Source organism: Nocardia lijiangensis NBRC 108240 (assembly GCF_001613045.1).
Taxonomy (GTDB): Bacteria; Actinomycetota; Actinomycetes; order Mycobacteriales; family Mycobacteriaceae; genus Nocardia; species Nocardia lijiangensis.
On sequence record NZ_BDBP01000077.1, the window covers coordinates 1 to 50,343 of the forward strand.

The 50,343-nt window shown below is 68.4% G+C and carries 44 protein-coding genes and 2 tRNA genes; 12 read left to right on the forward strand and 34 right to left on the reverse strand.

What is annotated here, in order from left to right:
• Positions 1 to 201 precede the first annotated feature (201 nt).
• From murA to argS, 23 genes are all read right to left on the reverse strand, one after another.
• Positions 202 to 1,482 carry a UDP-N-acetylglucosamine 1-carboxyvinyltransferase gene (gene murA / locus NL1_RS26290; protein WP_067844687.1) on the reverse strand — a complete coding sequence of 427 codons (1,281 nt, stop codon included), beginning with the start codon at positions 1,480 to 1,482 and terminating at the stop codon, positions 202 to 204.
• 90 nt (positions 1,483 to 1,572) lie between these two features.
• Positions 1,573 to 2,148 (reverse strand): cob(I)yrinic acid a,c-diamide adenosyltransferase, encoded by a 576-nt coding sequence (locus tag NL1_RS26295; protein ID WP_067844689.1) that lies wholly within the window; start codon positions 2,146 to 2,148, stop codon positions 1,573 to 1,575.
• Positions 2,149 to 2,210: 62 nt separating this feature from the next.
• Complete coding sequence (locus NL1_RS26300) at positions 2,211 to 2,633, reverse strand: DUF2550 domain-containing protein (protein ID WP_067844691.1); 423 nt, start codon at positions 2,631 to 2,633, stop codon at positions 2,211 to 2,213.
• A gap of 186 nt (positions 2,634 to 2,819) precedes the next feature.
• The gene (locus NL1_RS26305) at positions 2,820 to 3,197 is read right to left on the reverse strand and encodes a F0F1 ATP synthase subunit epsilon (RefSeq protein WP_067844693.1); all 378 of its coding nucleotides are present in this window, start codon (positions 3,195 to 3,197) and stop codon (positions 2,820 to 2,822) included.
• A 6-nt stretch (positions 3,198 to 3,203) separates the two neighbouring features.
• Positions 3,204 to 4,652 carry a F0F1 ATP synthase subunit beta gene (atpD, locus tag NL1_RS26310; protein ID WP_067787581.1) on the reverse strand — a complete coding sequence of 483 codons (1,449 nt, stop codon included), beginning with the start codon at positions 4,650 to 4,652 and terminating at the stop codon, positions 3,204 to 3,206.
• 25 nt (positions 4,653 to 4,677) lie between these two features.
• Positions 4,678 to 5,649: a F0F1 ATP synthase subunit gamma gene (locus NL1_RS26315; RefSeq protein WP_067844695.1), complete on the reverse strand. Its 972-nt coding sequence runs from the start codon at positions 5,647 to 5,649 to the stop codon at positions 4,678 to 4,680.
• Positions 5,650 to 5,700: 51 nt separating this feature from the next.
• Positions 5,701 to 7,338: a F0F1 ATP synthase subunit alpha gene (gene atpA, locus NL1_RS26320; protein ID WP_067844697.1), complete on the reverse strand. Its 1,638-nt coding sequence runs from the start codon at positions 7,336 to 7,338 to the stop codon at positions 5,701 to 5,703.
• 72 nt (positions 7,339 to 7,410) lie between these two features.
• Positions 7,411 to 8,220, reverse strand: a complete 810-nt coding sequence (locus NL1_RS26325) for a F0F1 ATP synthase subunit delta (RefSeq protein WP_067844699.1) — start codon at positions 8,218 to 8,220, stop codon at positions 7,411 to 7,413.
• A 19-nt stretch (positions 8,221 to 8,239) separates the two neighbouring features.
• Positions 8,240 to 8,800, reverse strand: coding sequence for a F0F1 ATP synthase subunit B (locus NL1_RS26330; RefSeq protein ID WP_067844701.1), 561 nt, complete (start codon positions 8,798 to 8,800; stop codon positions 8,240 to 8,242).
• Positions 8,801 to 8,805: 5 nt separating this feature from the next.
• Positions 8,806 to 9,051 carry an ATP synthase F0 subunit C gene (locus NL1_RS26335; RefSeq protein ID WP_067844703.1) on the reverse strand — a complete coding sequence of 82 codons (246 nt, stop codon included), beginning with the start codon at positions 9,049 to 9,051 and terminating at the stop codon, positions 8,806 to 8,808.
• Between the two features lie 75 nt (positions 9,052 to 9,126).
• Entirely contained in the window at positions 9,127 to 9,957 is an 831-nt protein-coding gene (atpB, locus tag NL1_RS26340; RefSeq protein ID WP_156095061.1) for a F0F1 ATP synthase subunit A, read from the reverse strand.
• A 265-nt stretch (positions 9,958 to 10,222) separates the two neighbouring features.
• Entirely contained in the window at positions 10,223 to 10,681 is a 459-nt protein-coding gene (locus NL1_RS26345; RefSeq protein ID WP_067844707.1) for a Cg1360 family ATP-synthase-associated protein, read from the reverse strand.
• 10 nt (positions 10,682 to 10,691) lie between these two features.
• Entirely contained in the window at positions 10,692 to 11,867 is a 1,176-nt protein-coding gene (locus tag NL1_RS26350; protein WP_067844709.1) for an MraY family glycosyltransferase, read from the reverse strand.
• A gap of 16 nt (positions 11,868 to 11,883) precedes the next feature.
• Positions 11,884 to 12,549, reverse strand: a complete 666-nt coding sequence (locus NL1_RS26355) for an L-threonylcarbamoyladenylate synthase (RefSeq protein WP_067844762.1) — start codon at positions 12,547 to 12,549, stop codon at positions 11,884 to 11,886.
• Between the two features lie 34 nt (positions 12,550 to 12,583).
• Positions 12,584 to 13,456, reverse strand: a complete 873-nt coding sequence (gene prmC / locus NL1_RS26360; RefSeq protein ID WP_067844764.1) for a peptide chain release factor N(5)-glutamine methyltransferase — start codon at positions 13,454 to 13,456, stop codon at positions 12,584 to 12,586.
• Positions 13,457 to 13,572: 116 nt separating this feature from the next.
• On the reverse strand, positions 13,573 to 14,643 hold the full coding sequence (gene prfA / locus NL1_RS26365; RefSeq protein WP_067844710.1) for a peptide chain release factor 1: 1,071 nt from the start codon (positions 14,641 to 14,643) through the stop codon (positions 13,573 to 13,575).
• A 133-nt stretch (positions 14,644 to 14,776) separates the two neighbouring features.
• Positions 14,777 to 15,007 (reverse strand): 50S ribosomal protein L31, encoded by a 231-nt coding sequence (gene rpmE, locus NL1_RS26370; RefSeq protein WP_039796334.1) that lies wholly within the window; start codon positions 15,005 to 15,007, stop codon positions 14,777 to 14,779.
• Between the two features lie 634 nt (positions 15,008 to 15,641).
• On the reverse strand, positions 15,642 to 17,678 hold the full coding sequence (rho, locus tag NL1_RS26375) for a transcription termination factor Rho (RefSeq protein ID WP_067844712.1): 2,037 nt from the start codon (positions 17,676 to 17,678) through the stop codon (positions 15,642 to 15,644).
• A gap of 308 nt (positions 17,679 to 17,986) precedes the next feature.
• Positions 17,987 to 18,943 carry a homoserine kinase gene (thrB, locus tag NL1_RS26380; protein ID WP_067844714.1) on the reverse strand — a complete coding sequence of 319 codons (957 nt, stop codon included), beginning with the start codon at positions 18,941 to 18,943 and terminating at the stop codon, positions 17,987 to 17,989.
• Between the two features lie 25 nt (positions 18,944 to 18,968).
• Entirely contained in the window at positions 18,969 to 20,063 is a 1,095-nt protein-coding gene (gene thrC / locus NL1_RS26385; protein WP_067844716.1) for a threonine synthase, read from the reverse strand.
• A complete protein-coding gene (locus NL1_RS26390; protein WP_067844718.1) occupies positions 20,060 to 21,415 on the reverse strand; it encodes a homoserine dehydrogenase in 1,356 nt (451 codons plus the stop codon). The genes thrC and NL1_RS26390 overlap by 4 nt, the downstream gene beginning before the upstream one ends.
• Entirely contained in the window at positions 21,412 to 22,833 is a 1,422-nt protein-coding gene (gene lysA, locus NL1_RS26395; protein ID WP_067844720.1) for a diaminopimelate decarboxylase, read from the reverse strand. The genes NL1_RS26390 and lysA overlap by 4 nt, the downstream gene beginning before the upstream one ends.
• A 73-nt stretch (positions 22,834 to 22,906) precedes the next feature.
• Entirely contained in the window at positions 22,907 to 24,565 is a 1,659-nt protein-coding gene (gene argS, locus NL1_RS26400) for an arginine--tRNA ligase (protein WP_067844722.1), read from the reverse strand.
• A gap of 110 nt (positions 24,566 to 24,675) precedes the next feature.
• Here argS and NL1_RS26405 point away from each other — a divergent pair, with 110 nt between their 5' ends.
• From NL1_RS26405 to NL1_RS26425, 5 genes are all read left to right on the forward strand, one after another.
• On the forward strand, positions 24,676 to 25,626 hold the full coding sequence (locus tag NL1_RS26405) for a thioredoxin-like domain-containing protein (RefSeq protein ID WP_067844724.1): 951 nt from the start codon (positions 24,676 to 24,678) through the stop codon (positions 25,624 to 25,626).
• Positions 25,627 to 26,352 carry a DUF305 domain-containing protein gene (locus NL1_RS26410; protein ID WP_084510962.1) on the forward strand — a complete coding sequence of 242 codons (726 nt, stop codon included), beginning with the start codon at positions 25,627 to 25,629 and terminating at the stop codon, positions 26,350 to 26,352.
• 121 nt (positions 26,353 to 26,473) lie between these two features.
• Positions 26,474 to 26,546 (forward strand) — tRNA-Arg (locus tag NL1_RS26415).
• Positions 26,547 to 26,948: 402 nt separating this feature from the next.
• Entirely contained in the window at positions 26,949 to 27,215 is a 267-nt protein-coding gene (locus tag NL1_RS26420) for a hypothetical protein (RefSeq protein ID WP_067844726.1), read from the forward strand.
• Positions 27,216 to 27,827: 612 nt separating this feature from the next.
• Positions 27,828 to 29,219, forward strand: coding sequence for a metallophosphoesterase family protein (locus NL1_RS26425; protein ID WP_067844728.1), 1,392 nt, complete (start codon positions 27,828 to 27,830; stop codon positions 29,217 to 29,219).
• A 119-nt stretch (positions 29,220 to 29,338) separates the two neighbouring features.
• On the opposite strand, the gene NL1_RS26430 is transcribed toward NL1_RS26425, so the two are convergent.
• Positions 29,339 to 29,413 (reverse strand) — tRNA-Cys (locus tag NL1_RS26430).
• Between the two features lie 111 nt (positions 29,414 to 29,524).
• Between NL1_RS26430 and NL1_RS26435 the strand changes: the two genes are divergently transcribed.
• The 3 genes from NL1_RS26435 (at position 29,525) to NL1_RS26445 (ending at position 32,158) form a co-directional block, all read left to right on the forward strand.
• Positions 29,525 to 30,073, forward strand: coding sequence for a MarR family winged helix-turn-helix transcriptional regulator (locus NL1_RS26435; protein ID WP_067844729.1), 549 nt, complete (start codon positions 29,525 to 29,527; stop codon positions 30,071 to 30,073).
• Positions 30,074 to 30,201: 128 nt separating this feature from the next.
• Entirely contained in the window at positions 30,202 to 31,260 is a 1,059-nt protein-coding gene (locus NL1_RS26440) for an Hsp70 family protein (RefSeq protein ID WP_067844731.1), read from the forward strand.
• A 70-nt stretch (positions 31,261 to 31,330) separates the two neighbouring features.
• A complete protein-coding gene (locus NL1_RS26445; RefSeq protein ID WP_156095060.1) occupies positions 31,331 to 32,158 on the forward strand; it encodes a DUF6159 family protein in 828 nt (275 codons plus the stop codon).
• Between the two features lie 57 nt (positions 32,159 to 32,215).
• On the opposite strand, the gene NL1_RS26450 is transcribed toward NL1_RS26445, so the two are convergent.
• The 6 genes from NL1_RS26450 to NL1_RS26475 all read right to left on the reverse strand — a co-directional run bounded on the left by NL1_RS26450 (position 32,216) and on the right by NL1_RS26475 (position 38,673).
• Complete coding sequence (locus NL1_RS26450) at positions 32,216 to 32,992, reverse strand: enoyl-CoA hydratase (RefSeq protein ID WP_067844735.1); 777 nt, start codon at positions 32,990 to 32,992, stop codon at positions 32,216 to 32,218.
• A complete protein-coding gene (gene mmsB / locus NL1_RS26455) occupies positions 32,989 to 33,885 on the reverse strand; it encodes a 3-hydroxyisobutyrate dehydrogenase (RefSeq protein WP_067844737.1) in 897 nt (298 codons plus the stop codon). Before mmsB ends, NL1_RS26450 begins: the two co-directional genes overlap by 4 nt.
• Positions 33,882 to 34,952 carry an enoyl-CoA hydratase/isomerase family protein gene (locus NL1_RS26460; RefSeq protein ID WP_067844739.1) on the reverse strand — a complete coding sequence of 357 codons (1,071 nt, stop codon included), beginning with the start codon at positions 34,950 to 34,952 and terminating at the stop codon, positions 33,882 to 33,884. The genes mmsB and NL1_RS26460 overlap by 4 nt, the downstream gene beginning before the upstream one ends.
• Positions 34,949 to 36,088: an acyl-CoA dehydrogenase family protein gene (locus NL1_RS26465; RefSeq protein ID WP_067844741.1), complete on the reverse strand. Its 1,140-nt coding sequence runs from the start codon at positions 36,086 to 36,088 to the stop codon at positions 34,949 to 34,951. Before NL1_RS26465 ends, NL1_RS26460 begins: the two co-directional genes overlap by 4 nt.
• Before the next feature lie 5 nt (positions 36,089 to 36,093).
• Entirely contained in the window at positions 36,094 to 37,593 is a 1,500-nt protein-coding gene (locus NL1_RS26470; RefSeq protein ID WP_067844743.1) for a CoA-acylating methylmalonate-semialdehyde dehydrogenase, read from the reverse strand.
• 126 nt (positions 37,594 to 37,719) lie between these two features.
• Positions 37,720 to 38,673: a DUF2157 domain-containing protein gene (locus tag NL1_RS26475; RefSeq protein WP_084510963.1), complete on the reverse strand. Its 954-nt coding sequence runs from the start codon at positions 38,671 to 38,673 to the stop codon at positions 37,720 to 37,722.
• A 130-nt stretch (positions 38,674 to 38,803) separates the two neighbouring features.
• Here NL1_RS26475 and icmF point away from each other — a divergent pair, with 130 nt between their 5' ends.
• The 3 genes from icmF (at position 38,804) to NL1_RS26490 (ending at position 44,820) form a co-directional block, all read left to right on the forward strand.
• On the forward strand, positions 38,804 to 42,022 hold the full coding sequence (gene icmF, locus NL1_RS26480; RefSeq protein ID WP_067844748.1) for a fused isobutyryl-CoA mutase/GTPase IcmF: 3,219 nt from the start codon (positions 38,804 to 38,806) through the stop codon (positions 42,020 to 42,022).
• Positions 42,023 to 42,116: 94 nt separating this feature from the next.
• Complete coding sequence (locus tag NL1_RS26485; protein WP_067844750.1) at positions 42,117 to 43,196, forward strand: amidohydrolase family protein; 1,080 nt, start codon at positions 42,117 to 42,119, stop codon at positions 43,194 to 43,196.
• A gap of 133 nt (positions 43,197 to 43,329) precedes the next feature.
• Entirely contained in the window at positions 43,330 to 44,820 is a 1,491-nt protein-coding gene (locus NL1_RS26490; protein WP_067844752.1) for a flavin-containing monooxygenase, read from the forward strand.
• 12 nt (positions 44,821 to 44,832) lie between these two features.
• Here the strand turns inward: NL1_RS26490 and NL1_RS26495 are convergent, their stop codons facing one another.
• Complete coding sequence (locus NL1_RS26495; protein WP_281180860.1) at positions 44,833 to 45,624, reverse strand: helical backbone metal receptor; 792 nt, start codon at positions 45,622 to 45,624, stop codon at positions 44,833 to 44,835.
• Positions 45,621 to 46,148 carry a TetR/AcrR family transcriptional regulator gene (locus tag NL1_RS26500; protein WP_067844754.1) on the reverse strand — a complete coding sequence of 176 codons (528 nt, stop codon included), beginning with the start codon at positions 46,146 to 46,148 and terminating at the stop codon, positions 45,621 to 45,623. Before NL1_RS26500 ends, NL1_RS26495 begins: the two co-directional genes overlap by 4 nt.
• Positions 46,149 to 46,211: 63 nt before the next feature.
• Here NL1_RS26500 and NL1_RS26505 point away from each other — a divergent pair, with 63 nt between their 5' ends.
• A complete protein-coding gene (locus NL1_RS26505) occupies positions 46,212 to 46,694 on the forward strand; it encodes an LIC_13387 family protein (RefSeq protein ID WP_067844756.1) in 483 nt (160 codons plus the stop codon).
• A gap of 263 nt (positions 46,695 to 46,957) precedes the next feature.
• Here NL1_RS26505 and NL1_RS26510 read toward each other — a convergent pair whose 3' ends face one another.
• A complete protein-coding gene (locus NL1_RS26510; protein ID WP_067844758.1) occupies positions 46,958 to 47,737 on the reverse strand; it encodes an SWIM zinc finger family protein in 780 nt (259 codons plus the stop codon).
• Positions 47,734 to 50,343: DEAD/DEAH box helicase (locus NL1_RS26515; RefSeq protein WP_067844760.1), on the reverse strand; the 2,610-nt coding region annotated here is incomplete at its 5' end. The genes NL1_RS26515 and NL1_RS26510, both read right to left, overlap by 4 nt.

Sequence of the window (50,343 nt, forward strand, 5' to 3'; positions counted from 1 at the left end):
GGGTTCCCAAACGAGCTAGTGTGACTGTCAGGCGCTCCTCGTACTACCTCGTTTCCCTGGCTCAGCGTCTCCGCTCGGCCCCGGGTCGGTGTCCGTGTCGCTCTGACTTGAATAAAGTTACGTGGCTGCATTCACGATGTCAAATCGCCTGGTCAATACGGGTTTTCAGCGACTCAAGATCGTTCCGGCCCGCGAAAGAGATCAATCGGAGGCCCCGATCCGCTCCACCAGACCACCCAGCGCCTGCAACTGCTCGACGAAATTCGGGTAACCGCGGTCGATATGGAAGACGTCGTGCACTTCGGTCGTGCCGTCGGCGACCAGACCCGCGAGCACGAGACCCGCGCCGGCCCTGATGTCCGAGGACCACACCGGCGCACTGGACAGCCGCGGAATACCGCGCACCACCGCGTGATGACCGTCGGTTCGGGCGTCGGCGCCCAGCCGGATCATCTCTTCCACGAAACGGAACCGGGCCTCGAAGATGTTCTCGGTGATCATCGAGGTGCCGTCCGCGATCGCGGCCAGGCCGATGGCCATCGGCTGCAGATCGGTCGGGAAGCCGGGGAACGGCAGGGTCGAGAAGTTCACCGCGCGCGGACGCTCCGGCTGCACGACCCGGAAGCCGTCCAGGTCGAAGGAGATTCGCGCGCCCGCCGAGCGCAGCTTGTCCAGCACGAGCGACAGGTGCTTCGGGTTCACGCCGGTGACGCGCACGTCGCCCATGGTCATGGACGCGGCGATCCCCCACGTCGCGGCGACGATGCGATCGCCGATCACCCGGTGATCGGTCGGGCGCAGCCGCTTCACGCCCTGGATGGTGAGCACCGAGGTGCCCGCGCCGCTGATCCGGGCGCCCATCTGCACCAGCATGTTGCACAGGTCGACGATGTCGGGCTCGCGCGCCGCGTTATCGATGACCGTCTCGCCCTCGGCGAGCACCGCGGCCATGAGGATGTTCTCGGTGGCGCCCACCGACGGGAAGTCGAGCCGGATCCGCGCGCCCTGCAGCTCGTCGGCGCGGGCAACGACGCAGCCGTGCTCGATCTCGCTGGTCGCGCCGAGCAGACGCAGGCCTGCCTGGTGCATGTCGAGTGGACGGGAACCGATCGCGTCGCCGCCGGGCAGCGCGACCACCGCGCGCTTGCACCTGGCCATCAGCGGACCGAGCACGCACACCGAGGCGCGGAACTGCGTCACCGCGGGGAAGTCCGCGTGGTACTTCGGTTCGGCCGGGGTGGTGATGGTGACCACGGAACAGTCGCCGGGCGCGTCGTCGGAGATGACGACCTCACAACCCAGCCCGCGCAGCACCTCGGCCATCAGCGGCACATCGAGAATGTCGGGGCAGTTCGTGATCGTCGACGTACCCTCGGCAAGCAGGGCTGCGGCCATCAGCTTGAGGACGCTGTTTTTAGCGCCTCCTACCGCGACCTCGCCGACGAGCCGATTGCCCCCGGTGACCAGAAACCGTTCGCTCACAGTGGGTAGCTTATCCACCGTCGGCGGCGCACATGCGCGTGTACGCGATCCCGGTGTGCTCGGACACGGTTCGAAGGGCCGACATCCCGGCTATTTCCTGCCGCCACCGGGCTGCCACAGAATGTCGCCGTCGGGGTTGGTGTACCGGCTCAGGATGAAAAGCAGGTCCGACAGCCGATTGAGGTACTTTGCAGGCAGGGCGCTGGTGTCCTCGGGGTGCGCCTCGATCGCGGCCCACGCGGAGCGCTCGGCGCGGCGAGCCACGGTGCGCGCGGTGTGCAGCAGCGCCGCCAGCGGGGTGCCGCCCGGCAGAATGAACGAATTCAGCGGCGCCAGTTCCGCATTGAACTCGTCACACCAGCCTTCCAGCCGGTCGATGTAGACCTGGGTGATGCGCAGCGGCGGGTACTTGGGTTCGGCGACCACGGGGGTGGACAGGTCGGCGCCCGCGTCGAACAGGTCGTTCTGGACCTGGCGCAGGACCGTCAGTAGGTGCTCGTCCGGTGCCCCGAGGGCGATCGCGACCCCGATGGCTGCATTGGCTTCGTCGCAGTCCGCATAGGCGACCAGGCGCGCATCGTTCTTGGACACCCGGGAGAAATCGCTCAGTCCGGTGGTTCCGTCGTCACCGGTTCTGGTGTAGATCCGCGTCAGATGAACACTCACGACCTGGCCTCGCTAACGCTTGGGTTCACTAGCCGACGCTCACTCACAAGGTTCCCCGCTCGCTACAGACCCGGCATACGGCGGGTTCGGTCCGACGGGCGGGATTCCACCCAGGACAGGAAGGCCGCGCGGGCGCCACGGTCCAGCGCGAGCTCGTAGTTGCCCTCGGTGTCGGCCACCGCGGTGACGATGATTTCGTCGGTCATGATGTCGTACTCGTCGCCGCGCGGTCCGCGGCGGTCACCGACTTCGATGCCACGGCGCCGAATGGTGGCGTCCGGGCCCAGCTTGAGACTGGTGAGTTTGAAGAAAACGAGGCGGTCCTCGTCATAGCGAATGAGACCGTGCCGCCAGCCCTGACCGCCGTTCGCGGGCAGCACACGCAGAATCGCGGCGGTCCCACCGCGACGCAGCATGATCAGTCGGTAGACGGAGATCAACCCCACTGCGACCAGCAGCACCACCAGAATGATCAAGACAACCATCCCGGTTTGCAATGCTGTCCGTCCTTTCGCTCGGCATCCGCGTCACGAACCGCGGCGGATACCCATCCGTTGCGACATTCAAACACGAGTCTACAAACGGGTGAGCAACTGGGGCTGAATACCATTGTCGGCGGCGAAGATACCTTCGCCGCCGACAATGGGGATGTTCACGACCCGTCAGGGTCTTCAGGCGCTCGCGACCTGCTCGACCGCGCGCACCCGGGCCTGCGCCGCCCGCTGCTGTTCCTCGGTGGCAGACGTGTCGGCCAGCACCTTGCGTGCCGCCTCGACGTCCACCTCACCGGCGAACTCCGCGGACTCGGCCAGGACCCGCACCGTGGTGGCGGTGACCGAGAAGAAACCGCCGTGCACGGCGGCCACGATCCGCTCGCCATCGGTGGACACGATGTTCACGGTGCCACCCTCGACCAGCTGGCCGAGGAGCGGCTCGTGGCCCGGCATGATGCCGATCTGGCCCTCGGTGGTCTGCGCGCTGACGAACGACGCCTGGCCGGACCAGAGCAGCCGTTCGACGGCGACGAGATCGACTGACATTTCAGCCATCGGTGACTACTTTCCGGCGATCTTCTTCGCGGCCGCCTCGACGTCGTCGAGACCACCGCAGGAGTTGAACGCCTGCTCCGGGAAGTGGTCGAACTCACCCTTGCAGACCCGGTCGAAGTCATCGATGGTCTGCTCCAGCGGCACGACCGAACCGACCTGACCGGTGAACTTCTCGGCCACGATGAAGTTCTGGCCGAGGAACTTCTCCAGACGGCGGGCGCGACCGACGAGGACCTTGTCCTCTTCGGAGAGCTCGTCCATACCGAGGATGGCGATGATGTCCTGCAGTTCCTTGTACTTCTGCAGGATCCGCTTCACCTCGTTGGCCACGGCGAAGTGCCGGTCGCCGACGATCGAGGCCTCCAGGATGCGGGAGGTCGAGGTCAGCGGGTCGACGGCCGGGTAGATGCCCTTCTGCGAGATCGGGCGGGAGAGCTCGGTCGTCGCGTCGAGGTGGGCGAAGGTGGTCGCCGGGGCCGGGTCGGTGTAGTCGTCGGCGGGCACGTAGATGGCCTGCAGCGAGGTGATCGACCGACCACGGGTCGAGGTGATGCGCTCCTGCAGCTCACCCATCTCGTCGGCCAGCGTGGGCTGGTAACCGACGGCGGAGGGCATACGGCCGAGCAGGGTCGACACCTCGGAACCGGCCTGGGTGAACCGGAAGATGTTGTCGATGAACAGCAGCACGTCCTGGTGCTGCACGTCGCGGAAGTACTCGGCCATGGTCAGGGCCGAGAGGGCGACGCGCATACGGGTGCCCGGCGGCTCGTCCATCTGGCCGAAGACAAGGGCGGTGTCCTGGAGGACGCCCATCTCTTCCATCTCCAGGCGGAGGTCGGTGCCCTCACGGGTGCGCTCACCGACGCCCGCGAACACGGAGGTGCCGGAGAACTCACGCGCGATACGGGTGATCATCTCCTGGATCAGAACGGTCTTGCCGACGCCGGCGCCACCGAACAGACCGATCTTGCCGCCCTTCACGTACGGGGTCAGCAGGTCGATGACCTTGATACCGGTCTCGAGGATCTCGGTCTTGCCCTCGAGCTGGTCGAAGCTCGGCGGCTTGCGGTGGATGCCCCACTGCTCGCCGTCGCGGCCGGTGCCCGGCGCGTCGAGGCAGTCGCCGAGGGCGTTGAAGACGTGGCCCTTGACGACGTCACCGACGGGCACCGAGATCGGCTTACCGGTGTCGGTGACGGTCGCGCCGCGGACCAGGCCGTCGGTCGGCTGCATCGAGATGGTGCGCACGATGTTGTCGCCGAGGTGCTGGGCGACCTCGAGGGTCAGGGTCTTGGCCACCGACGCCAGCTTGATGTCGGCGTTCAGAGCGTTGAACAGCTCGGGGATCGCGCCACGCGGGAACTCGACGTCCACGACGGGGCCGATGACCCGGACGACGCGGCCTGCGGCGGCGCCGGTCCGGCTCGTGTTGTCTTGAGTGACAGCTGCGGTCATTTGGATTGGTTCTCTTCCTGCGCTTCTAGTCGCGGTCCGAGCTCGACGCCAGCGCGTTCACGCCGCCGACGATTTCGCTGATTTCCTGCGTGATCTGGGCCTGACGCACCGAGTTCGCCTCGCGCTGAAGAACACTCGCGAGTTCGTTGGCGTTGTCGGTGGCCGCCTTCATTGCGGTGCGCCGAGCCGCGGACTCGGATGCCGCTGCCTCGAGCAACGACGCGTAGATACGCGTGTTCACGTACTTCGGCAGCAGCGCCGCCAGCAGTACATCGGCGTCGGGCTCGAATTCGTACTGCGCCTGCGGTTCGGCGGTGGGCGAATCGGAGAACGAGTCCGCCCCCATGTCGAAGTTCTCGTCGACGAAGCTCACCTGGATCGGCGCCAGGCGGCGCACCTCCGGGGTCTGCGTCAACATCGACACGAACCGCGTGTACACGATGTGCAGCTCGTCGACGCCCTCGATGTCGCCGGTGCCGTGCGGATGCGGCACCTGACCGTCGGAGCCCGCCATGAAGGCGTCCACCAGGTGGATACAGGCCGCCGAGGCGTCGTTGTACTTCGGCTGCTGCGAGAAACCGGTCCACGCCGAGATCAGCGGGCGGTTGCGGAAGGTGTAGTACGTGAGGCCCTTGTTGCCCATCACGTACAGCACCGGCTCCTTGCCCTCGCCGCGCAGGGTGGTCATCAGCTCTTCGGCGCGCTTGAGCACGTTGGAGTTGTAACCACCACACATGCCGCTGTCACTGGTGATCACCAGCACGGCGGCGCGACGCGGGTTGGAGCGCTCGGTCAGCAGCGGGTGCGCAAGGTTCTTCGACGCGCTCGCGAGCTCGGCGAGGACCTTGGTGATCTCCTCCGCGTACGGCTTGGCTGCCGCAACCCTGGCCTGGGCCTTGGAGATTCGCGAGGTCGCGATCAACTCTTGGGCCTTGGTGATCTTCTTGATCGAATTCACACCACGAATGCGGGAGCGCAATTCACGCAAGCTTGCCACGGTTCACACTCCCTTCATTCGCCAGATTCCAATAGCGCATTGGTCGCCCGATTACTTCTCGACGTGCTTGCGGGTGACCGACAGCGACTCGACCTCTTCGTGGTCCAGCTCGCCGGCTTCCGCCTCGTTCACCACACGGCTGCCGTCGGAGGCGAGGAAGCCCTGCTTGAACTTGTCGGTGGCCGCCTTGATGGCGTCGCCGTTCTCGGCGTCGAGGACCTTGCCGCCCTCGATCGACTTGAACGCGTCGGCCGCGCTGCGGTGCAGGTCCTCGATCAGCTCCACGTTGAAGCGGCGGATGTCGCCGACCGGAACCGAGTCGTAGTAACCGGCGTCGACGAGGAAGATCGAGACGATCTGGTCCTCGACCGCGACCGGGGAGTACTGGTCCTGCTTGAGCAGCTCCACCCAGCGGGCGCCGCGCTCGAGCTGCGCCAGCGAGGCGGCGTCGAGGTCGGAGGCGAAGGCGGAGAACGCCTCCAGCTCGCGGTACTGCGCCATTTCCAGACGCAGCGAACCGGCGACCTTCTTCATGCCCTTGGTCTGGGCGGCGCCACCGACACGGGAGACCGAGGTACCGACGTTGATCGCCGGGCGCACACCCTTGTTGAACAGGTCGGACTCGAGGAAGACCTGGCCGTCGGTGATGGAGATGACGTTGGTCGGAATGAACGCCGAGACGTCGTTGGCCTTGGTCTCGATGATCGGCAGACCGGTCATCGAGCCCGCGCCCATCTCGTCGGACAGCTTGGCGCAACGCTCGAGCAGACGCGAGTGCAGGTAGAAGACGTCACCCGGGTACGCCTCGCGGCCCGGCGGGCGGCGCAGCAGCAGCGAGATGGCGCGGTAGGCCTCGGCCTGCTTGGTCAGGTCGTCGAACACGATCAGGACGTGCTTGCCCTGGTACATCCAGTGCTGGCCGATGGCCGAGCCGGTGTAGGGGGCCAGCCACTTGAAGCCGGCGGAGTCGGAGGCCGGGGCCGCGACGATGGTGGTGTACTCCATCGCGCCGTGCTCCTCCAGCGCGGACTTCACGCCCGCGATGGTGGAACCCTTCTGGCCGATGGCGACGTAGATGCAGCGCATCTGCTTGGTGGGGTCGCCGGACTCCCAGTTGGCCTTCTGGTTCAGGATCGCGTCGATGCAGACGGCGGTCTTGCCGGTCTTGCGGTCGCCGATGATCAGCTGACGCTGGCCACGACCGATCGCGGTCAGGGCGTCGATGGCGGTGATGCCGGTGGCCATCGGCTCCTCGACCGGCTGGCGCTCCAGCACGGTCGCGGCCTGCAGCTCCAGCACGCGGCGCTCTTCGGACTCGATCTCGCCGAGGCCGTCGATCGGCTGGCCGAGCGGGTTCACCACGCGGCCGAGGAACTTGTCGCCGACCGGCACCGAGAGCACGTCACCGGTGCGGCGGACCTGCTGACCCTCTTCGATCTCGGCGTACTCGCCGAGGATGACCGCACCGATCTCGCGGTCCTCGAGGTTCAGCGCAACGCCGAGCACGCCGCCCGGGAACTCGAGCAGCTCGTTGGCCATAGCCGAGGGCAGGCCGCTGACGTGCGCGATGCCGTCGCTGGTGTCGGTGACCACACCGACTTCTTCGATGGACGTCTGGGGGGTGTAGCTCTGGGTGTAGCTCTCGATCGCGCTACGGATCTCGTCGGAGGAGATCGTCAGCTCCGCCATGTTCTTCCTGCTCTCGCTGTAAGGGTCTCGAATGTCGGTGTTGGCGCCGGTGCCTGGGCCGGCAGAGCCGGACTACGCCAGCTCGCGGCGCAGCCGCTCCAGTCGGCCGGTAGCGCTGCCGTCGATCACGTCGTCGCCGACGCGGACGACCAGCCCGCTCAGCAGCTCCTGATCGACCTCGACGTGCACCGTGATCGGCTTGCCGTAGATGCGCTGCAGGGACGCGGCGAGCCGCTCCCGCTGCTGCGGCGTCAGGGCGATCGCGGCACGCACGTGCGCGACGATCTGGCTACGCCGGGCGGCGGCCAGGTCGGACAACTCGTCGAAGGCCGGGCCGAGGCCGATACGCTGCCGGGCCACCGCCTGCTCCGCGAGGGTCACGGTGATGGTCTCGGCCTTGCCGGACAGCAGCCCGGCGATCAGCTCGCGCTTGGCCGAACCCGGCTTCCCGCGATCGGACAGCGCCTGCTCCAGCTCGGGGTTGTCGGCGATGATCCGGCCGAGCCGGAACAGCTCGTCCTCGACCGCCTCGAGCTTGCCGCTGTCGGCGGCCGACTCGAGCAGGGCCTCCTGGCCGAGCAGCACAAGGGTGTCGACCAGATCGGAGGTGCGCGACCAGTCCTGCGCCACCGCGGTGGTCAGCACCGCCAGGGTGGCGGGGCTGACCTTGCCGCCGAAGACCCGCTCGCTCAGCTCGGCGCGCACCGAACCGGGCACCGACACGTCCGCGAGCGCAACACGCAGCGAACGCTGGTCGTCGAGCACGGCGACAGCGGCGAACAGTTCCGAGCCCGTCGTGGCGGCAACACTGTCGCTTCCGGTCAGAGCGGCCCGAAGCGCCTCCCGGGACCGGGAGCTGGCCTCGCGGCTCGCTGCGTACATGCTTCTCACTTTCGCGTCGTTACCTTCCGACCCCGATGCCGGCGTCGGTCTCGTCGAGTTCACTCAGGAACTTCTCGATCGAGGCCGCCTGCTTGGCTTCGTCCGAAACCGACTGACCGATGATCTTCTCGGCCAGGTCGACGGCCGTGCGGCCGACTTCGGAGCGCAGCTCGGTGAGGATCTGCTGGCGCTGGGCTTCCAGCTGGGAGTGGCCTGCGGCCACGATGCGGTCGCTTTCGGCCTGGGCCTCCGAGCGCATCTGCGCAAGGATCTGCTGGCCCTGGGTGCGCGCGTCCTCACGGATGCGCGCGGCCTCGAGACGCGCGTCGGCCAGCTGCTGCTGGTACTGCTGCAGGGTGAGCTGAGCTTCTTCCTGCGCGGCCTCGGCCTTGGCGATGCCGCCCTCGATCTTGTCGGCACGCTCGTCGAGCACCTTGGTCAGGCGCGGGATGACGTACTTGTAGAACAGCACCGCGATGATCGCGACGCAGACCACTGACCAGACGATGTCGTACGTTTCGGGGACGAGAGGATTCACATCCTCTCCGCCCTCCGCTGCGAGTACTGCGAACTCGTACATCGGAATCAGAAGATGAAGCCGGCGACGAGGCCGATCAGGGCCAGCGCCTCGGTGAACGCGATGCCGAGGAACATGTTGGTACGGATCGTGCCCTGCAGCTCGGGCTGACGGGCGATACCCTCGATCGCCTTACCGACGACGATGCCGACGCCGATGCCCGGGCCGATGGCGGCCAGGCCGTAGCCGACGGCGCCGAGGCCCTTCAGCGTCGACTCGGTGGCAGCTTCCTGGGCCAGGTACGAGAGGCTCATGAGTCTTCTTTCCCTTTCTGTTGCTCACCCGCCGGTTGGCGCGGTGTAGCAGGTCTCCGGTGATTGGTAGTTCGGTCAGTGAGAATCTGCGTGCTCGGCGAGGCCGATGTACACGGCGGTCAGCAGCGCGAACACGTAGGCCTGCAGGAAGATGACCAGCATCTCGAACAAGGTGAACCCGAGTCCCGCGAGCAGCGAGAACGGCGAGAACACCTTCATCCACGCGGTGGCGTCGAACAGGAAGAACCAGGTCGCGCTGAAGAACAGCACCAGCATGATGTGGCCGGCCAGCATGTTCGCCATGAGTCGGACGGTCAGCGTGAACGGGCGCAGGATGAAGGTCGAGACGAACTCGATCGGAATCAGCAGGACGTGCAGCGCGGGCGGCACGTTCGGCACCACGATGCTGCTGCGCATGTAGGTGAGGAATCCGTACTTCCTGATGCCCACGTAGTTGAACGCGACGTAGGCGATCGCAGCCAGCACCAGCGGCATGCCGATCCGGGCGTTCGAGGAGATGTTCAAGCCCGGAATGATGCCGGAGAAGTTCAGAAAGAGGACCGTGAAGAAGATCGTCGCGATCAGCGGGAAGAACTTGCGTCCGGTCTCCTTGCCGAGAACCTCTTCCGCAATCTGCTCCTTGACGAAGACCAGCCCGATTTCGGCGACATTCTGTAGGCCGCGCGGAATGATTCGGGGACTCCGGAAGGCCAGCAGCATGACGGCGACGAGCACGGCGGTCATGATCAGCCGGACCAGCATCAAACGATCGAGTTCGAACGGCGTTCCCTCGAACAGCAAAGCTGGAGGGAAGAAGTCGGTTAGCGACGGCGCGTGGAACTCACCCGCCGCCAAAGTGGTGACGCTCAGCGTTCTCTCCCGTGTTCGGGCCGCGGGTACGGTCATTCCCGCGGTTCGATCGGACATTGACGATCAATTGGGTCGACTCAGGTCGGCTCGAAATTCGTCAGCAGCTGCGCGGCAATCCCGCTCGGGCGGCGTCTGTACGTGTGTCGGCGACATCGTCGACATGCAGAACCGGAACCCTCGGAGCCCGGCACGGCAGTAAGCATAGCGTTACTCGGAGGGATCTGGGTGATCCCCCCTCGCTTGGTCACTTGCTTACCAACACTTTACCAAGTTATCTACGACGCTGTGTAGGGGGGTGAAGTCATTCCTGTTCGGGAGCCGGATCCGGGTCGCCCGCGGTGGTCGAGACATACGGAACCTTCTGTCGCAGAACGCCGTACGTCTCGGCGCCGAGCACGATGATCAGGGAGCCGATGACGGTCAGGAACAGCGCGACCCGGTTGTAGAAATCGAACTGGTTCAGCACCCCGACTGCGATGAGCACCAGCAGCACCTTGCCTACCCAGCTGGCCAGCATGACCAGGCCCGCTGTGCTCGGAGGCAGCTTCGCGCCGAACAGCACGACCGCCGCCGTGGTGAGGATGAACACCCCGCCGATGGCCGCGCCGAGCAACGCGCCCCACAACCCTGGCAGGCCGGCGACGGCGGTCGCGATCGCGGCGCTCACGACCACCAGAACCGCCAGTCCGATGAGGCCGTAGCGCAGCGCCGACTTCAGCGGCGCGTCGGGACCGGGGATCGGTTTCGGAGTGAAGCTCACGAGTGCGACTTTACTCAGACGCCTGGCGCTCGGCCGCCGGCTCCCCACGCCGCAGCCCCGGAACGGCGGTCACGACGAGCGCGAAGACGAGCCCCGCGGCCATCAGCAGCACCACGATTCGACGGTCCATCAACGAGGTCCCGACGGCGCCGAATGCGAGCACGCCGACCCACAAATAGATCAGCAGCACGACGCGTCGATGGGAATGGCCGATCTGCAGCAAACGGTGGTGCAGGTGCATTTTGTCGGGAGTGGAGAAACTCACTCCGGCGCGCACTCGGCGCACGATCGCCAGCAGCAGATCCAGCACCGGAATGAACATCACCGCACCGACCAACAGCAGCGGTGAAAGCAGACCGACGATGTCGCGCGGACCATAGCCTTGCAGGGGAATTCGACCCGATGCGCCGGTGGATACCGAGGCCAGCATCAAGCCGATCAGCATCGAGCCCGAGTCGCCCATGAATATCCGGGCGGGCTGGAAATTGTGCGGCAGAAATCCCGCGCACGCCCCGGCGAGCGCCGCCGCCAGCAGCGCGGGCGGATAGGTGTTCACGTCGCCGCCCTGCTCGTAGAGCAACCCCACGGAGAACACGAAAACGGCCGCCGCGCAGATGAAGCCGAGCCCTGCTGCGAGACCGTCCAGGCCGTCGACGAAGTTCATGGCGTTGATCAGCGTCACCGCCACCGCCACGGTCACCAGACCGCCCTGTAGGGCGTCGAGCACCACGGTGGAATTGTTGAAGGGGTTGTAGATGACGTACCAGCTCAGCCCCATCACGGCCATGACGCCTGCCGCCGTCACCTGGCCCGCGAATTTGGTCAGCGCGTCCAAGCCCCACCGGTCGTCGACGATGCCGACCACCACGATGATGGTGGCCGCCACCAGCACCGCGGGTATGTCGGGCGCGTAGTCGAAACCGCGGCGCAGCGCGGGCAACTGGTGCGCGAAGAGCACCGCCGCCACCACGCCGATGTACATGCCGACGCCGCCCATCCGCGGGATCGGCTTGATGTGCACGTCTCGCTCGCGCGGCACCGCCACCGCGCCGAACGCGATCGCGATCAACCGGATGCCGCCGGTGGCGAGGAAGGTCACCGTGGCCGAGATCAACAGGACCAGCAGCAGCTCGCGCAGCGGAACGACCGAGCCCGAGCCGGAAATCGGAGCAATCGCCCGAATCATGCGACCTTTCTCCCGCTCACCGCGCGGGACTGTTGGTCAGCTCGTCCGGCGACATGCCGAGCACCTCGGCGATCTCGGCCACCGGGATCGCGCCCTCGCGCAGCACGCGCGGCTGGTCCGCGGTGAGATCCACGATGGTGGAGGCGACCGCGTGCGCGGCGGGACCGCCGTCGAGATACACGCCGACCAGGCTGCCGAGCTGCTCGCGCGCCTCGGCGGCGGTCGTGGCGGGCGGCTGACCCGAGACGTTGGCGCTGGACACCGCCAGCGGGCCCACCTCGCGCAGCAGATCCAGCGCCACCGGGTGCAACGGCATCCGCAGCATTACCGTGCCGCGCGTGTCACCGAGATCCCACGCCAGCGAAGGCGCTTGCTGCACAACGAGACTCAGACCACCCGGCCAGAACGCACGGATCAGCTCGCGCGCCTGCGGGCGCACCGAGAAGACCAGTCCGTCGATCGTGTGCCACGACCCGACCAGCACCGGCACCGGCATGTCCCTGCCGCGGCGCTTGGCCGCAAGCAGCTCGCTCACCGCGGTGGAATCGAAAGCATCGGCCGCCAAGCCGTACAACGTGTCGGTGGGCATCACCACCAGCCGCCCGGACTTCAAGGCGCTGGTCGCTGCGGACAGTCCGGCGGCGCGCGAGTCGGGATCCGCGCAGTCGTAGACGGTACTCACGGCCCCCATCCTGGCACATGGGGCAGGTGGGGCATCAGGTGCGGGTGGCGACTACGAAGCGGGGTTTGCCTGCTAGGTCGGGGTGTTCGACGACATCGATGAAATCGCCGGTGGTGGTGAGGAGGGCGGCGAGGGCGGAGCCGTTGGTGTCGTCGTGCTCGATGGCCGTCGCGCCGCCAGGACGCAGCAGGCGGGAGATGTTGGGCACCATCCGGCGGATGACGTCCAATCCGTCCTGGCCGCCGAACAGCGCCAGGTGCGGATCGTGGTCGGCGACCTCGGGGTCGAGCACCGCGCCCTCGGGGATGTAGGGCGGGTTGGACAGCAGCAGGTCGACGCGGCCGTTCAGATCGGTGAGCAGGTCGGGGTCGGTGACGTCGTCGGCATACAGGGTGATCGGGGTGTCGCCGTCGGCGATGCGATCGTCGGCGTTGCGGCGGGCCCATTGCAGGGCGGGCGGGTCTATCTCGATCGCGTGCACTTGGACGTCGGGCCGCGCGTGGGCCACCGCCAGCGCGAGCGCTCCCGAACCCGTGCAGAAATCGATGACGATCGGCTGGTGATCGTGCGGCAGCGTCTCCAAATAGGCCAGCGCCCAAGCGAAGAGCAACTCGGTCTCCGGTCGCGGCACGAAGACGCCGGGGCCGACCGCGAGATCGATCTCCCCCATCGCGGCGACGCCGGTCAGATGCTGCAGCGGAACACGCTTGGCCCGGCGGTCCACCAGCGCGCGGTAGTCCGCGACCAGTCCCGGGTCCACCAGTGGCACCAACGCCAGACGAGTCCGCTCGACCCCGAGCAGGTGCGCGGCGAGCTGCTCGGCGTCCGCCCGCGGACTCGGCACGCCCGCCGCCCGCAGCACTTCCGTGGCTTCGTTGATCACCGAACGCATAGACACTCGACCCACCACCCCACTCTCGCCGATTTCCGATGCGGCCATTGTTCACTTCCTGGAATCGGGGCCTCGCAGATCTGCCGTCCGCCACGCAGAGGTTCTACGCGGGCGCGAGCTGTGTGCGAGACCTACTCGGCCGCCATGCGAGCCTCGCGGTCGGCCTTGCCGAGGGCGTCGAGGAGGGCGTCGAGGTCGCCGTCCAGGACCGCGTCGAGGTTGTGGGATTTGAAGCCGATGCGGTGATCGGTGATCCGGTTCTCCGGGAAGTTGTAGGTGCGGATACGTTCGGAACGGTCCACGGTGCGGATCTGGCTGGCGCGACCGGCCGCGGCCTCCTGATCGGCCTGCTCCTCGGCCAGCGCCTGGAGGCGCGCCGCGAGCACCTGCATGGCGCGGGCCTTGTTCTGCAGCTGCGAGCGTTCGTTCTGGCAGGTCACGACGATGCCGGAGGGCAGGTGCGTGATGCGGACGGCCGAGTCGGTGGTGTTGACGCCCTGACCGCCCTTGCCGGACGAGCGGTAGACATCGATGCGCAGATCGGATTCGTCGATCTGCACCTCCTCGACCTCGTCGGGCTCCGGGTAGATGAGCACGCCCGCGGCCGAGGTGTGGATGCGGCCCTGCGATTCGGTCACCGGGACGCGCTGCACCCGGTGCACGCCGCCTTCGAACTTGAATCGCGACCACACTCCGTCGCGCGCGGCGTCGCGGCTCTTGATGGCCAGTGTCGCGTCCTTGTATCCGCCCAGGTCGGAGAAGGTGGCGCCGAGCACCTCGACCTTCCAGCCGTGCCGCTCGGCGTAGCGGATGTACATGCGGGCCAGATCGGCGGCGAACAGCGCCGACTCCTCGCCGCCCTCGCCGGACTTCACTTCGAGCACGACGTCGTCGCCGTCGTGCGGGTCGCGCGGGGCGAGCAGGTCGGCCAGCGCCTGCTCCAGCTCCTCCACCTGACGCCGCAGATCGGGAATCTCGGCCGCGAAGGCCGGGTCGTCGTCGGCCAGTTCCTGCGCGGCGGCCAGATCGTCGTGCGCGGTCTTGAGCTTGTTGTAGGTGGCCATGACCGGGGCGAGCTCGGCGAACCGCTTGCCGACGCGGCGCGCGGCGCCCGGATCGTTGTGCAGCGCCGGATCGGCCAGCTGCGTTTCGAGTCCCGCGTGCTCGGCCAGAATGTCGTCGATCGCGGACGGCTGCGTCATGATGCTTCCTTCTCTCGGTTCCCGGCGGCGCCGGGTCGGCATTTCGCGTCATCCGGCGCTCGTGTCGAGGCACCGGGCCAACAAATGCACCGACGCCCGGCCTGCAGTGCAGAACCGGGCGTCGGCGAGGAAGCTACTTGGCGTCGGCCTTCTTGCCTGCACGCTTGCCGTAGCGGGCCTCGAAGCGGGCCACGCGACCACCGGTGTCCAGGATCTTCTGCTTGCCGGTGTAGAACGGGTGGCACTGCGAGCAGACCTCGACGGTGATGTGTCCCGACTCCTTGGTGCTGCGAGTCTGGAAGGTGTTGCCGCAACCACAGACCACCGTGGTGTCGACATACGTCGGGTGGATTCCTGCCTTCATGGATGTCCTCTCGATATTGGTCGCCGGGTCGCCACGAGAGCGTGAACCGGAACCGACTAGGCGGGATTGTCTGCGGAACGCAGACGCACGGCGATCCAGTATGCCAGAACCGCCACTACGCACCCAAAACACACCAGGCAACCATTTTGTTCCCTGATTCGTGTATCTAGGACAACCCGCAATCCACAGCACCCCCAGGAAGTCAGGGCACGCGGATTCTCGGCCCTTACGGAAGCCTCGAGTCGAGTAGTCCGCTACTCGGGAAGGCGAACAGCACTGTTCATAGAGTTCGTAGGTGTCGAGTTCCCCCTGCACGTCGGCGTGCCGAGACAGAAAGGAGAACGGTATGAACAGCCGAGTCGCCCTCGCGGTCTTCGTACTGTTGATTCTCACTGTCACGGTGGGCTGGTTTGCGGCGCCCGAGCCCACGCAGCCCGCGGCCTACGCACCCGCCGACACGGTCGCCTACTCCGAGCGCTCCCCCGAGTCGGCCGGGGCGTCCGCGCCCGCGACGACGATGCTGTTCGCCTGCATGATCGTCGGCGCGGCCGCCATCGGCCTGACCTTCTTCCGCCCGTACACGCCGAAGGGGCCTCGCGATCGCGAAGCCCCTTCGGTGGCACGACTCGTGCTGTTACTCGTCCAGCGCGCCCGGCGCGGTCTTGCTGACCTGCATCAGGAACTCGAGGTTGTTCTTGGACTTCTTCAGACGGTCGATCAGCAGATCGATCGCCTGGTGCGAGTCCAGGCCCGACAGCACGCGGCGCAGCTTGTGCAGCACCGCCGCCTCGTCTGGGCTCAGCAGTAGCTCGTCCTTGCGGGTACCGGACGGGTTGACGTCCACCGCGGGGAACACACGCCGTTCCGCGATCTTGCGGTCCAGCTTGAGCTCCGCGTTACCGGTGCCCTTGAACTCCTCGAAGATCACCGTGTCACCGGTCGAACCGGTCTCCACCATCGCGGTGGCCATGATCGTCAGCGAGCCACCGTTCTCGATGTTGCGCGCCGCGCCGAGGAACCGCTTGGGCGGGTACAGCGCGGTCGAGTCGACACCACCGGAGAGGATGCGGCCCGAGGCAGGCGAGGAGTTGTTGTATGCGCGGCCCAGTCGAGTGATCGAGTCCAGCAGCACCACAACGTCTTTGCCCGCCTCGACGAGACGCTTGGCGCGCTCGATGGCCAGCTCGGCGACCGAGGTGTGATCGCTCGGCGGACGGTCGAAGGTCGAGGCGATGACCTCGCCCTTCACCGAACGCTGCATGTCGGTGACTTCTTCGGGACGCTCGTCGACCAGCACCACCATCAGGTAGCACTCGGGGTTGTTGGTCGCGATCGCGTTCGCGATGTCCTGCATGATCGTGGTCTTACCGGCTTTCGGCGGGGACACGATCAGTGCGCGCTGCCCCTTGCCGATCGGCATGATCAGGTCGATCACACGGGTCGTCAGCTTGTTCTGCTGAGTCTCCAGCCGTAGCCGCTGGTTCGGGTACAGCGGGGTCAGCTTGCTGAACTCGGGCCGCCGCTTGGCCACCTCGACGTCGCCGCCGTTGACGGTGTCCAGCCGCACTAGCGGATCGAACTTCTGCCGCTGGTTGGCCTGCTCGCCGTCGCGCGGCGCGCGCACGGCGCCGGTGATCGCGTCACCGCGTCGTAGGCCGTTCTTGCGGACCAGGTTCATCGAGACGTAGACGTCGTTCGGTCCGGCCAGGTAGCCCGAGGTGCGGACGAACGCATAGTTGTCCAGCACGTCGAGGATGCCCGCGACCGGCTGCAGGACGTCGTCCTCGCGGATCTCGAGCTCGCGGCTCTCACCGCCGCCGGCGCCGCCTTCGCGGTCGCGCCCGCGGCGACGCTCGCGGAACCGGCGACCGCGGCGACCGCGTCCGCCTTCCTCGTCGTCGCCACCGCGGCCACCTTCGCCACGGCCACCGTCACCGCGGCCACCTTCACCGCGGCCACCTTCGCTGCGACCACCAGCGCCCTGACCGCGCTGCTCGCCGTTCTGGCTGCGCTCGCCGCCCTGGCCACGCTCACCCTGGTTGCGGTCGCGGCGCCGTTCGCCCTGCTCGGCTTCCGGCTTCTGCTCGTCACCACGCGCCTCGGCGGTCTCACCACCGCCCGAACGCGCCTGGTCACGGCCGCGACGCTGCCGACCACGGCCGCGCTGGCCACCGTCGCGGCCGGACTCTTCGCTGGTCTCGGCGGCGGGGGCGGAATCGGTCGGCGCAGACTCGGCCTGGGCGGACTTCGACGGAGCGGGATCGGCGGCGACCTCGGGCGCGGGCGCGGCGGCCTTCTCGGCGGTCGCGGCTTCCTTCGCCTTGGCCTCCTTGGCCGGGGCCTTCTCCTTGGCGGGCGCGGGCGTCACGTCGAGGGCCGCCTGCTCGGCCTTCTCGCCGCGCGCGGGCTTGTCCGACTTGGGGGACTTACCGGCCTGATTCTCCTTGATGGCGGCGATCAGATCACCCTTGCGCATCCCGGAGGTGCCTCGGATACCGAGTTCCCCCGCCAGCGCGCGCAACTGCGGCAACAACATTCCAGTCAGCCCCGATCGTGCGACGTCGGTTTGTTCGCTCATCTTCGAAATCTGTCCGGATTCACTTTCGCGGCCGCCCGAGGAGCTTGGGTTGGATTCCACCCCGGGTGTCGCGAGCAGGTCCGTATCTGTCACGGAAATCCTTTCCTTCCCTCGACCGCCGTCTGCTGTTTCGAGGGTTCGTCCCGCAGTCCGGGCACTCTGCCGGACTCGGTATTGCCGTATCGCCTGCCCCGCCGGACCGGAGGCTTCGCCACCGGTTGTGGAAGGTGGGAGAGATCATTCCAGTTGCGCAGCTACGCAGTACCCCCATGGCCTGGAGGCTCGAGCCTGGAGCCTGCTGGAGCGATTGCCCTGATGAAGCACCGGCGTCTGATGCGCACGATGTACGGACTTGCTCAGGATAGCTGGCAACGGTGAACCTCGGCAAGGCAGACGCGCCGTCAGTCGACCTGAACGCCCTCGGCGAGTCCTGGCTCGACCACCCGGAGGCCGTCGGCGGCCGCGAGTTCACGGAGTTCCGCTGGGAATTCGCTGGTACCGAGAGCCAACACGGTCGGTCCGGCGCCCGAGACGGTTGCCGGGATGCCTGCCGCGCGCAACCGCTCGATCCACTGGGTGGTGAGCGGTAGCGCGGGGGCACGCTGGCCCTGATGCAGCCGGTCGGCCGTAGCAGGCATGAGCAGGTCGGGACGCTGCGTGAGCGCGACGACGGCGAGCGCGGCCCTGCTGACGTTGAAGGCGGCGTCGCCGTGCGGCACCGTCTCCGGCAGCAGCCCGCGGGTGTGCGCGGTGGACGAGCGGACCTCGGGAATCAGCACCACCGGGCGCAGCGACGGGTGCGGGTCGAGCCGGACGGCGCGGTACACCCGGCCGTGCTCGGGGATCGCCGTGTCCGCGTCCGTGGCGTCGGCAGCCGTCTCGGTCCAGGACACCACGACCCCGCCGAGCACGCTGGCGGCCGCGTTGTCCGGGTGCCCTTCGAATTCCGAGGCCAGCTGCACCAATCGCTCGGTGTCGACGGCCAGTTCGGGATCCAGCTTCGCGGCGAGCGCGCAGCCGGCGGCGAGGCCGCCGACCACCGCGGAGGCCGAGGAGCCGAGGCCACGCGAATGCGGAATCACGTTGCGGCACACCACATCGAGGCCATCGGCCCACACGCCCGCGGACTCCAGGCCGCGTTCGATCGCACGTACCACGAGATGCGAAGGGCCCCACGGCACGTCGTCGGCGCCCTCGCCCTCGACCCGGATGGTCAACCCGGAATCGGTGGTGCGCACCTCGATCTCGTCGTAGATGCCCAAAGCCATACCGAGCGAGTCGAATCCGGGGCCGAGGTTGGCGGTGGACGCGGGCACTCGCGCCGTGACGGCGAGTCCGGCGGGCAGCGTCCGCGACATCAACTGGCTTTCGCGTGAACTCAACTCAGGCCAGCTCGAGTCGGGCGGCGACCGCCACCGGGTCGACCGCGATCGGCTGCACCTGCGGCATGCCGAGCAGCGCGGTGTCGGGATCCTTGAGGCCGTTGCCGGTGACGGTGCACACCACCGTCAGGCCAGCGTCCAGCCAGCCTTCCTTGCGGGCCGCGAGCACGCCTGCCACGCTGGCCGCCGAGGCGGGCTCGACGAAGACGCCTTCCTTCGCCGCGACCAGCCGGTACGCCTCGAGGATCTCCTCGTCGGTGGCCGCGCGGAACGCGCCGCCGGACTGCTCCTTGGCCTCCACCGCACCGTTCCAGGAGGCGGGTGCGCCGATCCGGATGGCGGTGGCGATGGTCTCCGGATCCTTCACCGGGGCGCCGTTGACCAGCGGGGCCGCGCCCGCGGCCTGCACGCCGAGCATGCGCGGCAGGCCATTGGTGATGCCGTCGGCGTAGTACTCGCGGTAGCCGCGCCAGTACGCGGTGATGTTGCCCGCGTTGCCCACCGGGAGCGCGTGCACGTCGGGCGCCTTGCCGAGCACGTCGCAGATCTCGAACGAGGCCGTCTTCTGGCCCTCGATGCGGGCCGGGTTCACCGAGTTCACCAGGCCGACGGCCGGGAAGTCCGCGGTGACCTTGCGCGCCAGTTCGAGGCAGTCGTCGAAGTTGCCCTCGACCTGGATGATCTGCGCGCCAAGCATGACGGCCTGGGCCAGCTTGCCCATCGCGATCTTGCCCTGCGGGATCAGCACCGCGCAGCTCATGCCCGCCCGGGTGGCGTACGCCGCGGCCGATGCCGAGGTGTTGCCGGTGGACGCGCAGAGCACCGCCTTCTGACCGCGGTACTTGGCGTCGGTCATGGCCATGGTCATGCCACGGTCCTTGAACGAGCCGGTCGGATTGGCGCCCTCGACCTTGAGGTACACCTCACAGCCGGTCAGCTCGGACAGGTACGGCGCGGGCACCAGCGGGGTGCCGCCCTCGAACAGCGTGACCGGCTCCCAGTCGGCCGCACCCGCCAGCCGATCACGGTAGGCCGCGATCAGACCCGGCCAGCGGGAGTGCACTCCTGCCTGCGGGGCGACGCCAGTGGTGTTCATTCTTCGGTGCCTTCCAATCTCAAAACGCTTGTCACTGATGTGACGGACGCCATCTCCGCCAAAGCCGACACGGTGTCCGCGAGCGCCGACTCCACCGCGTGGTGGGTCACGACGACCAGGCGCGCACCTTCGCCGTGCCCTTCCTGACGGACGGTCGAGATGCTCACCCCGTGCTTGGCGAATTCGCCCGCCACCTTGGCCAGGACGCCGGGGACGTCTTCGACCTGCAGGTTCACGTGGTAACGGGTGGGCGTATCGCCGATCGGCGCGATCGGTAGCTCAGCATAAACCGATTCGCCCGGTGCGCGGCCACCGAAGAACTTGTTCCGTGCGGCCATCACCAGGTCGCCGAGCACCGCGGAGGCGGTCGGGGCGCCGCCCGCGCCCTGGCCGTAGAACATCAGCCTGCCCGCGTTCTCGGCCTCGACGACCACGGCGTTGAACGCCCCGCTGACCGCGGCCAGCGGGTGCTTGCGCGGGATCAGCGCCGGGTAGACCCGCACCGAGACGCGCTCCTTGCCACCCTCGGCCAGGCTCGGCTCGCCGGGGCCCGCGTCGACGCGCTCGCAGATTGCCAGCAGCTTGACCGTGCAGTTCACCGCGGACGCGGTCTCCAGGTCCTCCGCGGTGATCTTGGAGATGCCCTGGCGGAACACGTCGGCCGCGGTCACGCGGGTGTGGAACGCGAGGGAGGCGAGGATCGCGGCCTTGGCCGCCGCGTCGTAGCCCTCCACGTCGGCGGTCGGGTCGGCCTCCGCGTAGCCGAGGCGGGTGGCCTCGGCGAGGGTCGCGGAGTAGTCGGCGCCGGTCTCGTCCATGGCCGAGAGGATGAAGTTCGTGGTGCCGTTCACGATGCCGACCACTCGGTTCACCCGGTCGCCGGACAGCGACTGGATGAGCGGGCGGACCACCGGGATGGCGCCCGCGACGGCGGCCTCGAAGTACAGGTCGGCGCGGTTGCGCTCGGCGGCCGCGGCGAGTTCGCCGGTGTAGTCGGCGAGCAGCGCCTTGTTCGCGGTCACCACGGATTTGCCCGCGTTCAGCGCGGCCAGGATCAGGCGGCGTGCGGGATCGATGCCGCCGATGACCTCGACGACCAGGTCGACGTCGTCGCGGGCGACGAGTGCGTCCGCGTCGGTGGTCAGCAGTTCGGCGGGCAGGCCGCGATCCTTGTCCAGGCTGCGCACCGCGACGCCGCGCAGCACGACCGGCGCACCGACTCGCGAACGCAGGTCGTCGGCGTGATCCCGCAGAATCCGCACGACCTCGGTGCCGACATTGCCCATGCCGAGGACCGCGACACCGATCGGGCGATCGGTCCCCCAGGTGCTGTTCTTGGCTACTTCGGTCATGCCTCAACCTCCAAACTCAGCAGATCCGCCACCGTTTCCCGGCGCAGCACCAGTCGCGGCTGACCGTCGCGAACGGCGACGACCGCCGGACGGGTCAACTGGTTGTATCGACTGGACATCGAATAGCAATACGCGCCGGTCGCGGCCACCGCGACCAGGTCGCCCGGGCCGACGTCGGCGGGCATCCAGGTGTCGCGAATGACGATGTCCCCACTCTCGCAATGCTTTCCGACGACGCGCGCGACCACCGGCTGCGCGTCCGAGGAGCGCGAGACCAGGCGGCAGTCGTAGTCGGCCTGGTAGAGCGCGGGACGGATGTTGTCGCTCATACCGCCGTCGACGCTCACGTAACGGCGGCGCAGGCCGGCGTCCAGCGAGACGTCCTTGGTGGTGCCGACCTCGTAGAGGGTGACGGTGCCGGGTCCGGCGATGGCGCGGCCCGGCTCCACCGCGATGGTGGGCTCGGGCAGGCCCGCGCGGGCCGCCTCTTCGGCGACCAGGCGGCGCAGGTTCGCCGCGAACTCCGCAAGCGGCGGCGGGTCGTCGTTCGGCAGGTACGAAATACCAAGTCCGCCACCGAGATCCAGCGTCGAGATCTGCGCGGTGCGCTCCACGCCGAACTTGTCGATGGCCTCGCGCAGCAGGCCGAGCATGCGACGCGCGGCGATCTCGAACCCGTCGATCTCGAAGATCTGCGAGCCGATGTGCGAGTGCAGGCCGACCAGCCGGAGGTTGTCGGCCTCGAAGACGCGCGCCAGCGCCTCCATGGCGTCACCGCCCGCGATCGAGAAGCCGAACTTCTGGTCCTCGTGCGCGGTCGAAATGTATTCGTGCGTATGGGCTTCCACGCCGACGGTGACGCGGACCAGCACGTCCTGCACCACACCGGCGCGCCCGGCCACCGCTTCGAGGCGATCGATCTCGATCAGCGAATCGACCACCACGTGGCCGACACCGGCCTGCACCGCGGTCTCCAGCTCCACGACGGATTTGTTGTTGCCGTGCAACGCGATTCGCTCGGCGGGGAAACCCGCGTGCAGCGCGATGGCGAGCTCGCCGCCGGAGCACACGTCCAGCGAGAGGCCCTCGTCACGGATCCAGCGCGCGATCTCGCCGCAGAGGAACGCCTTGGATGCGTAGTGCACCCGGGCGTTGGGGCCGAAGGCTTGCACCATGTCGCGGCAGCGGGAGCGGAAGTCTTCCTCGTCCACCACGAACAGCGGGGTGCCGAACTGCGCGGCGAGGTCGTGCACCGGCACACCGGCCAGTCGCACTACACCGTCGGCGTCGCGAGAGGCGTTGCGCGGCCAGACATTCGCGGGCAGGTCGATCATCTGCTTCGGATCGGCAGGCCGCTCGGGGAGGTTGGGGGCATGCGGAATCTCGGCGTGCCGTGGCCCGGCGGGGTGCGCGCTCATAGTTGTTCCTTCCTTGCTGCACGCGCCGAGCACGTGGACAGATACGACCTCTTCGACTCGACTCGCCCGTGCACTACATACGCTCCGGTGCGCTGACGCCGAGCAGGCCGAGGCCGTTGGCGAGTACCTGACGGGTGGCCTTCACCAGCTCCAAGCGGGCGGACTTGAGCGGCGTGACCGGCTCGTCGCCCTTCGGCAGCACCCGCATGTCGTCGTCGGACTGGAACGGGTGGTACGCACCGGCGAGCTCCTCCAGGTAGCGCACGACGCGGTGCGGCTCCCGCATCTCGGCGGCCGTCGCGACCACGCGCGGGTACTCGCCGAGGGTGCGGATCAGCTCGCCCTCGCGGTCGGAGGTCATCAGACCGAAATCCGGTGCCACCGAAGGGAAGTCGAACGCGGCCGAGTTGTCGATGATGCGGCTGGAGCGGGCGTGCGCGTACTGCACGTAGTAGATCGGGTTCTCGTTGTTCTGCTTGGTCCACAGGTCCAGATCGATGTCGATGCTGGAGTTCACCGAGGACCGCACCAGCGAGTAGCGCGCGGCGTCGACGCCGATCGCCTCGACCAGGTCGTCGAGCGTCACCACGGTGCCCGCCCGCTTGCTCATGCGGACGGCCGCGCCGTCCTTCACCAGATTCACCATCTGGCCGATCAGCACCTCGACGGTGTCCGGATCGTCGCCGAACGCCGCGGCGGCGGCCTTCAAGCGGCCGATGTAGCCGTGGTGGTCGGCGCCGAGCATGTAGATGCACAGATCGAAACCGCGGCCGCGCTTGTCGTGGAAGTAGGCGATGTCACCGGCGATGTAGGCGGACTTGCCGTCGCTCTTGAGGACCACCCGGTCCTTGTCGTCGCCGTACTCGGAGCTGGCGATCCACCAGGCGCCGTCCTTCTCGTACAGCTTGCCGGAGGCCTTGAGCTCCTCGACCGCCTTGTCCACGGCGCCCGAGGCGAACAGCGAGCTCTCGTTGAAGTAGACGTCGAAGTCGGTGCCGAACTCGTGCAGGGTCTGCTTGATGTGGGCGAACATCAGCTCGACGCCCTCGCGGCGGAACAGCTCGTGCCGCTCGCTCTCGGGCAGGTCGACGACACCCGGGTTCGCGGCGACGACTCGCTCGGCGATCTCGGCGATGTACGCGCCCGCGTACCCGTCCTCGGGGGTCGGCGCGCCGGTGGCGGCGGCGACCAGGGAGTTGGCGAACCGGTCGATCTGCGCGCCGTGGTCGTTGAAGTAGTACTCGCGGGTGACGTCGGCGCCCTGCGCGGCGAGGATGCGGCCGAGCGCGTCGCCGACCGACGCCCAGCGGGTGCCGCCGAGGTGGATCGGGCCGGTCGGGTTCGCCGAGACGAACTCCAGGTTGATCCGGGTACCCGCGAGCGCGTCGGCGGTGCCGAAGGACGTGCCCGCCGCGAGCACCTTCTGCACGATCGCGCCCTGCGCGGCGGCGGCGAGCCGGATGTTCAGGAAGCCGGGACCGGCGACCTCCGCCGAGGACACGCCCTCGGTGGCGCTCAGCGCGTCGGCCAGCCAGGTGGCCAGCTCGCGCGGATTCGTTCCGGCCTTCTTGGCCACCTGCATGGCCACATTCGTGGCATAGTCACCGTGTTCCGGGTTGCGAGGACGCTCCACATTGACCTCGTCGGGCAGGACCGCAGGGTCCAGTCCACGTTCGACAAGCACCTTCGCCGCGGTGGCGCGAAGGAGATCTGCAAGGTCAGCTGGAGTCACGAGTCTCTATCCTATGGTCTGGGCAGGTGTACGCCGTCGGGCGGGCACTGCCCCGGATCCGTCCGTAACGAACAGCACAGCCGTTCATCACATCGAGAGAGCAACGAGCAATGCCGAGTAGCAACAGCGCCTCGAAGTCGGCCAAGGCCGTCCGAGCCGCGGGGAAGGTGTCGCCTTCCCGCAAGGGCGGCGGCGGCAAGGGCCAGCTTCCGAAGAAACGCCAGATCCCGTGGTTGGCCATCGGCGCGGCCGCAGTAATCATCGCATTGATCGGCGCCCTCGCCTACAACCTGGTCCCCAAATACCGCGAACAGGCCGAACTGGACAAGTACACGCCCAGCGCGCAGCAGAAGGATCCGTCGGATCAGATCGCGGGCGTGGTGAAGAAGGACTACGCGCAGGGCGCGGGCAAGCACGTCGACCCGACCCAGCGGGTGGCCTACGACCAGAAGCCGCCCTTCGGCGGGCCGCACGATCAGGCGTGGGCCGACTGCACCGGCGTCGCGTACGCCAAGCCGATCCGCACCGAGAACGCGGTGCACTCGCTCGAGCACGGCGCCGTGTGGATCGCCTACAACCCCGACAAGGTCGACAGCGCGGGCATCGACACGCTGAAGAAGAAGGTCGAAGGCAAGCAGTACACGCTGATGTCGCCGTACCCGGGGCTGGACAGCGCGATCGCGCTGCAGTCGTGGGGGCATCAGCTGAAGCTGGACAGCCCCGAGGACAAGCGGATCAACCAGTTCATCACCGCGCTGCGGCAGAACCAGTACACCTATCCCGAGGTCGGCGCGGCCTGCTCCAACCCGTACTTCGACAGGGAGAACCCGGAGCCGTTCGACCCCGCGCCGGTCGGGCCGGACGCGGTGCCGATGGACGGTGCGGGCATCCCGATCGATCAGTCCGAGCTCGGCGGTGGACTGCCTCCCGGGATTCCGGGTCTGCCCGGCGTCCCCGGCATGCCCGGTGTTCCTGGCCTTCCCGGCGCTCCCGGTCTTCCCGGCGCTCCTGGTGCACCCGGACTTCCCGGTGCACCGACCGAGCCGACAGCGGGACCCTAGATGCAGACCGAAGCCGATATCGACCACGACACCGAATCCGCCACGGAGACGGGATTCAAGGCGCAGGTGCGCAAGCAAGGGGTCGCGCTGCTGATCCTCGGCGCGCTCGGCGCCATCCTGCTCGGATTCGCCATCGGGACGCTGGTACGCCTGCCGCTGGACGGCGGCTCCGGTGAACCCGACCCCACCGCGGTCGATGTCGGCTTCGCCCAGGACATGTCCGCGCACCACGCGCAAGCCGTCGAGATGGCGGGCATCGCCCTGCTGCGCTCCACCGACAACGATGTGCGCAGGCTGGCCTACGACATCATGACCACCCAGCAGAACCAGGTCGGCCGGATGCAGGGCTGGCTGCAGCTGTGGGACAAGCCCGCGCAGGGCGCCGAGGGCTTCATGGGGTGGATGAGCGAGCCCGGCGGCGGGCACGGACACGGCGGCGGACACCAGATGTCCGAGCCGATGGCGAGCATGCCCGGCATGGCCACCCAGGAAGAGCTCGCCGCGCTGCGCCAAGCACCCGTCCCCGAAGCCGACGTCATCTTCCTGCGCCTCATGCTGCGGCATCACCAAGGCGGCATGCCGATGATGGAGTACGCGGCCCAGCACGCCGCCACCACCGCGGTACGCACCCTCGCCGCGAGCATGGCCGAAACCCAGCAGGCCGAATCCCGCCTGCTCACCACCATGCTCACCGCCCGCGGCGGCACCCCTCTCCCCCTCAACTGACCCGGCGTCGGGCCGGGCCATGCGAAAGCCCCCGGCCCGACGCCCTTTTTGGCGTCCAGCGTGCGATGCGATACGCTTGCCCCGCCCGATCGGACCACCCGGCCCGACCGAGATCTATCCCGCCCTCGTAGCTCAGGGGATAGAGCGTCTGCCTCCGGAGCAGAAGGCCGCAGGTTCGAATCCTGCCGAGGGCACTCCACTCGCAGCAGGCCCATGCCCACAAGGGCTTGGGCCTTTGCTCGTTTCGTAGTGTTTTGTGGGGGTGCAACCCCCACGCCCCGCCCGGAGGGCTTCGCCCCCGGACCCCCTGGGGCGGGGCTGGTTTTTGTGGGGGCGTTCCGTTTGGTTTTTTGGTCGGCCATGGGACTGGTTTTGTGGGGTGTTCCGTTTGGTTTTGGTCGCCGATGGGGTGGGGCTTGTTTGTAGGGTGTTCCGTTGGTTTCTGGTGGCGCCGCGTAGAGGGTGGCGTGGTCTTGCCCAGTCCGATCCGGCCGAATGCCCGTCTGGCACAAAGTCGCCTGTCGGCTGATGCTCTGCGAGCATGTCGTCATGATCGACTTGCCGCTATCGAGCCGGTCTGCGCGTCGGATGCACCGATGATCCGTATCAATGTGACGAACAAGGACAACCAGACGCGAGACTGGTTCGTCGAACCGTACGGCGATCACATGACCCTCGAACCCGGCGATGTGATGACCATCGAGTTCGAACATCCGGCAGAGCTCATCATCGACATCACGTTGCACGAATGCGGCGGCGAGGAGATCTGGACGCACGGCGCCACCAGGTACGAGGTTCTGCTACCCAAGGATCTGAAACTCAACGGCACCAGCGTATGGCCGCAACCGCAGGACAACGGCTAGCAGTGCCGAGCGGCCGCGGAAGGGGTAACAGTAATCGGTACTCCACGCCCCGGCCGTCGAGTAGAGTTGGGGTGTCACGTGAGTGATGCCGAGAGGGCGAAGCGCCGCTGTCACGACGCCTCGCCCGGTGGGTCAGTTGATCCACACTCGGCGGACCAGAACGAACGCCCCGGCGATTACGGCAGCGAGCGCGAACACGATGCCGTAATCGACCGGGGCGTTGTTCTTGCCCCGGCGATGCTTTGCCATCCCCACCACCTCCTTTCTCGGCACGGTGCGGCCTGGACCAGACGCCACACCGCCCCTGGAGTAGGAGGTGGCAGCACCCTACTCTCGCGCTCCGACCAGACCCTTTGCGTCACAGCGGGTTACACGCATGCGGCTGCGCCGCCGACGGACCTGCGCTCGAAGCCTGCGGCGGGCGATGGGCACCGCGGCTGATCTTTGGCAGGATGATCGGGTGCGTTCTGTGCTGAGGGTGGGGGCCGTTACGGCCGCGATAATCGCCCTGCCCACCGCCTGGTCGAGCAGCAGTACCAAGCGCTGGGCACCGCGAAGTAGACGTGAGCACAGCATGTTCGAGCACAGCATGTTCGACGTACTCTCGGGATCATGAGCTGCTGCGGGCCCTCGCGCCGGACCGTGCTCGGCGCCATCGCCTCCGCGGCACTGCTTTCCGCGATGCCCACGAGTCGCGCTCGGGCACGGCCTGTTTCGCTGGTCGCGACAGATCTGGAAGTCGTCACCGTCACCGACAGCTCGGTCGTGCTGACCTGGACCACCGTGGCGCCGGACGAATCCGGGCGCCTGATTCCGGTGCCCTCCGATGCCGAAGTTCGGCTCGGCCCAGCCGATTCCCTGAACGCACCCGTCCCGGTCTTCGCCGATCCCGATCGAACGCCGTTCCACTACGCCGAGATCGGCGGGCTGGAGCCGGGCCGCCGCTACCGCTTCGAGGCCTGGTCGCAGGGCGTGCGGGCGACTCCCGCGCTCTCGCTCACCACGCTGTCGCCCGGAACACCGGAGGCCACAGGCGAATTCACCACCATGGTGCCGCCGCCGGGTCGTCTGTTGCGCACCATCGCGCTGGCCAACGACGTGCACTACGGCGAAACGGTGAGCGGATTGGTGGTCGGCTCGTTTCCGCCCGGATTCCGCCAGCCCGCCGGTCTGCCGCCCTACCCCGAGGTCATGCTGTCCGCGCTGCTCGACGATCTGCGGGCCAGGGGCGCGGATCGTCTGCTCGTCGCGGGCGATCTCACCAGCGAGGCGACGCCGGAGGAGTCGCGCGCCGTCCGCGCCCGGCTGGACTCGTGGGGCACGCTCGGCAGCGACTACCTGGTGACGCGCGGCAATCACGATCGCCCGCACCTCGGCCACCGGAGTTGCACGCACCTCGGCGAGCACCGCGACTGCTGGGGCGACAATTTCCTCGCCAGACAAGAGCTGGTCGAGCACGAGGTCGGCGGGCTGCGCCTGCTCGGCGTGGACACCAGCGAACTCGACGGCGCGGGCGGGCGCATCGAACGGCCCCAGTTCGATCGCCTGGCCGAGGTGCTGCGCGCCGATCCGGACCGCCCGACCCTGGTCTTCGGCCACCACCCGGTGACCATCGAATCGGGACTCACCAACACCGCGGGCCCGGCCTTCGTCCTCGACGGCACGGACAGCGCCGAACTACAGCGCCTCTACGAGCGGGCGCCCGGCGTCTTCCTCCACCACAGCGGCCACACCCACCGCAACCGCCGGACCAAGCCGGATGCCGCTATCGCGGTGGAATTCCTGGAGGTGGCCGCGGTGAAGGAGTATCCGGGCGGCTACAGCCTGCTCCGGGTGTACGAGGGCGGCTACATGGTGAACTTCTACAAGACGCGCACCGAGGACGCCCGCCGGTGGAGCGGCACCACCCGCGGCGAATACTTCGGATTGTTGCCCGATTACAGCCTCGGCACCTTCGCCGACCGCAATCACGTTGTCGCCAGGGACTTTTCCGGACTCTCCTGAACGGACGAAAGCGACGAAGTTCGCATAACCTGATCCGGCATACGGAAGAACGTCGACGACGCCCCGATCCGGCGATGGCGTAACACCGAACCGGGGCCCGACGACTGGCGCACCCTTGTTGGAGCGAGCGGCGGGAATTGAACCCGCGTAAACGGCTTTGCAGACCGTTGCCTAAACCACTCAGCCACGCCCGCCTCGCATTCGAGAATGCCGGGCCGAGACCCCGGCGACCAGGCTTGGGCTCGAGCTGATTCAAAACCTCGCGCCCGCGAGGAAAGGGCCGCACGGCATGCAATGATCGGGGAATGTCTCGGCCACGCCCGCTCCCAGCCGACCCGATCGAGGAGGCCCACCGTCAGTGGGTCGGCCACGGCTGGGGCGATGTCGCCGACGGCATGGCGGCGGTGACCTCGCTGGTCCGCGCCCAGCAAATCGTGATGGCCCGGGTGGACGAGGCGCTGAAGCCGACCGGTCTGACCTTCTCTCGGTACGAGTTGCTCATGCTGCTCAGCTTCAGCAAGACCGGCGCGCTGCCGATGGCGAAGGCCAGCGCCCGGCTCCAGGTGCACCCGACCAGCGTCACCAACACCGTCGATCGGCTCGAGGCAGCACATCTCGTCGAGCGGGTTCCGCACCCCAGCGACCGCCGCGCCACGCTCATCGAAATCACCGATGCCGGAAGGGAATTGGTCGCCAAGGCCACCGAAGAACTGAACACGAAGGTGTTCGCCCATCCGGGTCTGCGGCCGGATCGGCTGCACACCCTGTTGCAGCTGCTCGCGGAATTCCGGCACGCGGCGGGCGACTTCGACACCGGCGACGCGCCCGCGCGCTGGACCGCAGGAGACCGCTGAACTCCGCTCCGTACCTGGCGGTCTCATACACCACGGAATCGAACGCCTCGTAACAGTCCGGCATCCAAGTAGCGAATTCGCGGCGGCGTTGCCTTGGCAGCGGAGGGGAAAGGGTCCACCATGGATTCATGGTGCTGGTCTTGGGGGTGTCGGCGGGCGCTGGTGGCGCGCGCGGGATGTTGACGCATTCCGATCAACCGCACCTTCCCCCGATCGACCGCTGCCATGTCCCGCGCCGCGCGGGCGCGGCCGTCGAGGAGGCCGTGTTCGAGGCGATCCGCGAGATGTGCCGCTCCGCCCAGCTGCGCGACGAGCTGATCACCGGCACCGCCGTCACCTGCCGCTGCCCGCTGCACGCCGACGCCATCCGATCCGCGGCGGGCCGCAGCAGGCTCACCATCGTCGACGAGCCGCTGGCCCAGCTGCGCTATCTGCGCTTCACCGGAAGGCTTCCGGACTCCGGCACGGTGATTCTCTACGACCTCGGCAGCTCCGGACTGACTGTGACGCACGCCGACTGCCGCACTGACGCCATCCTGTCCAGCAAACGCAGCACCGTGCTCGGCGGCGACGGCTACGACGCGCTGCTGCGCTGGCAACTGGCGCGCGGCGGCGTGCTCACCGATCGGCTCACGAGCAGGCGGCACCGCGAGGCCCTCAGCAACACGCGGGTGATCACCGCGACCGATCTCGGCTCCGGCGGCCGCGCCGTGGTGACCCGCAGCGATCTGGCCGAACTGTGCGCCGCCGGCATTCACCACTCCGCGTCGTTCGTTCGCCAGCTCATCGAGGAGAGCGGCGTGCGGCCCGAGGCGCTCGTCCTGCTCGGTGGCTGCACCCGCAGCCCGAGCGTGCGCGCCGAGCTGGCCGAATTGGTCGACCTGCCGGTGATCTACGACCCCGAGCCGGAATACGTTTCGGCCCGTGGCGCACTGCTATTCGCCGCCGAACGCCCGTCCGGCGACGTGCGCATGACGCGCCTGCGGGCGGGCGCGACCCGGCCCGGGCTCGCCCCCGTGGGTGTCGGCCGCCGGAAAATCATCGCCGCCGTGGCGGTCACCGCGGCGCTTGGCGCGACCATCGCCGGTTTGCTCGCCGTGGAACGGAATTCGGCACGGCCGCCGAGCGGGGGGACCGTGCCGACGCAGATCGAATTGCGCACCACCCCGCAGCCGTCGGGCAACTGAGGACGGAGCGGCCGCATCCCGTTGGCTAGCATGGCGCGAGAACCACAAGCGCACGACAACGGGGGTACACGTGGCATTCGCCGCCGCAAGAACCATGCTCGAGACCGGACTCGGCGTGCTGACCTCGCACCGCGCCCTTCGCGCGTTTCCGGTGCGGTCGGCCGTCACCGGCGCGGCCGTGATGGGCGCGCTGTCCCTGCTCATCGGGACGGAGGTGGCCGAGGGGTCGGACACTACGTCGTTGCTGCTGTTCGGCGCGGGCTATCTACTGATGATGATCGTCACCACGTTCGGCAATGCCGGGCTCATCGCGCAGACCGACATCGTGTTGCGCGGCGGGTATCCCAGCGCGAGCGCGGGCAGGCGGGCGGCGCTGGCCCGGTGGCACGCGATTCTGCCGTGGGCACTGGTGGCGGCGACGATACTGCCGGTGCTGCGACTGATCGAGCACGACTTTCGCGACCTGCGCGCGATGCGCCGCGGCCGCACCGGAACCGCGTGGGCGGACGCGGCCGACTTGGCGTTGCCGAAGATCGTCCTGGAGCACCGGAATCCGCCTGGCGCACTGCGTGATTCGCGAGCGGCGCTGGAACGTGGCTGGGGCGCCGACGTGACGGGCAGCGCGCGCTTCGGTGTGGTCGGCTACACGCTGGTGCTCGGAGGCGGAACGCTGAGCCTGCTGGTCGCCGCAGCGTTGGGCGCGCTGGCGGAGGCGCGGCTCGGCCTGCCGTACGGCACGGCGGTGGGACTGTGGCTCGGCCTGACCGTCTTCACCACCGCACTGATCTTCGTCTCGGCCGCGACCGCGGTGTATCAGGCCGCGCTCTATCGCTACTCGGTCGACGGGTACACGCCGCCCGCGTTCGCCGCGGATCTCACGCGGTCGTTCCAGCCCTGAGACGACGACGGCTCGCGTGAACGCCCCGAAAGGCGCTCGCGCGAGCCGGAGCCGGACTCAGCGGTTGGTGAACTTCGCCGGGCGCTTCTCGACGAAGGCGGTCATGCCTTCCTTCTGGTCTTCGATCGCGAACAGCGAGTGGAAGACGCGGCGCTCGAAGCGCAGGCCCTCGGCGAGGGTGGTCTCGAAGGAGCGGTTCACCGACTCCTTCGCGATCATGGCGACCGGCAACGACATCGCGGCGATGGTCTCGGCGACCTCGAGCGTGGTGTCGAGCAGTTCGGCGGCGGGCACGATGCGCGAGACGAGTCCGGCGCGCTCGGCTTCCTCGACGTCCATATTGCGTCCGGTCAGCACCAGGTCCATGGCCTTGGCCTTGCCGATCGCCCTGGTCAGGCGCTGCGAACCGCCGATGCCGGGGATGACGCCCAGCTTGATCTCCGGCTGCCCGAACTTGGCCGTGTCGGCGGCGATCAGGATGTCGCAGATCATCGCCAGCTCACAGCCGCCGCCGAGCGCGTAACCCGCGACGGCCGCGATGGTGGGCTTGCGGAAGTTGGCCAGCCGATCCCAGCGCGCGAAGAAATCGTCCATGAACATGTCCATGTACGACTTGGGCTGCATCTCCTTGATGTCGGCGCCCGCCGCGAAGGCGCGCTCCGAGCCGGTGATGACCACGGCGCCGATCGCGTCGTCGCGCTCGAGCTCGTCCAGCGCGGCGATCACGTCATCGAGGACTTGCGCGTTCAGCGCGTTGAGCGCCTTCGGACGGTTCAGCGTGATCCAGCCGACCCGGCCCTTGCGCTCCAGCAGAATCGTCTCGAAGTCGGTCACTCGGTCACCTCGTGGTCGGAACGGGTACGGATGTCGGTGACAATAGCCGAGAAGTCCTTGCCCGCCTCCGTCTGGTTGAACCGGGTGTAGATCTCCGCGGCCAGCGCACCGAGCTGCCCGTCGATGCCGTTGGCGCGCAGGGCGTTCGCGGCGAGGCCGAGGTCCTTGGTCATCAGTGCGGTGGCGAATCCCGGCTGGTAGTCGTTGTTCGCCGGGCTGGCAGGCACCGGGCCGGGGACCGGGCAGTAGCTGGTCAGCGCCCAGCTCTGGCCCGACGCGGTGGAGACCACGTCGAAGAACGACTGGTGACTCAGGCCCAGCTTCTCGCCGAGCACCAGCGCCTCGGACAGGCCGATCATCGAGATGCCGAGCAGCATGTTGTTGCAGATCTTGGCCGCCTGGCCGACGCCCGCGTCGCCGCAGTGCACGACCTTGCCGCCCATCACCTCGAGCACCGGAAGCGCGTCCGCGAAATCGGCCGCCGCGCCGCCGACCATGAAGGTCAGGGTGCCCGCGGTCGCGCCTGCGACACCGCCCGAGACGGGGGCGTCCAGTGCGCGGTGCCCGGCCGCGACGGTCCGCGCGGCGGCCTCCTTGGCGTCGGCGACATCGATGGTGGAGCAGTCGATGAACAGGGTGCCGGGGTTCGCGGCGGGCAGCAGGTCGGCGTAGAGGTCGAGCACCAGCTTGCCGTTGGGAAGCATGGTGATCACCACGTCGCGGTCGGCCGCGGCCGCGGCGGCCGTCTCCACCACGGTCGCGCCGTCCTTGCGCGCCTGCTCCTGCGCCGCGGGCACCGGGTCGAAGGCGAGCACGTCGTACCCCGCCCTGATCAGGTTTGCCGCCATGGGCGCGCCCATGTGGCCGAGCCCGAGAAATCCGATCTTCGTCACTGCTGCGCCTCCGGTGTCGCCAAACCCAGTTCCTTGTCGCCCAATTCGGCGAAGTACGCCGCCACCTGCGCGTCGGTGACCTCGGCGAGGGTCGCCGGTCGCCACTGCGGGTTGCGGTCCTTGTCGATCACCTGCGCGCGGATGCCCTCGACCAGATCGTGCGAGCCCAGCGCGGCGATGGAGACCCGGTACTCCTCGTTCAACACCGCCTCCAGGCTGCTCAGCTCGCGCGCGTTACGCAGCGCACGCAGCGTGACCTTCAGCGCGACAGGCGATTTGGCGAGCAGGTCGGAAGCCGCTTTGGCCGCCTCCGGTGCCGCGTTCGACTGCAACCGAGTCACGATCTGCTCGACGGTGTCGGCGCTGTAGCAGGCGTCGATCCAGTCCCGCTGGGCGAGCAGTTCGGATTCCGGTGCGTCCGTGGCGAACTTGGCGATCGCGACGTCGGCGGTCTCGGTGCGCAGCGTGTCCAGCAGGGCCGGAATGTCGTCGGAAGGCACGTAGTAGTCGGCGAATCCGGCGGCGATGGCGTCGCCTGCGCTCATCCGCGCGGTGGTCAGCGCGACGTGCGTGCCGATCTCGCCCGGCGTGCGCGCGAGCAGGTAGGTGCCGCCGACATCCGGGACGAAGCCGATGCCCACCTCGGGCATGCCGATCTTGGAGCGCTCGGTGACGATGCGGTGGCTGCCGTGCCCGGAAAGGCCGACGCCGCCGCCCATCACGATGCCGTCCATGACCACCACGTAGGGCTTGGGGTAGCGGCCGATCAGCGCGTTGAGGATGTACTCGTCGCGCCAGAACACACCGGTCGGCGAATCCGCGTTCGCGGTACCGGTTTTCGAGTCGGCGTGGATCGCGACGATGTCGCCGCCCGCGCACAGCCCGCGCTCCCCCGCACCGGTGACCACGACGGTGCGCACCTCGTCGTCCCCGGCCCAGGCGTGCAGTGCGTCCGTGATGGCCAGCGCCATGGGGTGATTCAGCGCGTTGATGGCCTTGGGCCGGTTCAGCGTGATCAGCCCGAGGCCGTCGCGCTTGTCGATGATGACTTCCGGTTGGTCGCTCATGCTGCTCCTATGACCGCGCGGGCTACCACGACCCGCATGATTTCGTTGGTGCCCTCGAGGATCTGGTGCACGCGCAGATCCCGGACGATCTTCTCCAGGCCGTATTCGTGCAGGTAGCCGTAGCCGCCGTGCAACTGGAGCGCCTTGTTGGCGACCTCGAAGCCGACGTCGGTGGCGAAACGCTTGGCCATGGCGCACAGTTCGACCTTGTCGGGCGCGTCCGCGTCGAGTGCGGCGGCGGCACGCCACAGCAGCGTCCGCGCCGCCTCCAATTCGATACGCATATCGGCGAGTTCGAATTGCAGCGCCTGGTTCTTCAGCAGCGGTGTGCCGAAGGCCTGGCGATCGGCGAGGTACGGCACGGCCTTGTCCAGGGCCGCCTGCGCGCCGCCCACCGAGCACGCGGCGATGTTCAGCCGTCCGCCGTTGAGCCCGTTCATGGCGATGCGGAATCCGTCGCCCTCCGCGCCGATCCGGTTGGCGACCGGGACGCGGGCGTCCTCCAGGATGACCTGGCGGGTCGGCTGGGCGTTCCAGCCCATCTTCCGCTCGTTCGGCCCGACCGAGAGGCCGGGGGTGTCGGCGGGCACGATCAGCGCCGAAATGCCGCGCGCCCCATTGTCACCCGTGCGCACCATCATCACGTACACGTCGTTGGCGCCCGCGCCGGAGATGAACTGCTTGGCGCCGTTGAGGATGTAGTCCTCGCCGTCGCGAACGGCCCTGGTGCTCAACGCCGCCGCGTCGGAGCCGACGCCGGGCTCGGTGAGCGCGTAGCTGCCGAGCAGCTCCATCGAGGTCAGGCCGGGCAGCCAGCGATTGCGCTGGTCCTCGGTGCCGTAGGCATCGATCATCCAGGCGGCCATGTTGTGGATGGAGATGTAGGCCGCCACGGCGGGACACCCGGTGGCCAGCTGCTCGAAGATGCGCACCGCGTCGAGCCTGCGCAGCTCCGAGCCGCCCACGTCCTCGCGGACGTAGATACCGCCGAGGCCGAGCGGGCCCGCCTTGCGCAGCACGTCCACCGGAAAGTGTTTCTGCTCATCCCATTCCAGCGCGTTGGGCGCGAGGAACTCGTCGGCGAACTGGCGCGCGGTCTCGCCGATCGCGCGCTCGTCCTCGTTCAGAGTGAACATCCGGCTCAGTCCATCGTCGGGATGACGAACGCGTTGGACTCCTTCAGACCGGAAGGCCAGCGCTGGGTGACCGTCTTGGTCTTGGTGTAGAAGCGGATCGAATCCGGGCCGTGCTGGTTCAGATCGCCGAAGCCGGACCGCTTCCAGCCGCCGAAGGTGTAGTACGCGATCGGCACCGGAATCGGCACGTTGATGCCGACCATGCCGACCTGCACCCGGGCCGCGAAATCGCGGGCGGTGTCGCCGTCGCGGGTGAAAATGGCTACGCCGTTGCCGTATTCGTGCTCGTTGGCCAGGCGCAGGCCCTCCTCGTAGTCCTTGGCGCGGACCACGGTGAGCACCGGCCCGAAGATCTCCTCTCGGTAGATGCGCATGTCGGAGGTGACCTTGTCGAACAGCGTCGCGCCGACGAAGTAGCCGTCCTCGCTGCCCTCGACGGTCAGGCCGCGTCCGTCCACGACCAGGTCGGCCCCCTCATCGATGCCGACCTGGACGTAGTTGTTCACCCGATTCACGCCGTCCTTGCCGACCAGCGGGCCGAAGTCGGCGCCCGGGTCGTCGGAGCGGCCGATGTTGAGCTTGTGCACCCGCTCGGTCAGCTTGGCCACCAGGCGATCTGCGGTCTCCTCGCCGACCGGCACGGCCACCGAGATGGCCATGCAGCGCTCGCCCGCGGAACCGTAGCCCGCGCCGATGAGCTGGTCGGCGACATCGTCGAGATCGGCGTCGGGCATCACGATGGCGTGGTTCTTCGCGCCGCCGAAGCACTGGGCGCGCTTGCCGTTCGCGGTCGCCGTCTCGTAGATGTACTGCGCGATCGGGGTGGAGCCGACGAAGCCGACGGCCTTGATCCGCGGATCGTGCAGCAGCGTGTCCACCGCCTCCTTGTCGCCGTTGACGACATTGAACACGCCCGCCGGCAGACCCGCCTTCAGGAACAGCTCGGCCAGCCGCAGCGGCACCGACGGGTCGCGCTCGGAAGGCTTGAGCACGAACGCGTTGCCGCAGGCCAGCGCGGGACCGGCCTTCCACAGCGGGATCATGGCCGGGAAGTTGAACGGGGTGATGCCCGCGACCACGCCGAGCGGCTGACGCATCGAGTAGACGTCGATGCCGGTGCCCGCGCTCTCGGTGTATTCGCCCTTGAGCAGGTGCGGGATGCCGGTGGCGAACTCGATGACCTCGAGACCGCGCTGGATGTCGCCCTTGGCGTCGGCGATGGTCTTGCCGTGCTCGGAGGAGAGCAGCGCGGCCAGGCTGTCCATCTCGTCCTGCACCAGGGTCAGGAACTTCATCAGCACCCTGGCCCGCTTCTGCGGGTTGAACGCCGCCCACTCCGGCTGGGCCGCCGCCGCGTTCCCGATGACCGCCTCGACCTCGGACCTGCTCGCCAGCGGCACCCGCGCCTGCACCTGGCCGATGTTCGGGTCGAAGACATCGCCGAAGTTGCCCGAGGCGCCCGCGACGTGCTGCCCGCCGATGAAATGCGTGAGTTCGCGAACCATGCCAGTCCTTGTCTGTCGTCGTCGACGCGCGGTCGCGCGATCTGCGGGCATCCTATAGTTGGATGTCCAAGTAATTAGCCGACCGGACGCTAATGTGATTCATCCCACCGCCCGAATGGGAGCGAATCAGTCGGACCCGCGCGGCGAGCGCGCCAAGGCGATCACGCCCGCCGCCAGCAGCACGGCGCCGACGATCAGAACGAACCCGGCCGCACCCAGCCCGTCGCTCCACTCGGACGCCGCCTCGGCGATGGCCAGTGCGACGGCCCCCGCGCCGCCGATCACCAGTACCGGCGAACGGTGCGTCGAATACAGCGCGAAGCAGGCGATCGCGACAAGCGCGGTGAGCCCGGCCGACGCGGCGCGGCCATCGAAGTCGATCCACTGCGCGCCGAGCAGCGCGAGGGTGATCGCGATCGCGTATCCGGCCCAGAACTCGACGAACGCACCCGCGCGCGTCAGCCCGAACCAGACCATCCCGAGCGCGAAAAAGCCGAGGCCGACCCAGAGTTCGTCCAACTCCAACAGCGTGCCGAGCACGCCGCCGACGACGGGCACGGCGAAACCCGCGCACGCGAACATGCCGACCAGCGAAGGCAACGCCACATAGCCGAGCACGGCCGCGACCAGACCCGCGCACACCGCGAGCACCCACGCCTCGTCGGATCCCGAATCATCGATGCCGGCCCCGGCCGCACCGGCGAGCGCGGCCGCCGCGAGCGCGAACAACACCGCGGCCAGGCGCGTGCGTGGGGTCGACACCGGCGAACGGAACAGCGATGCACGTCCGGCCAGCGCGACGCCGCCCAGCGCGAGCCCGATCGCCATGACCGCCAGGATCGCCACCCGGCTCGCCTGCGCCAGATCGCCCCACGATGCCTCGAGGAACAACAACAGCCCGCCGAGCAGCAGACCCGCACCGGCGTACGCCGCGACCTCGGCGAGCAACTTGCCCGCGGGCGTCGCCGCGGCCTCCTCGGCGGCCACCGCGGCCGCCACCGCATCCCGTTGCTCCTCGGTCAGCACACCCTCGTCGACAAGCCGGCGCAGCGCCGCCCCCACCCGATGCCCCTGAGTCATCGGTCCAGTATCGCCGCGGACATCCGGCCGCGGCACGGCCCGCGATTACCTGGCGATGTGATCGCCGTCACCGTAGAATTACTTTGACGTCCTAGTATCGGGCGCCAGAAGGACTCGCCGGAGGACTCCCGTGGCCGACAGCAGTGCGCTCCACATCCCCGCCCATCCCGTGCGTTTCGTGACGTCGGCGGCCCTGTTCGACGGGCACGACGCCGCGATCAACATCATGCGCCGCATCCTGCAATCCCAGGGTGCGGAGGTGATCCACCTCGGCCACAATCGCGCCGTGCACGAGGTGGTCGCGGCCGCGATCGAGGAGGACGTGCAAGGCGTCGCGGTCAGCTCGTACCAGGGCGGCCACATCGAATACTTCGAATACCTCGCGGCCGCGCTGAAAGAGGCGGGGGCGGGCCACGTCCAGATCTTCGGCGGTGGCGGCGGTGTGATCGTGGCCGAGGAGATCGAGCGGCTGGCCGCCGCGGGCGTGCGGATCTTCTCCCCCGAGGACGGTCAGCGGCTCGGATTGCCCGGCATGATCAACGAATTGGTGCGCGCCTGCGATCACGATCTCGCCGAGGATTTTCCCGCGACCGAAGCGGTGCTGGCGGGCGAGCGGCCCGCGCTGGCCCGCGCCATCACCTGCCTGCAACAGGACACCCTGCCCGCCCCCGCCCGGGAAGCGCTGCTCGCCACGGCGAACGCGCGCACCGTGCCGGTGCTGGGTATCACGGGCACCGGAGGTTCCGGAAAGTCTTCGCTGACCGACGAATTGGTGCGTCGGCTGCGCTCGGACCAGCAGGACAAGCCGCGCGTCGCGATCCTCGCCGTCGATCCCACCCGGCGCCGCGGCGGCGGCGCACTGCTCGGCGACCGCATCCGGATGAACGCGCTCGACGGCGCGCACCTGTTCTTCCGTTCGCTGGCCACCCGCGGCAATCACGAACTGCCGCAGAACATCGACACCATCATCGCGGCGTGCAAGGCGGCCGGGTACGACCTGGTCGTCTTGGAGACGCCGGGCATCGGCCAGGGCGACACCGCCATGGTCGACCACGTCGACGTGGCGATGTACGTCATGACGCCGGAGTTCGGCGCCGCCTCCCAGCTCGAGAAGATCGACATGCTCGACTACGCGGATGTGGTGGCCGTCAACAAGTTCGAGCGACGCGGCGCCGCCGACGCGGTGCGCGACGTGTCGCGCCAGCTGCTGCGCAATCGCGAGGCCTTCGGCGCGCGCCCGGAAGACATGCCCGTCTTCGGCACCAGCGCGGCGACCTTCAACGACGACGGCGTGACCGCGCTCTACCAGCACCTGACCGGCCTGCTCGGCGAGCGTGGCCTGCGACTGGAGCCGGGGACGCTGCCGCGGGTCGACACCAAGGTCTCCACTCGTTTCGCCCAGATCATCCCGCCCGCACGGGTGCGGTATCTGGCCGAGATCGCGGCAGCGGTGCGCGGCTACCACGCCGACACGACGCGGCAGGTCGCCGCCGCGCAGCGCGTCCAGCGGCTCGAGCAGGTGCTCGCCGAACTGCCCGAGGACACCGCGGTGGCCGGCTTGCTGAGCGCCGCCCGGACCGAACTGACCGACGCCAATGCCGCGCTGGTGGCCGAATGGCCCTCGGTCGCCGAGAGTTACCGCGGGGACGAGCAGGTGGTGCGGGTTCGCGATCGCGAGATCCGCACGCCGTTGCGCCGGGAGTCGTTGTCGGGCAGCAGTGTTCCGCGCGTGGCGCTTCCCCGCTACACCGATCACGGTGAACTGCTGCGCTTTCTGCGCGCGGAGAACCTGCCGGGACGTTTTCCGTTCACGGCGGGGGTCTTCCCGTTCAAACGCGACAACGAGGATCCCGCGCGCATGTTCGCGGGCGAGGGCGATCCGTTCCGCACCAACCGGCGCTTCAAGGTGCTCTCCGCGCACGCCGAGGCGACCCGGCTGTCGACCGCCTTCGATTCGGTGACGCTCTACGGGCGCGATCCCGACGAGCGACCCGACATCTACGGCAAGGTCGGCACCTCGGGCGTCTCGATCGCCTCGCTCGACGACATGAAGGCGCTCTACGACGGTTTCGACCTGACCGCGCCGACCACCTCGGTCTCCATGACGATCAACGGCCCGGCGCCGACCATCCTGGCCTACTTCCTCAATGCCGCCATCGACCAAGCGCTGGAACGCTTCTCGGCCGCCGAGGGACGCGAGCCGACCGAGGACGAGGCCGCAGGCATCCGGGCCGCGACGCTGTCCACCGTGCGTGGCACCGTGCAGGCCGACATCCTCAAGGAGGACCAGGGCCAGAACACCTGCATCTTCTCCACCGAATTCAGCCTGCGCATGATGGCCGACATCCAGGAATGGTTCGTGCGCAACAAGGTTCGTAACTTCTACTCGGTGTCCATCTCGGGCTACCACATCGCCGAGGCGGGCGCGAACCCCATCAGCCAGCTCGCCTTCACCCTCGCCAACGGATTCACCTACGTGGAGGCCTATTTGGCGCGCGGCATGGACATCGATGACTTCGCGCCCAATCTGTCGTTCTTCTTCTCCAACGGCATGGACCCGGAGTATTCGGTGATCGGCCGGGTCGCGCGGCGCATCTGGGCGATCGCCATGCGCGAGCGCTACGGCGCCAACGAACGTTCGCAGAAGCTGAAGTACCACGTCCAGACCTCGGGCCGTTCGCTGCACGCCCAGGAGATGAACTTCAACGACATCCGCACCACATTGCAGGCGCTCATCGCCGTCTACGACAACTGCAACAGCCTGCACACCAACGCCTACGACGAGGCGGTGACCACGCCGACGGAAGAGTCGGTGCGCCGCGCGCTGGCCATCCAGCTGATCATCAACCGCGAGTGGGGCCTGGCGATGAACGAGAACCCGCTGCAGGGCAGCTTCGTCGTCGACGAACTCACCGACTTGGTCGAGGAGGCGGTGCTCATCGAGTTCGAGCGGATCAGCGAGCGCGGCGGCGTGCTCGGCGCCATGGAAACCGGCTACCAGCGCGGCAAGATCCAGGACGAATCCATGCTCTACGAGCGGCGCAAGCACGACGGCTCACTGCCGATCGTCGGGGTCAACACATTCCGCAATCCGCAGGGCGAGCCGCACCGCGTGCTGGAACTGGCGCGCGCCACCGAAGCGGAGAAGAAGTCCCAGCTCGACCGCGTCCGCGAGTTCCAGCAACGACACCGCGACGCGGCGCACGCGGCGCTGGCCCGGCTGGACTCGGTGGCCCGCACCGACGAGAACATCTTCGCGGTGCTGATGGACGCCGCGCGGGTCTGCACCCTGGAGCAGATCACCGACGCCTTCTTCACCGTCGGCGGGCAGTACCGGCGCAACGTGTGAGGCGCAGGAGCCCGAAGTCCGTCGTTGCCCCGCGCACCGCCGCCGCCGTGTGACAATCGCCGGGCCGGGAAATCCGCCAGACAGGAGGGACACGATGGACCTCGCGGGCCTCCGCGTCATCGACGCGCACATCCATCAGTGGGATCCGCTGACCACACCGCGCGATTTCAGCAACCTCGCCCGGCTGTTCAAATACCTGCCGGTGCCGATCGGTCTCGCCGCCCGGCTCGCCCCACGCCGCGACCGCGAATTCGTCGGCGACCCAACGGCGTACGTGCATCCCTATCTGCCCGCGAACTACCGGACCGATGCGGTGGGTGTCCCGATCGAGTCGATCGTGCACATCGAGGTCGAATGGACGGGGACCGGTCCGACCGCCAAGGCCGACGAGACCCGCTGGGTCGCCAGCCTGCCGTTCGGCGTCGACACCCCGCGGCTCGGCGCCGTCATCGGCTCGGCCGACCCGGCCGCCGACGGCTTCGCCGCCCTGCTCGACGCGCACCAGACGGCGTCGCCGCTGTTCCGCGGCATCCGGACGATGGTCGCGCACCACCCCGACACCGGCATCCGGTCCTTCGAGGACCGCGCGGGCGCGCTCACCACGAGCCGCTTCCTGGACGGCTTCGCCGAACTCGCCGAGCGCGAGCTCTCCTTCGAGGCGTGGGTGTACTCGCACCAGCTGCCCGAGGTGACAGCGCTGGCCGAGCGCTATCCCGAGGTCACCATCGTGCTCAACCACCTCGCCACGCCCGCGGGCCTGTTCGGCAAGGTCGGCAAGCACACCGGCGCCAACCCGGGCGAGCGCAGGAAACTGTTCCTGCGCTGGCGCGACGACCTGAGCGCGCTGGCCGCCAAGCCCCGGGTGGTCGCGAAGGTCAGCGGACTGATGATGCCCATCCTCGGGCATCCGGTGCCCGCGCGTGGGAGTTCGACGCCGGTGCCCGAACTGGTGGAGCGGATCGGCCCGCTGGTCACGCACGCGATGGACGTCTTCGGGCCCGAGCGCCTGCTGTGGGGCTCGAATTTCCCGGTGGACAAACCGATCACGAGCATCGCCGACAGCGCGCAGGCCGTCGCCGACTCCGTGATCGAGCACGGCGGCGGGCCCGCCGACCTGGCCCAGATCTTCCGCGGCACCGCGGAGCGGGTCTACCGCGTCGAGGCCCCGGAGTAGCTCCGGCCGCGCCGAGGCCCGTTGACAAAGCCGCAGGACGCGCGCCTAATGAGATGGCAGGTGCGGACAGTAATGTCGCCCGACATCACATGCGTTCGCGCGAGGCGGCCGGACTCATGGAGCGAGCGGTGCGATGAACGAGACGACCATCGACCACGAAGTGATCATCGTCGGGGCCGGGTTCTCCGGTATCGGCGCGGCGATCAAGCTGCGCGAGGCCGGGTTCGAGGATTTCCTCATCGTCGACGACGCGGACGGAGTGGGCGGCACCTGGCACTGGAACACCTATCCCGGTGTGGCCGTGGATATTCCGTCGTTCAGCTACCAGTTCTCCTTCGATCAGCGTGCGGACTGGTCGCGGGTCTACGCGCCAGGTCACGAACTCAAGGCCTACGCCGAGTCGTGCGTCGACAAGTACGGTTTGCGCCCGCGCATCCGCTTCCGCACCACGATCACCGACGCGGAATTCGACGAACAGGCCCACCTGTGGCGGCTGCGCACCGACTCCGGTGACGAGCTGCGCGCCCGCTTCGTGATCAGCGCGACCGGCGTCTTGACCCGGCCGAAGATGCCGGACATCCCGGGCGTCGGCGATTTCCGCGGCACGACCATGCACACCTCACGCTGGGACCACCGGGAAAGCCTGCGCGGCAAGCGGGTCGCGATCATCGGCACCGGCGCCTCCGCGGTGCAGGTGATCCCGGAGATCGCGCCCGAGGTGGCGCATCTCGTCGTCTTCCAGCGCACGCCGATCTGGTGCTTGCCGCGGCCCGATCTCCCGCTGCCCGCCCCGCTGCGCCTGGCCTTGCGGCTGCCCGGCGGGCGGACGCTGACCAGGTTGATCAGCCAGACCTACGTGGAACTGACCTTCCCCATCGCGGCGCACTACTACCGGTCGCTGCCGACCGCCGCGATGGGCGAGCGCCTCGGGCTCGCCCATCTGCGCCGCCAGGTGCACGACCCGGTGATGCGCGAAAAGCTCACGCCCCGTTACGCCTTGGGCTGCAAGCGGCCCAGTTTCTCCAATGACTACCTGACCAGCTTCAACCGCGACAATGTACTGCTGGAGACCGACCCGATCCGGGAGATCACCTCCACCGGTGTGCGGACCGCCGACACCGAGCACCGAGCGGACGTGCTGATCTTGGCCACCGGCTTCAAGGTGATGGAATCGGGCAACATGCCGACCTACGATCTGCGCGGGATCGGCGGCCGGGATCTCGAGAAGTGGTGGGACGAGCACCGGCTCCAGGCCTACGAGGGCGTCAGCGTGCCCGGCTTCCCGAACTTCTTCTCGGTGATCGGCCCGTACGGCTACAACGGCTCGTCGTATTTCGCGCTGATCGAGAACCAGGTCCGCCACATCCTGCGTTGCCTGCGCCACGCCCGCGCGACCGGCTCGACCTCGGTCGAGGTCACCGAGGAAGCCAACGATCGTTTCTTCCGGGAGATGCTGGCGCGGCGGGGCGGCCAGGTGTTCTGGCACGAGTCCTGCGCCCTGGCCAACAGCTACTACTTCGACAAGCACGGCGATGTTCCGCTGCGGCCGTCCACCACCGTGGAGGCCGCGTGGCGCAGCGGTCACTTCGACCTGGCCGACTACCGGTTCGCCTCGGCGTCCTGAGCAGCGTTGTCGTCAGCGGGCGGCCGCGGCTGCGATCTGCCTGCTCAAGATGTTGCGAGCGGTGACGAGGGACGGGCCGTACCAGGTGAGGCTGCGGCCCTCGACCAGCGCGCAGGGGATGCCCGGAAACGCCTCGGGCCCATCGGTTTCGGTGAAGACGTACGGCTCGTCGGGCAGCACCGCCAGCTCGACGCCGCGGGTGAGGTCGGCCTCGTCCACGCGCGGGTAGCGCTCCGGGCGGTCCGCGTGGACGAGGTGCAGCCCGAGCCGGCGCGCGAGGTCGCCGGTGAAGGTGTCGCGGCCGACGACCATCCACGGACGGCGCCAGATCGGGATGACGGCGGCGCGTGCATGCTCCGGAGGCGCTGCGGCCCAGATTCTTTCGGCCGCGAGCAACCAGGATGGCGCGGGGACGCCGAGTGCCTCAGTGAACAGCCTGGTGAGCGCGGGGAACGCGGCGTCCACCGTCTCGATTCTGGTGACCCACACCGGGATACCCGCCTCGCGCAGCCGTTCCACGTCCCTGCGGCGGTTCTCCTCCTGATTGCACAGCACCAGGTCGGGAGCCAGTTCGACGATCCGGCGCACATTCGGGTTCTTGGTGCCGCGCACACGTTCGACGGACAGGTCGGCCGGGTGCGTGCACCACTGCGTTGCCGCGACCAGTAATTCGGGACAGGTGACCGCCACCGACTCGGTGAGCGAGGGCACCAGGGACACCACCCGCCGCACCGGGCGGGCGATCCGCACCTCCGCGCCCAGGTCGTCGCGCAGCGAAATGCCCTGGGGCGGTACGGCGTTCACGAAAGAATCCGGTCGCAAAGGACGCGCAGCTGCTCGGGCGGCACCTCGGGCAGCGTATTGCCCGCGCCGAGCACCAGCAGGTAAAGGATCTGCGCGGTCTGCTCGGCGGCGGGCTCCGAATAGCCGATCTCGCCGAGCAGTTCGCGCAGAAATGCCAGCCGGGCCGCGTCGACGCGCTGCTTGGCCGCGGCGGCGACCGGGTCGTCCAGCGCCCAGGCCCGGACCGCCACCTCCAGCCGGGCCGGTTCACCGTCGGCGAGTACCCGATCGATCAGCAGATCGAGCCTGGCGCGCGGGTCCAGATCCGCGGCCGCCTGCACCTCGCGGATGTAGCGCAGCGTCTGCACCTCCTCGAAGTGCGCGAGCAGCGCCTTCTTGTAGCCCGCCATCCCCGTGAAGTGGTGATAGAAGGACCCGGTACTCAGCCCGGTCGACGCGACCAGCTTGTCGATGGTCAGCGCCGTCGGCCCCGCGGTGCCGAGGATCGACAGCCCGGATGCCAGCCATGAGGTCTTGCCCGCCACGCGATCCAGCCTATAACATAATTTTTGTTCTGTTTTCGGGATTGCTCACTTTCGGAGGTCGCGATGACCGCGATGACATCCACCATCCAGCCCCGCACCACCGCCGCCCGGTGGCCGATCCGGGTCCACTGCGCGGGCGCCGTGTTCCTGGGCGTGATCGGCTTCGGCCACGAGCTCGCCCTGCACATCTTCAACGGGGCCGATGTCGCCGGTGAGGAGGTGATCAACGAGCTGTCCAGGAACACCACGACGGCACTGTTCGAGGGCGGCAGGGAAGTGACGGTGTTCGGGCTCAACACCGGTTACAGCGTGGGCATGGGGCTGTTCGGCTTTCTCTTTCCGATGCTCGCGGTGGTGGCCGCCCGGACGGCGCCGGGGTTGATCGCGCGCTGGTCGCTGTTCAACTGGATCTGCGTGGCCGCGGCGGGCGGCACCTTCTGGATCTCCTGCCTGTACTTCCCCGAACTCATCGTCACGTTCGCCGGGCTCTCGACCCTCTGCTACGCCGCCGTGCTGGTAGCCGGGCCGCGCCCGTCGACGGAGTGACAAAAGCGCAGGTCAGCGGCCTGCAACTGGCCTGAAGTCCAGCGAAACGGCAGGGCAGTGCAGGTTCGGCACAAGGGCAGTGAACGGACGGCAATCGGGCATTACCTCGTCGACCCCGGTGGAGCAGACTGGTAATTGGCACCCGGCGCCGAGACGCACCGGCCGCAGCGCACCGGACGGGATCCGCCCGACGATGTTCGGAGACGCGGGCCCGGGCTCGATGCCGGGTGCTGGCTTTCGTCGGCACGAATGCCGCGGCGGGCTCAGCCCCGCGGCGATGTGTCCCGCAGCGATGTGTAGAGCGCGTGGAGCTCACGCAGCCCGGTCGCCGCGATCGACTCGTCCTCCGCGCTCATGCGGAGCGCTCTGCGCAGCAGCACGGGATCGAGATCATCCATCGCGGAACGGAATTCGACCTTCGGAAGGGCGGGCAGCGGTGTTTCGTCGCCGTACGGATCGTCGCTCGGGACCGGTCGCGGGTCACGCTCGATACCGCGGATGAGGGTGTCCAGGTCCAGCCCGCGCAGCGTGAGGATCTCGCGGGGCCGCTCGTCGAGTCGTTCGGCGAGCAGATAGCAGACCGCCGCCACGTGCTTGCACGGCCAGCCGGGGTCCGGACAGGTGCAGTCGAAGTCCAGCTCGGCCGCCGTACTCGGCAACAACAGCGGGCCGAGCCCAGTGGGTAGCGCGCCCGAGGCGATCTCGGCCAGCATGCCCGGCGAGGTGCGGATCGTCTCGATCAGCAGATCCAGCTCCTCCTCGCGCACCGCACGGACGCGGAACGCCGCGGTGAACGGGCGCGGCTGACTGCCCTGCACCTCCGCGATCACCGCACCCGGCTCGATCCGGTAGCTCACCACCTGTCCCGAGCGCGCATAGCTGCGCCCGCGGGCCAGCCTGCCGGGCTCGGCCATCGCCTCGACCGCATCGATCAGCGCCCGGCCCCACCAGGTGCGCCCGAATCCGCCGCGGCGGCTGCGCGCCGCGACACCACCCTCGACCGGCAGTCGCTTGCCGTACTTGCTGTAGTCCTCGAACATCATTCGCCCACCGCCTCCGCGCCGAGGGCGAACAGGTCGCGCAGTTCGTCGGTGCCCAGCTCGGTGATCCAGTTCTCCCCCGCACCGACGGCCAGGTCCGCGAGCCTGCGCTTGCCGTTGATCATCTCGTCGATCCGCTCCTCGATGGTGTCGACGCAGACGAGCTTGCGCACCTGCACCGCGCGCTGCTGCCCGATACGGAACGCCCGGTCGGTGGCCTGGTTCTCCACCGCCGGATTCCACCAACGGTCCAGGTGCACCACGTGATTGGCGGCCGTCAGGTTCAGTCCGGTACCACCGGCCTTGAGCGACAACAACATCAGCGGCGGACCGTCCCCGGCCTGGAATCCGGTCACCATGGCGTCGCGACGGCGCTTGGGAACGCCGCCGTGCAGGAACGGAATCGAGGTGCCGAAACGCTCGGCGAGGAACGGCGCGACGAGATCGCCGAACTCGCGGAACTGGGTGAACAGCAACGCCTTCTCGCCGTCGGCGAGCACCGCGTCCACCACGTCCTCGACCAGGGCCAGCTTGCCGGATCGGTGCTTGCCGCGCGCCAGGACGCCGGAACCGTCGCCGAGGAAGTGCGCGGGATGGTTGCACACCTGTTTGAGGCGGGTCAGCGCGGCGAGCACGGCACCCTTGCGCGCCATGCCTTTCGCGCTCTTGATCTTGCCCATCATGTCGTCGACCACCGCTTGGTACAGCGCGGCCTGCTCGACGGTCAGGTTGGCCCGCACCGTCATCTCCAGCTTCTCCGGTAGATCGCTGATGACGGACGGATCGGTCTTCACCCGGCGCAGCACGAACGGCTGGGTGACGAATCGCAGCCGCGAGATCGCGTTCTGGTCGCCCTCCCGCTCGATCGGCACCGCGAACCGCGCGCGGAAGGTCTGCGGGCTGCCCAGCAGCTTCGGCATCGCGAAATCGAGGATCGAGCGCAGCTCCTCCAGCCGGTTCTCGACGGGAGTTCCGGTGAGCGCCAGGCGATGCCGCGCCCGCAGCGAGCGGGCCGCGCGGGCCTGTCGCGTCCCGGCGTTCTTGATGTGCTGGGCCTCGTCGAGCACGACCCGCTCCCAGTCCTGTCTGCCCAACGCCTCGACGTCCCTGGCGAGCAGCGAATAGGTGGTGAGCACCAGGTCGGCCTCGGCCACCGCCGCGTCCAGTTCCGCGCCGCCTCGCCTTCCGGTGCCGTGGTGCACCAGCACCCGCAGGTCCGGCGCGAACCGCTCGGCCTCGCGCTGCCAGTTGCCGACCACCGACATCGGGCACACCAGCAGTGTCGGGCTGGGGTCCGTGGACTCTTCCCGCTCGTGCACGAGCAGCGCCAGCACCTGGATCGTCTTGCCGAGACCCATGTCGTCGGCGAGGATTGCGCCGCAACCCATTCGGTTCATGGTGACCAACCAGGACAGGCCGCGCAGCTGATAGGGGCGCAGCTGCGCCTTCAGACCGCTCGGCGCGGGGACCGGCTCCGCGTCCTGCCTGCGATCGAGCAGATCGGCCGCCCATCCGGTGGCGGTGACCTCGGTGATCGGCACCTGCTCGACCCGGCTGCTCGCCAGTTCGCCGATCATGTCGGCGAACGTGATCGGCGAATCGTCGCTGTGCGCGGCGACGTAGCGGGCCGCGGCGGCCAGCGCCTTGTGGTCGGCCTGCACCCACTCGCCGCGCAACTGCACGAGATCGGATTTGGCGCGGATGATGCGCTCCATCTCGGCCGTGGTCAGCACGGTATCGCCGAGCGCCAATTCCCAACGGTAACGGACCAATCCGCGCATGCCGACGGTGCTCTCCGCCGCGGGAACCGCGCTCTCCACCCGCAGCCGCATGGACGGGGCGGAGATGCTCCATGCGCGCGGCAGCAGCAGCCGGATGCCCGCCGCCTGCAACGCGTGGACGCCGTGCGCGACGAGATCGGCGACCACCTCGGTCGGCAAGAGCAGATCCATGGTGCGCGGATCGGTCGGCAGGTCACGCAGCCTGGGGTAGGCGCGCTGCGCCTCGCCCAGCTTGTCGATCGCGGTGCGGACCAGGCTCGGGTCACCGTGCAGCGGGATCGGGGCGGGCGCCTCCCCCTCGGTGCGCAGGCAGACCTCCAAGCGCCACAGCGCCACCGAATCGTCGGCGACACCGAGCTCGCCGTCCGGTTCCAGCAGGCGCAGCACCAGTTCCGGCTCGTCCACGGTCAGGCCGGCGCGCCAGCGCTCCAGCACCTCGGCCAGTTGATGGCTGCCGCTGTCGAGCGGGCTGTCGCCCACCAGCGCGGCCAGCAGCGGATGGGATGACGACGGTGCGTCCATCGCCTGCCTGGCGATCGGGTCGGTCAGCTCGCCGACGAGATCCTCCAGCACGGCCGCGGGCCGTCCGGCCACGTGCAGGGCCGCGGGGGCGGCCACGGCGAGCTCGGCCAGCCAGGCGCGCTGGCGCGCGCCGCCGACCAATCGCCACCGCACCCACCATTGACCGTCGTCCCTGCGCAGTTCGGGCACGATTCGCCCGGCCTGTACCCACCGTTCGATACCGTGCGCGACGTGGGCGAGGAAGCGCAGATCACCGGCGACGGCCGCGGCGGGCAACCGCTGGCGCAGCGCCGCGGCGGCCGCCTC

Coding starts and splice junctions, on each gene's coding strand:
- NL1_RS26300 (WP_067844691.1), bottom strand. CDS start 2,633: ATGGTTGTCTTGATCATTCTGGTGGTGCTGCTGGTCGCAGTGGGGTTG.
- NL1_RS26305 (WP_067844693.1), bottom strand. CDS start 3,197: ATGGCTGAAATGTCAGTCGATCTCGTCGCCGTCGAACGGCTGCTCTGG.
- atpD (WP_067787581.1), bottom strand. CDS start 4,652: ATGACCGCAGCTGTCACTCAAGACAACACGAGCCGGACCGGCGCCGCC.
- atpA (WP_067844697.1), bottom strand. CDS start 7,338: ATGGCGGAGCTGACGATCTCCTCCGACGAGATCCGTAGCGCGATCGAG.
- NL1_RS26325 (WP_067844699.1), bottom strand. CDS start 8,220: ATGTACGCAGCGAGCCGCGAGGCCAGCTCCCGGTCCCGGGAGGCGCTT.
- NL1_RS26330 (WP_067844701.1), bottom strand. CDS start 8,800: ATGTACGAGTTCGCAGTACTCGCAGCGGAGGGCGGAGAGGATGTGAAT.
- NL1_RS26335 (WP_067844703.1), bottom strand. CDS start 9,051: ATGAGCCTCTCGTACCTGGCCCAGGAAGCTGCCACCGAGTCGACGCTG.
- atpB (WP_156095061.1), bottom strand. CDS start 9,957: ATGACCGTACCCGCGGCCCGAACACGGGAGAGAACGCTGAGCGTCACC.
- NL1_RS26350 (WP_067844709.1), bottom strand. CDS start 11,867: ATGATTCGGGCGATTGCTCCGATTTCCGGCTCGGGCTCGGTCGTTCCG.
- prfA (WP_067844710.1), bottom strand. CDS start 14,643: ATGACGCAGCCGTCCGCGATCGACGACATTCTGGCCGAGCACGCGGGA.
- rpmE (WP_039796334.1), bottom strand. CDS start 15,007: ATGAAGGCAGGAATCCACCCGACGTATGTCGACACCACGGTGGTCTGT.
- thrB (WP_067844714.1), bottom strand. CDS start 18,943: ATGTCGCGGACGCTGCCCGCCGGACTCGCCGTCACGGCGCGAGTGCCC.
- thrC (WP_067844716.1), bottom strand. CDS start 20,063: ATGAACACCACTGGCGTCGCCCCGCAGGCAGGAGTGCACTCCCGCTGG.
- NL1_RS26390 (WP_067844718.1), bottom strand. CDS start 21,415: ATGACCGAAGTAGCCAAGAACAGCACCTGGGGGACCGATCGCCCGATC.
- lysA (WP_067844720.1), bottom strand. CDS start 22,833: ATGAGCGCGCACCCCGCCGGGCCACGGCACGCCGAGATTCCGCATGCC.
- NL1_RS26405 (WP_067844724.1), top strand. CDS start 24,676: ATGCCGAGTAGCAACAGCGCCTCGAAGTCGGCCAAGGCCGTCCGAGCC.
- NL1_RS26410 (WP_084510962.1), top strand. CDS start 25,627: ATGCAGACCGAAGCCGATATCGACCACGACACCGAATCCGCCACGGAG.
- NL1_RS26420 (WP_067844726.1), top strand. CDS start 26,949: ATGATCCGTATCAATGTGACGAACAAGGACAACCAGACGCGAGACTGG.
- NL1_RS26425 (WP_067844728.1), top strand. CDS start 27,828: ATGAGCTGCTGCGGGCCCTCGCGCCGGACCGTGCTCGGCGCCATCGCC.
- NL1_RS26435 (WP_067844729.1), top strand. CDS start 29,525: ATGTCTCGGCCACGCCCGCTCCCAGCCGACCCGATCGAGGAGGCCCAC.
- NL1_RS26440 (WP_067844731.1), top strand. CDS start 30,202: ATGGTGCTGGTCTTGGGGGTGTCGGCGGGCGCTGGTGGCGCGCGCGGG.
- NL1_RS26460 (WP_067844739.1), bottom strand. CDS start 34,952: ATGAGCGACCAACCGGAAGTCATCATCGACAAGCGCGACGGCCTCGGG.
- NL1_RS26465 (WP_067844741.1), bottom strand. CDS start 36,088: ATGTTCACTCTGAACGAGGACGAGCGCGCGATCGGCGAGACCGCGCGC.
- NL1_RS26470 (WP_067844743.1), bottom strand. CDS start 37,593: ATGGTTCGCGAACTCACGCATTTCATCGGCGGGCAGCACGTCGCGGGC.
- NL1_RS26475 (WP_084510963.1), bottom strand. CDS start 38,673: ATGACTCAGGGGCATCGGGTGGGGGCGGCGCTGCGCCGGCTTGTCGAC.
- NL1_RS26485 (WP_067844750.1), top strand. CDS start 42,117: ATGGACCTCGCGGGCCTCCGCGTCATCGACGCGCACATCCATCAGTGG.
- NL1_RS26490 (WP_067844752.1), top strand. CDS start 43,330: ATGAACGAGACGACCATCGACCACGAAGTGATCATCGTCGGGGCCGGG.
- NL1_RS26505 (WP_067844756.1), top strand. CDS start 46,212: ATGACCGCGATGACATCCACCATCCAGCCCCGCACCACCGCCGCCCGG.
- NL1_RS26510 (WP_067844758.1), bottom strand. CDS start 47,737: ATGATGTTCGAGGACTACAGCAAGTACGGCAAGCGACTGCCGGTCGAG.